This window comes from Bradyrhizobium sp. USDA 3397, assembly GCF_054060965.1.
The window spans coordinates 2632159-2689337 of the sequence record NZ_JBSSDS010000001.1; the positions used below are offsets into that span (position 1 = coordinate 2632159).

The following is a 57179-nucleotide window of genomic DNA, read 5'->3' on the forward strand; positions in this document are numbered from 1 at the left end:
GGGCCGAAATCGAGGCTGCAGTCTAGGTTTTGGCAGGCATGACGAACGGCCTCGGATCGAGAAACCGATTCACGACGTTCAACGTGATGGTGCTGATGTTGTTGTCATAGTTGTTGTGACCCAACGACATGCCGTAGGTGATCGATCCCGTCGCAAAGACGGCGCCGCCATGGGCGGTCTCGAAGAACACCATGTCGGCGCGCACCAGCGCATTTTGCGTGCCGTCGAGACCGTCGACCACGGTGCGAAACTCCTCCGGTGTGGGCAGCGCGCCCGCGCCCAATCCTTCGGATGTCGCGATCCGCAACGCATGCGGCGGCGTTCCGAGTTCGAGATCGTATCGATCGATCTCGCTGCCGACGGCACCATTGTAGCGAAATCCAAAATCACCGAATTTTTCGTGACGGCCTGTGCCCTCGAAGATGAACGCGACACGCGGATCCTCGCTTTCGGCCGTGCGCAGATAGTAGCCGCAGGTATCGTTGATCATGGCGGAGAACCCGACGCCGACCAGCTTCTGCGGCGCAAAGCCCGAATGCCGCCACAGCGATCCCGGCTCCCCGGTGCCGGCTAGATGCACTTCGCCGGGCTCCGATTCCCAGGTGCGCGTCCCGGCCATGCCGCGGCGAACCTCCAGCGCGGCGGGCGCGGCCGGGTGAAAGCCGCAGCGCCAGTAGAATGCATTGCCTCCCATCGAGATGTGCCGCCCGCCGGCGTTCTGATACGCCATGATCGCGTTCATCATGTTGAAGCTGAAATATTCGGGATGGGTCGGCGTCATCATGACCCGGTAAGGAGCGAGCGCCCGCGCTCCTTCCCGGTCAAGCTCGACATCCGTGATCAGATCGTAGGCGATCCCCTTCTCCTCGAGCCAGTCAAGGATATGGGTGTCGTTGATCAAATTGAACCAATAGCCGCGCGGACGCATGTTGAGGATGGGCCGCAGCCAGGAGCTGTAGGCCCGCCCCGAGCCGTCGACATGGCAATCATAGGTCGACTGGCCGATCTCCGGGTTCTCCTGCATGAAGACGTCATCTTGCGGCAACCACAGAACGTGCTCCATCAAAGTCTCGAAGTGAACCTGATAGAGACGCAACGCGCTGTTGGCATAAGCCAGATATGTCGCGATCGAAGCGACCACGACCAGATCCGCCCGCCGGGACGCCTTGCCGGGCGTCACGAAGAAGGTGACGTAGCTTTCGCAGTCCCGGTCTGGATTGTCACCTCCCGAGGTCAGCCGGAGCGCGTAGACGCCTGATCGCCAGTGGGCTGGCACATCGAGCGTGCAGGTTGTCCGCCATTCGCAATCGTAGATATCGTCGCTGTGGAAATGAATCGCCGCATACTCCTGCGGCGACAGCCGCCAGTCGTGAACGGATCCAGACCATTGAAAGCCGGTCACGCCCCTGCGGGGCAGTTGGTGGAGGCTGCCGTGCAGGCCGTTCGGTGAAATATCCTTGATCGACAGTGACGAGATGCCGTTTGCGAAATCCCAGAAGGCGACAAGCCCTGCATCGCTTGCTCCCGTCCGCAACCGGCCGTCGAATACCCGCAGCGCCTCTGCGCTCAATGGATACGAAAAGACCCGCGGAGCTTCAATCTTGCCATCGAAGTGCGAGGTATATTGGCGATCGCCATTCGCATGATGGGCCGCAATCAGGAACGGCAGGCCGGAATCGAGCGCGGGCGCTTGCGGCAGGGCAAACGATTTCGAATAGGCAGCGACTGGCCGAACGCCATCTGCCGGAACGATCAGCGATAAGGAGACCGATCCCCCCGCAAGGTCAAGCGCGCACGATACGAATGCCCAGACGCGCGGGCGCAGCTTGACGTCGAGGGCAAAACGCGCCGGCGTACCGCTCACCTGGCCCAGCACCAGCACCAGATGCCCCTCCTCGTCGAGTTCGAGCGCGTAGCCGCACGCCGAGCGCTCGCACCAATTTCCCATCACGGCCTTGGCATTGTCCGCGATCCGCGTCGGATACACGTAGGCCCCGAAACACCAGTGCCCGCCGGTCGGGACCAGTGCACCGTCGTGGTCAATGACGACGTTGGATCCCGGCCGGATCGGCTGGTCGAGGCAGGCATGCTCACCGTCAATGGGGCTCGTTATCACTTCATATTTGAAGCCAGGGCCGTTGCTGTCGACATCGCCGCAGCGCAGCCTGAGCACCTCGACCTTCACGCTCGGCCGCTTGCTGCTGAGCTGGAATCTGACGGGCTCGCCTGCCGGGACGCTGATGCGATCCGGATAGCCGAGATATTCGTTGGTCCTATAGATCACCGGAAATCTCCGCAGGCAGCGTCGTTCCCGTCATTTCCTGCCAACGCAGCTTGAAGACATGCCACTCCGCTTCAACAAGAGAGGTGAAGACGCGATCATCGACGAAAGGCATGGGATCGCCGCGACGCTTGGGGATGCGCGACAGCCGCCAGGCCTTGCCAGGTTCGAGCACGATCAGAACAAGCCGTCCTTCCGGCTTGCCCCAGCGCATCCGGGCCAACAGCTTGCGGAGTTCCGGGCTATGCGCTCCGAGCGGACTTGCGCGGAACTCCTTGACGAGATCGAGCCTTCCGGGATCGATCACGTAGCGCAGCGCGCCGGGGTCACTGGTGTGATCCATGCTCGGTCCTCACTTAGAAGCGCAAATGGCGGGAGAAGCTAATGCGGCCTAGCGAGTCAGCCAGGCCATCCACCGCTCGCGCAGTTCGTTACGGTGCTCGCCGATCCAGGCGAAATCGGGCTTGACCAGCTTTTCGTAGTTCTCCGGCGAAGTCGCGTAGAGATTGCGCTCCTCCGGCTTCAACAACTCGATGGCCGACTTGCTGGCCGTCGCATAGTTGACAGCGCGCATGAACGGCACATGCGCATCGGAGCTCGCATAGAAGAAGTCGAGATAGGCCATGGCGGCTTTGAGGTCGGGCGCACCCTTGAGAACAGCCATGTAACCGGTGTCGCGAATGGCTTGGTCCCAGGACATGGCAACCGGTACGCCCTCCTTCACCACGGCGAGCGCGCGGCCCGAATAGCTCATGGCCATGACGACCTCGCGGCTGCGCATGATCTGCTGCACCTGGTCGCCGGTCTTCCACCACACCGCGACATTGGGACGGATCTCGTCCAGCTTCTTGTAGGCGCGATTGATGTCCAGCGGGAAAAGCTGCTCCGGCTTGACGCCGTCGGCGAGCAGCGCGGCTACCGGCACCCACCAATCGCTGTCGCCGGTGTCGGGGAGCCCTCGCGGCCCGGGAAACTGCTTGACGTCCCAGAAGTCCGCCCAGGTCTTGGGCGCTTTGTTCTTGAACGTTTCGGTATTGTAGGTGATCAGCATGCCGCCGGTCGTGCGGGCGACGCCGTAGGGCTGACAGGCGTCGGAGACGCCGAACTTCTGAACGTTGGGCAGTTTCGCACAATCGATCTTCTCGAGCATATCGGTGCGTCCGACCAGGTCGGGACCTGTTGCCGTGACGATGTCGAACTCCACCTTGCCGGTTCGCTGCATCGCCTTGGCGCGCGCCCACTGATCGGGCACCTCGATTGCGACCGGGACGATTTCGACATTCTTGGCCTTTTGGAAGGGATCGTAGAAATATTTTGCGAGGGTGTTGCCCATCAGGCCACCGGTCGTTGCAATCACCAACTGGTCTTCCAGTTTTTCAGCGGCAGCCGGCAACGCTCCGGAAAGAACCGAGGCAAGCACGACAGCTGCCGAGTTCCACATCCAACCTGTTTTCAGCATCGACGATCTCCTCTCTGGCTTCTCACTGGCTCGCTATCCGGGTAACGCTGCGGGATCGGAGGACCTGGGCCCCCAGCAGAATCAAAATGGACAAGACGATCAGCAGCGTCGCGATCGCGGGAATCACCGGCGTCAGGTTCTGCTCGATATCCTCGAACATTCGACGCGGCAGCGTCTTCTGTCGCACACCGGACAGAAAGAACGATACCACCGGCTCGTCGAAGGAGATGATGAAGGCGAACAGCGCACTGCTGACGAGATTCGGCAGGACGAGCGGCAGCGTGACCAGGCGGAAGGCTTGAAAGCGTGTCGCGCCGCAGCTCATGGCGGCCGCCTCCAGATTAGCATCGACCTTTCCCAAGGCGGCGGCCATCGTGAAAACGACGAAGGGCAAGGTGAGCACCGTATGCGCGAGCACGAAGCCCGGAATCGTGCCGGAGAGTCCGATCGTCTGAAAAAACAGATAAAGGCCGACGGCGAGTGCGATATGCGGCACAATGATCGGCCCGATCAGCAGGATCTGGAAAGCGGTGACCAACCGGCTGCGGCCGCGGATCATTGCATAGGTCGCGGCTGTGCCGATGACCGACGCGAAAAGAGCGGTCAGCAAGGCCACCTGCACGCTGAGCCAGGTGGCGGCACGCCATTGCCTGCTGTCAAAATATTCCGAGTACCATTTCAGCGTGAAGCCGGACGGCGGAAATGCCAGATAGTCGTTCTGGCTGAACGACATTGGGATGACGATGACCAACGGCACGATGATGAAGGCCAGCACGGCATAGACATAGGCCGCCAGCGCGAGCGATCCGCGGTCGGTCGGCGGCTTCATGAGGCATTCCCCATCAGCCGGTCGAAGCGAAGCGTCTTGCTGAAGATGACCGCAAGCAACGTCACGAATACGGTCAGTACCCCGACCAACGCTGCAGCGAAGGGCCAATCGAGGACCTCACGGATCTGCTTTGAGACGAGCGTCGAGATCATCATCTCCTGCGGCGAACCGAGCAGGGCGGGCGTGATGAAGAAGCCGATCGCCGTGAGGAACACGAGCAGCGAACCGGAAACGACGCCCGGCAGGCTCAAGGGAAGGATGACCTCCAGAAAGGTCCGCAGGCGCGTTGCGCCGAGCACGGCGGCCGCACGCGCATAGTCGCTCGGAATGCTGCGTAGTGCGCCGTAGATCGGCAGGATCATGAACGGCAGAAGCACGTGGGTCATGGCGATGACCACGGCGCTCTGGGTATAAAGCAGCTTGAACGGCTGTGACGTCAGACCGAGAGACATCAACGCCGAATTGATCAGCCCGTTGCGCTGGAACAGGAATGACCAGGCGGCGGTGCGTACCAGGACGCTCGACCAGAGCGGCAGGATGACACAGACCGCGACAAGGGCGGCGACCGTTCCCTTTGCCCGGCTCATGTAGTAGGCCACCGGGAAGCCGAGGACCACGGACAAGGCGGTCACCAGCGTTGCGGTCCAGAGCGTGCGCAGCAGGACGCGCATGTGAACCGGGTTTTCGACGACGCGCGCGTAATTCTCCAAGGTCGGATGCGGCTCGAGAATGCTGATCACCAGGAGCTGCAGGATCGGATAGACAAAGACGAAGGCGACGAGGGCGAAAAATGGCAGCAGCAGCAGCAACGTCGACAGGCCACTCAGCCGACGGCCATCGGAACGCCAGAAATGCGATCGCCGCGCCTCCATCATTGCCGCTCTCCCCGGTAGAGCAGCATCGCCTCCGGAGGGATCGCGAAGGACGCAACGTCGCCTGGGGTCAAAGAGCTGAGCTGCGAGGCGCCGGGGATTCGCGCCCGCATCTCGGTGCCGTCAGGCAGACGTCCGATCAGCAGCAGCGCCGCCCCGGCATAGACGATGTCGCTCAACGTCACAGCGATGACTTGCCCGCTGGAGCCGGCGCCGAACTGCAGCCGCTCAGGCCTCACGGCCAGCACCGCGGCCTCGCCGGCTGCAACCGGCTCAACGGCCGCCGTGGCCGGCAGACGCCATGTTTCACCCCATGGAAGAGCCACGGAGATGTCGTCGCCGACGCTTTGGACGGCGACGTCGACGAAATTCATCTCGCCGATGAAGCCGGCAGTAAAGAGATTCGCGGGCCTTTCGTAGAGCTGGCGCGCCGGCCCGATCTGCTGGATCTTGCCGTCCCTCAGGACGGCGATCCGGTCGGCCATGGTTAGCGCCTCGCTTTGGTCGTGGGTGACGAAGATGACGGTGATGCCGAGCTCGGCGTGCAATCGCTTGATCTCGAGCTGCATGTCTTCGCGCAGATTCTTGTCGAGCGCACTGAGCGGCTCATCCATCAGCAGGACGCGCGGCTGATAGACGATGGCACGCGCGAGCGCCACGCGTTGCTGCTGGCCGCCCGAAAGCTCATTCGGGCGACGGTAGCCATAGCCTGCCAGCCGCACGGTCGCGAGCGCGGCTTCGGCGCGCGCGTGACGTTCAGCCGTCCGGAGACCGCGCATCTTCAGGGGAAAGGCAACATTGTCGAGAACCGACATGTGCGGGAACAGCGTGTAATTCTGGAACACCATTCCCAGATTGCGTCTGTTCGAAGGAACATAGGTCAGGTCTTCGGAATCGACGTGAATGGTGCCGCTGGTCGGGAATTCAAATCCTGCGACGCTCATCAGGATCGTGGTCTTTCCGGAGCCGCTTGGTCCGAGCAGGGCGACAAACTCACCGGCAGCAATATCGATATCGACGCCATCGACGGCGGATACGGCACCGAAGCGCTTCTCCAAGCCACTGATGCGGATCGATGCGCCCGATGCCGATTGTCTGGCCGATGCAATATCCACGGAGCCTCGCTTCCTTCTGTCTGCCTCGATGCGGGCGACCCTTGCACCCAATCCAAAGCCGCCGGCACGGCTCCGCTTCGATAAAATATTTGATATATCAGGCTATCGCGCGATGAACCCGGCGACAAGGGCCATCTGCGCATCGAGCATCGGCTTTCCGCCGATGACCTTTGCGCCCTGCGCAGCCGCCCTTGCGAGAAGCCGCGTGACGGCAGGATTGACGATGATGTCGCTGACGGTGGCGTCGGGACCGACGCCTTCGATATCCAGCGGAAGCGGGTCGTCCGGTTTCATGCCGAGCGACGTCGTATTGACGATGAGATCGAATGCGCGTGCCTCCGCACGACCGGCGCTGACCTTCGTCGCGGGATAATGCGCAGCGACGGCGGCCGCAAGCGCGCGAGCTTTCTCCTCATCCCGGTTCATGATCATGAGTTCGCGGGCGCCGGCCTCCGCCAAGCCGAATGCAGTTGCACGTCCCGCGCCACCAGCACCGACCTGGAGCACCTTCCGATCCCGAACCGCGATGTCATGCTGAGCGAGGCTGACGATGAATCCCCTCGCATCCAGATTGTCGCCAACGAGACTTCCTTCGGCCGTTCGCTTGACGAAGTTGACCGCGCCGATGCGCCGTGCCGCCTCCGTCATGTCATCCAGATGCTCGGTCACGCAGGTCTTGTGCGGGATCGTGACGCCGAAGCCGAAGACGTTGCGCATCAGCCTGATGCTTGCAACGACGTGGCCGAGATCGCCCGGCAGGACGTGGATCGGCGACACCGCCAAGTCGTCGCCGACCGATCCGAAATAGGCATTCATCACCGCACTCGCCCGCACATGATCGATCGGGTCGGCGAGCACGAACATGATCTTGGTCCTGCCGGTGATCTCCATGAAGCTGTCCTTCTCAGGCCGGCAAATCGGCGCGGCCGTAACTGCCGTAGCGCTCGACCACCCGCGCCATTTCGTCATCGGCAAGGATCGCGGGTTCGCCGGCCTGACAGGCGAGCAGATACTGGCGGGCAAGGGTTTCGAGCTTCACGGTAAGGTCGAACGCCGCCTGCAGCCCTTTGCCCACGGCAATCATCCCGTGGTTCGCGAGCAGACAGGCCTTGCGCTGTTTCAGCGCGGCGACGGAGCCCTCGGCGAGAGCCCTGGTGCCGAATGTGGCGTAGGGTGCACAAGGCACATCATTTCCACCAAAACTGGCGACCATGTAGTGGAATGCTGGAATCGGCCTTGCGAGGCAGGACAGCGCGACGCAGCAGTCGGCATGGCTGTGCACGACCGCGTTGACATGCGGATAGGCGTTGAGGATCGCCAGATGCATGTGCCATTCACTCGAGGGCAAGCCGTCTCCAACCACCGTTCCATCGCGCTTCAAACGGACGAGACCGTCGATCGTCGTATTGCCGCTATTGCCGCCCGTCGGTGTAATGAGAATGTCTTCTCCGATGCGAGCGCTGACATTTCCGCTGCTGCCGTGATTGAAGCCCTTGGCTTCCAGGCGCGCTACAGTCTCCAGCACGGATTGCCTAAGTTCGCGTTCGTTCAATTCACCGCCTCCGGATTCAACATCGCTTCGAGCGTCGTCGCGAACAGGTCGACAGGGCCCAGCTTGCCGGACTTCAGGCAGAGGGCCACCGGATCCTCGTCTTCGGTCACCGCAGTGCCGATGCCGGGCCCGCCATAGGGACCGACCCGCAAACGCCGAATGCCGAGCTGTTCGACGATCGAACCAGACGTTTCGCCACCGGCCACGACGAAGCGCCGCACGCCGACACCGCGAAGAGAGACAGCAAGCCGACCAAGAATGGTTTCGGCGAGTTCCGCCGCGCCTTCTCGGCCGTACCGCTGCTGAGCCATTTTAACGGCCTCCGGAGCGCCCGAGGTGGCGAAGCCAACGGGACCGCGGCCCAGCCGCGGCCGCGCCCAGTCGAGCGCATCGCCAACCGTCGCCGCCACATCTTCAGCGTTCAGAAGATTGATGCGAAGCAAGGGATGGCTCTTCTCGAATTCAGCAAGTTGCTCCAACGTCCGCTCAGCGCAACTCCCGGCGAGGACCACGCCGCCGCCGCCAACCGCGCGCAGACTGGGCGGCCTCCTGTCGGCGGCGACGAGCCCGCGCGCCTTCCAGATGTCCGGGTAGTGCTGCACGATCGTCGCGTTGCCCGTCATCAGCTTCCAATCGCAAGTCAGCGTGGCAAGCGTATTGAGATCCCGATCGTAGATCGCATCTGCAATGAAGTAGCGGATACCCCGAGCCGCCGCTTCCGCGATCACGCGTCCGGCCGAGTCCGCGCCGGCGTCGACCTGCGAATGCGCCAGAAGGCCAACCTTGGCCCGCGTCTGGCGCTGCAGAACCCGCACGAGATCGGGATCGGTCATGGGTGTCAGCGGGTCATTGCGTTTCGGCGAGTCCGAGATCAGCTCGATCCCGAGAAACAGATGACCGTTATAGACGGTCCTTCGAAGGGCGGGAGAAGCCGGGCAAAAGGCGGTGTATTCGGCGCTGGTCAGCTGCATCAGCAGGTCGGAGACCGGCCCGATATTTCCCTGGTCGGTGGAATCGAACGTCGCACAATATTTGAAGAAGATTTGCCTGACGTCCCGCGCGAGCAGCGCCCGTGCCGCCTTCGCGGTCATACCGACGGCTTTGTTCGCGGGGATCACCCGCGTCTTCTGCGCGACCACGATAGCCGGCACATCGCCGCAGCTGCCGACGAGATCGGGGTCGGTGACAAATCCGCATTCGATTCCGGCAGCGACCAGCATGGCGGCCGTTTCCATGCCGCCCGTCAGATCGTCCGCCACCACCCCGAAGATGAGCTTCGTCATGCGTCTCGCAGATCTCAAGCAGATACCTGCGAACTCTGATACATGATATATCAAATATGTGCAATACCGCCCGCCGCTGGAGACATATCCGACATTGACGATGCGGTACTGTACCTCGACGGCGTGTTCGGGTGTTCGGACTAGTTCCGGTCAGACGAGTCGTTTTGATAGCCGTGGCGCGATCATCTCCCTACGTCGCATTCAGTACGGTGGCGCCTTGCGCTGCCGCTGTGCCTTGCCGGCCTCCACCCACCACATCAGATCGTCTGCAAAGCGGGGAAAGGACTGTTCGAGCGCGTTGCCGCCCTCACCGGTCGGCTGGCCGTCGGCCGAGAGGGTCTGACCGATCGGCCCGACGGCGACCGTGCTCGAGATCACCACCATGCCCATTTCGGACAATGTGCCGTGCCAGGCGGTGGCGGCGCGCGCTCCAGCCAGACGCCCGGCCGAATAGCTGACGATCGCAGCAGGCCGCCAGAACCACTCCTCCAGGAAGTGGTCGGTGAGGTTCTTCAATCCGGGTTGAACGCCCCAGTTGTATTCGCCGGTGACGAAGATGAACCCGTCCGCCGCCTTGATCTTCCGTGCGAGTTGCTCGAGCGCCGCGGGCGCCTCGTCCTTCGGGTATTCCTTGTACATGCGGTCGAGAATCGGGAGGTTGATCGCCTTGGCGTCGATCAGCTCGGCCTCGTCACCTCGGCGGCGCAGCTGGTCGACAACGTACTCTGCAAGCCGGATACCCATCCGGTCGGAACGATAGGAGCCGTAGAAGACGAGGATTCGATTGCTCATGGGCATTACTCCGCAGCTGGCTTCTGAAGCTGCGGTCCGCCGGCGAGCGGCGGGCCGCAGCTGATGATGGTTACTCCGGCAGCGGCTTGCCCGCCTGCTCGTTGACGATGTATTCCGCGTACCAATCCGGCCAATTCACGTCGTGCTCGCCGGTGAGCTTCTCATGCTCGCCGTGAGCGGTCGCCGCGCGGCGAAGCGTCGCTGCGAGGTCAGATACCGATGCGAAGGTCGTATCACCTTCGACCCGGCCCGGCAGACGGCTGGTGACTTCCTGCAGCACCCAGCCATTGCCGTCTGGATCGCTGAATGACGCGAACGATTGATAGGTGCGGCGCTGCGGATCCGGGCCACTGATCCGGACGCTTCCGAACAGATAAGGCTCATCGGTGCCGGTGTGGACGCCATCGCCGCCGTGAAAGACCTCGCTGACCTTGACACCGCGCGCAAGCAGCTCCTTCCGGGCAGCCTCGATGTCGGACACGATCAGGTACAGGCCCTGGGCAGAGCCCGGCTTGGCCGGCGTGACATTCTTGCCGAAGATCACCGAGGCGCCGGAGCCCGGGGGCGTGAACTGGACAATGTGGAAGTCGCTACCGTTGGTGAACTCGGCGTCAAAACGCCAGCCAAGGTTCGCGTAGAATTCCTTGGCGCGCGCTATGTCCGAGACCGGGATAACGGCTAGCTCGAACTTCATGTCCGTCGAACGGACCTTGGCGGGACTAACTGCTAGTGTCATGGTTCTCTCCTGGTGTGCGTGGTGAATACGGACGCCGCGATCACACCTGCGCGGCGACGTCGAGAATGGCCTGTGCGAAAGCGTTCGGCGCTTCCTGGGGAAGATTGTGTCCGATGCCGCCGGTGATGTGCCTGTGCTCGTACATGCCGGTGAACTTCTTGGCGTAGACGGCGGGTTGGGGATGCGGCGCGCCGTTGGCGTCGCCTTCCATGGTGATGGTCGGCACACCTATGGTCGGCGCCAGCGCGAGCTGCGCCTCGAGTTCGTCATAGGCCTCTTCGCCGTCGACCAATCCAAGCCGCCAGCGATAATTGTGGATCACGATCGCGACGTGATCGGCATTGTCGAAGGCCTTCGCGCTGCGCTCGAAGGTCGCATCGTCGAACTCCCATTTCGGCGATGCAAGCTTCCAGATCAGCTTCGCGAACTCGCGGCGGTGCTTGTCGTAGCCGATGCGGCCGCGCTCCGTGGCGAAATAGAATTGGTACCACCACTCAAGCTCGGCCTTCGGCGACAGCGGCACTTTGCCGGCCTGCTGGTTGCCGATCAGGTAGCCGCTGACGGAGACCATTGCGCTGACGCGCTCTGGCCAGAGCGCTGCCATGATATTGGCGGTGCGCGCGCCCCAGTCGAAGCCGGCCACGACTGCCTTCTCGATCTTCAGCGCATCCATCAGCGCGATCATATCCGCTGCAAGCGCCGAAGGCTGGGCGTTGCGGGCGCTTGCAGCGGAAAGAAAGCGGGTCGTCCCATAGCCGCGCAGATACGGCACGATTACGCGATAGCCCTGGGCGGTCAGGAGCGGCACGACCTCGGCAAAGCTGTCGATGTCGTAGGGCCAGCCGTGCAGCAGCAGGACCGCTGGCCCGCCTTCTGGGCCGTTGTCGGTATATCCTACGTTCAGAATGCCGGCGTTGATCTGCTTCAGATGCCCAAGGGACGCACTCGTTGCATCTGCAGCTTCGGCGACCTGGCTCAGGTGCGCGGCTGCGGGGCCGGTTAAGCCAATGCCGGTTGCGAGCGCAGCAGCGGCACCGATGAACGCGCGGCGAGTCTGGTTGACGTCCTTGTGCATGGTCTTTGCTCCCGTTGAGGCGTCGTCTTTCGAAAGACATCGGCCTCGTGTGAAAGCGGTATGCACCGGGTACGGCACGTTGGCTCGTTAAGCGTTGTTAGACGTTGTCAGCGCGATTCGGCCGGTCAGAGCCGGGAGGAATTGATTGCCCCGGGGATCGGTATCGCGGTCCGTGCGGGTTCTAAAGCCAGGGCCCAGCCTAAGCGCATGAATGGACGAAGGTTTTGTCGTCTACCGCAACGTCCAACACCGTTTAACAACGCCTAACGAGCGTTCTGAGAGTTCATGGGGGAAGGTCGGTGAGCAACCAAGGAGTGCATTATGACCCACCTAGAGAAGACATCTGCCGCGCCACGTGTCCGGCTCGAGCCACGCCTGCCCTCTTATTGGCGAGTCACGTTCAACCATCCGCCGCTGAATATTTTCGGTCCGGAAAGCATCCCACAGCTTGATGAAATCATTGCGGCCTTAGAAACCGATGAGAAGGTGAAGGTCGTTGTATTCGACAGCGCTGTCGAAGGCTTTTTCCTGACGCACTACGACTTCCTCGCGCCCCTTGAGGACTCGACGAGTATCCCGCCCGGACCGACCGGGCTGCAAGCTCTTCCCGATATGCTGGTACGGCTCAGTCGCGCGCCGGTCGTCTCGATCGCCTCGATCCGCGGGCGGGCGACGGGCGTCGGCAGCGAACTCGCGTTAGCGAGCGACATGCGCTTCGCGAGCCGCGAAAGGGCCATTCTTTCGCAATGGGAAGTTGGTGCCGGCCTCGTACCCGGTGGTGGGCCGATGGCGCGGTTGCCTCGCCTGGTCGGGCGCGGACGCGCGCTGGAGATTCTTCTCAGCGCCGACGATATTTGCGGCGAGCTCGCCGAGCGGTATGGATACGTCAATCGATCGCTTGCGGATGCGGAGCTCGACACCTTCGTCGATGCGCTAGCCATGCGGATCGCGTCTTTTGACAAGCAGGCCATCGTTGACACCAAACGCTTGGTCGATGCGGCAAGCTTGCCTGCGGATTCGGACATTGCGCCGGAGTGGGACGCTTTTGTTGCCTCGCTCGGACGTCCTGCCGCTCAGGCCAGGATCAAAACGCTGATGGCACGCGGCTTTCATCGGCCGGGCGATGTCGAGAATCGCCTAGGACACTACGTCGGTCAGCTCGGCAGCTAAAGCCTACGCCACAGTCGAAGATGTAAGCGCGCGATGTGCGCTTCATCTGGCAATTCTCAGGAGATCGCCTCATGACCTTCACCATCCAAGTTGGCGAAACTGCACGCAGCGCCGATGCCGATGGCGGCACGCCGTTACTCGGGGTGCTGCGAGATGTTCTCGGCAAGGCCAGCTCCAATTCGGATACGGTGCGGCGCTGTTCGCCGCCCGCACGGTTCAAATTGACGGGCCGCCACGCGGTCATGCGTCAAGCCGTTCGACAGCAGCGGCAACACAGGTCACGACGATCGAAGCTGATCGGCAATGCTGATGCTGGCGCAGAAGCAAATATTTGAGCTGGGAGACGAAGAATGCTTCCGTTATTGAAAGACGCGATCGAGGCCCACGGAGGCCTGAACCGCTGGAAATCTCACCACACGCTCACCGCGACCATCGTCAGCGGCGGCGACCTTTGGGCCCTCAAGGGCGTCCCGCAGGATCCGGTCGCGCGGACCATGCAGGTCGAGCTGCATCGGCAATGGGCATCGGTCGCGCCGTTTGGAAAAGGCAGGCATACCGCCTTCACATCCAACCGCATCGCCATCCTTGCCGAGGATGGCAGCATCGTCGCCGAACGATCCGATCCCCGCGCTTCGTTTGCGCGGCACGATCTGCGAACGAGTTGGGACCCGCTGCATCGCGCCTACTTCAACGGATACGCGCTCTGGACTTACCTCACCACACCGTTCCTGCTCGCCATGGACGGTTTCAAGGTCGAGGAAATCGAGCCCTGGCGCGACGAAGCGGAAACTTGGCGCGGCTTGAGGGCCACCTTTCCCGCGGAGATCGCGAGCCATAGCTCCGAGCAGGACTTCTATTTCGGCGAGGACATGCTCATCCGCCGGCACGACTACCGCGTCGATATCGCCGGCAGCTTCCCGGCGGCGCAGTACGTATCCGACCACGTGAACGTGGACGGCATCTGGATTCCGACCCGACGCCGGGCTTATCTGCGCGCGGATGACCTGAAGCCGATGCTCGATACGCTGATGGTGTCGATCGACCTCTCCGACTTCCGCTTCGGCTGACGCAGCGACTACTTTGAAGCCTCGTCCAGCAGTTCGCGTGCAGCCTTCAGGTCGGCCGTTTCGAAGCCTTCCGTGAAGCGGGCATAGGTCTCGGCCAGTCCGTGCAGCGGCTTCGCCCTGCGTTGCTTGCGTCGAAGGCGGGCCAGCGATGTTTCCGTTCGCAGCCGCCACGACAGCGCGCCCTGCTTCTCTGCCAGTGCGATCGAGGCCACAAAGCTTGCCTCTGCCGCGTTCGTGTCACCGCCGCGCGCCTCGAGTTCACCGCGCAGGCGCAGAAGCTCCGGCGCGTCGAAAGCCGCTCCGGCCGGCTCGATGCGGGCGATTGCCTCATGCAGGATGCGCAGCCCCTCCGCCAATTGACCCAACTCTGCCAATCCCTGTGAAAGCTCGGAGATGAAGGCAGATGCATACAGTTCGTAACGATCCGCATGCAAACGTGCCAGCACGTTTTGCAGCAATTCGATTCCTGCTTTGCGCTCACCGCGCGCGATCATTGTCTGCGCTCGAAAACCGGTGGCTACGGCCTGATATGGCGCCAGTGCGTGGCTCGCGGCATGAGTCGAAATACGTCCGGCCATCTGCTCAACTGAAGACCAATCCCCGATCCAACCATAGAGTGATGCAGACCAGCACAAAGCGATGCAATGCATCACCGCGTCCTGTGGCGCCGCCTTAATGATAGAGTGAACGCATTCGACCGCCCGATCGGGGAACCCAAGCAGCCATAGCACGCGCGCGAGCGGCACCTGTGGCATTCTCGCGTAAGCGAAATGACCGGGTTGAGCCCCGCGGAGCGCACCGGCATCCGAAAGGCCCTCGTCGAGATGCAGTTGCGCAGTTCTCTGATCGCCTATCAGGTGATAGGAAACGCCGACTAGTGCTTTGGCTCCGACAAGACCGGCCTTGTCGCCGATCTCACGCGCAACACGTTCCGCCTCAAAAGCAGTGGGAAGCAGTTCGCGGAAATCACCAGTGCGCCGATAGAACATATTCAAACGCGCCAGCAGACGAAACTTGTTGGGGCGGTCACCCAGCGCCTCGGCAATTTCGAGGCCGCGGCGCAGCGCCAGTTCAGCCTGATCGCTATTGCGCTCGGTAAACATGAAAGCGTGTCCGAGCGTTGCCTGAAGCTCCAGTTCCCACGCACTGCCGCGGGTCGAATCATCAAGCATCGAGAGCGCGCGGCTCGACCATAGGCGCCCTTCGTCCAGCAGATTGAGCTCGACGAACAGCCTGGCGCAAGCGCCGGCGAGCGGAACGCGCAGTCCAGCGCCATCATCATTGGCGAAAGCCCATTGCAGCGCGGCACGCGCATCGGAAAACAGCAGCGTCCGAGCTCGCGAACTCGAGGCTTGGTTGCCAGCGCCTGAATCCGTCGCCGTCGTTTCGAGCGCGTGCTGGATATAGCGGGCATGCCGGCGCGCGATGCTCGTCGCTTCACCGCTGTCAGCGAGCTTTTGCGTGGCATAGGCCCTGGTGGTGTCAAGCAGCCGATAGCGCGTGACGGGGGCGTCAGGCCGCACCGAAATCAGCGACTTGGCAACGAGTTGCTCCAGCGACTCCACTATATGCTCGACCGGCTCGCCCTCCTCGCCTGCGACCATAGTCGCTCCCTGCAAAGTGAAAGGAGCGGCGAAGATGGCAAGGCGACGCAGAACGATGCGCTCGCTCTCGCTGATCAAGCCATAGCTCCAGTCCAGCGTTGCACCGAGGGTTTGATGGCGCGGAGGCGCCGTCCGCCGGCCGCGCCACTCCAGCTTTAGCCGGCCGTCGAGCAGCGTCACTATCTCGCGCAATCCATGCGTGCCGACCCGCACGGCGGCGAGTTCGATCGCCAGCGCAATGCCATCGAGCTTGCTGCAGATTTCGGCGACAATCTCGGCGTCTTCGTCGGCGATTTCCTCGCGATGGCCTGCCGCAGCCGCCCGCTCCGTGAACAGGCGCGCAGCCGGATAGGCCAGCATCTCGCGTGCGCTCAGCCTCGCCCCCTGCGGCGGCCCCTCGAGTGGGGCGAGCTCGAAGATCTGCTCGCCTTCGACAAGCAGCGACTCGCGGCTGGTGACGAGAATGCTGACGCCAGGCGCCTGCTGGTGGATGCGCTCCGCCAGTGCCGCAATCGCCTCGACGACATGCTCGCAACTGTCGAGTACCAGCAGCAGGCGCCGGTTGCGCAGGTGACCGACTATGTTTTCCGTTGGATCAGAATGGTGCACCACGAGCCCAAGGGCCCAGGCCACCGTGCCGGCGACAAGCGCCGCATCCTTCACCATGCTGAAATCGAGAAAGCGAACCTGACCTTCGAATCGGGCCGAGAGTTCGTGGGCCAGCGCGATCGCAACGGTGGTCTTGCCGATGCCACCAGGGCCCCTGAGCGTGATGAAGCGTTCGGCTAGCAAACGCTGCGCCACTTCCCGCACAACGTCATCCCTCCCAATCATCCGCTCCAGGCGGGGAGGCAGGACTGGCACAGACGCCTCAGGGGCGCTCGGCGCCTGCTCAGAAGGTGAAACCACCGGAAATGCGTCTGCGATGCGCTGCACCGGTGCGACGAAGCAATAGCCGCGGCTCGGTACATTGGTGATGTAGCGCGCCCCCTCCTTGCCGTCACCGAGCGCCTTGCGAAGCTCGGCGATATGCACTCGCAAACTAATCTCTTCGACGGCAAGGCCCGGCCACGCGTGGGCCAGCAGCTCATTCTTCGACACGATATCGCCAGCCCGGCTGACCAACAGCAGCAGGATATCCAGCGCGCGGCTGCCCAGCTTGACGGGCACCCCGTCCTTCTCAAGCAGCCGCGTCTTGTCGTGAAGGGAGAACGGTCCGAAGGAGGCGATGCCTGCGTCGTGCGGAGCCCTCACGAGATTGGCGCGAGAACCGCTCGTTGTGTCAAGCCCGGTCACTTGCGCTCACCCTTGTCGATTGCTGGTTTGCGGAATTCACTGTACCGCGTCTGCCCCCATCAAGCTTCCCTTTTCTTTCGGGGAAAACCACCGAAAGCCCGGCGATCTGTGTGCGGACAACATCGTTATCGGAGGTTTTGCAGCTCAAGAAGAAGCTGCACGTTGTGAGGTGCAAGTGAGTGCAACGGAGGGAGCGGCACTTCCAGTACCGCTGATCCGGCCAAATTGTCACACTCACCACGACCAATCGCTGCCGGACCCCAGTCATGGATCTTGACATCGGCAGGCATGGATCTTGACATCGGCAGGCATGTGGTTGCCGCGTAGCGAATTTCTTCAACGTAAACAATTGGTAACAGCGTCTAACAACACCTAACAAGCTATTTTCCGGCTCTCCGGCGACATTCAAGCCACGGGCGGTGCGCGAACCAGATGGTCAACGCCCGGTCAGGCAAGGGAGAGCAAGATGGACAGGCCGCACGTTTACGAAGTTATCGACCAGGATCGGCGCGCCCTGCTCGGCGGCGCTGCGATGGGTATTGCGATTGCCGGCACCGCTGGCCTGTTTCCTCTTCACCACGCTCTGGCTGAACCGAACAATGTAATTCGCCCGTTTCGTGTCAACTTCCCTGATGAGGCACTGAGCGATCTTCGGCGGCGCGTCGCTGCGACACGCCTGCCCGACCGGGAGACGGTTGATGACGGATCGCAGGGCCTTCAGCTCGCCGCGTTCAGCGAACTTATGCGCTCCTGGGCCACTGAATACGACTGGCGCAAAGCCGAAGCCAGGCTCAGCGCCCTGCCGCAGTTCACAACGACAATCGACGGCGTCGACATTCACTTCATCCATATCCGCTCACGTCATGCGAACGCGCTGCCGTTGATCATGACGCACGGCTGGCCGGGCTCAGTGTTCGAGCTGCTCAAGACTGTTGGTCCTCTGACCAACCCAACGAGCCATGGTGGACGTGCAGAGGACGCATTCCATCTTATCCTACCGTCGATCCCCGGCTTCGGCTTTTCCGGCAAGCCGAGAAGTCTCGGATGGGGGCCGGAGCGCATCGCACGAGCCTGGGCCGAACTTATGAATCGCCTCGGCTACGGCCGCTATGTCGCCCAGGGCGGCGACTGGGGCGCGCCGATCTCAAGCGCAATGGCGCGACAGGCTCCTGCAGGGTTGCTCGGCATCCACATCAATCTGCCGGCGGCCGTGCCGTCCGAGATCGCGGCGCTGCTTGCCACCGGCGCTGCTGCTCCGCAGGATCTCTCGTCGAAGGAACGAGCCGCGTTCGACGCACTCTCAATCTTCTACAAGAGATATCGGGCCTATGCCGCAATGATGGGAACGCGGCCGCAGACCATCGGCTACGCGCTGACCGACTCTCCCGCCGGGCTGGCGGCCTGGATGTTCGACTACAACAACGCCGAACCGCTTCGCCTGCTCACGCGCGACGAGATGCTGGATGACGTCACGCTTTACTGGCTGACGAACACGGCTGTTTCATCCGCGCGCATCTACTGGGAGACGGCGGGTCAGAGCGTCATTCTCTCCTCCGCGCAGAGGACAGCCGAAATCTCGCTTCCCGTCGCGATCTCCGTCTTCCCCGACGAGGTCTATCGCGCTCCGGAGAGCTGGGCGCGGCGCGCCTACCGCAACCTCATCTACTTCAACGAGGTCGAGAAGGGTGGACACTTCGCTGCGTGGGAACAACCCGAACTTTTCTCCCGGGAAGTCGCCGCGGCGTTTCGGCCTCTCCGCAATCTCTGACCTGAGCCAGATCTCAACGCCCTGCAACCCATCAACCCTGAAGGACAATATCCATGAAGACACTCCGCACCATCGCCGCAGTTGCGGCACTGTTCGTCGCCGCCGGCTTGACCTTGCCTGTGGCTCAGGCCCACGAAGTCAATCTGGGCGACATCAAGCGCACCAACCTGCTCCGCAACGATCTCGGTGCTGCTGGACGCGAGGTCATCCAGGTGCTCGTTGAGTTCGGCCCGGGCGTGAGCGCGGTCCGGCACTCGCATCCCGGCGAAGAACTCGTCTACGTCACCGAAGGCGCCTTGGAGTATCAGCTCGACGGCAGGCCGCCGCTGACCGTCAAGGCCGGCGAGGTGCTCTTCATTCCGCACGGAACGACGCATGCGGTGAAGAACATCGGCTCCGTCAAGGCCGCCGAGCTTGCCACGTACATCGTCGAGAAGGGCAAGCCGCTTCTGATGCTGAGCGAGTGAACAGCTCAGGAAGGCCAGGCAAGCGGCATGACGACTGCGACACACGCGACCTTCGCATTTGGGAGACCGACATGATCAATATCTCGGAGAGAATCGACCGATGTCACCGCGGCGTAGCGATGGCGGTCGCGGCGGCTACGGCACTCGGCGCTCCCATATCCGGCTCTTTGGGTGCGCCGGCACGCGCCCAAACTCTTTCCGAACAGGAACAGAAGGTCGACGTCGGCTTCATCGAGATCGACGAGGACATCACGCTCCGGAGAATGGTGGTCCACAACGCGAACCCGAAGGGGACCGTCCTCTTCCTGCATGGATTTCCGGAAACGCTGTACGCCTGGAAAAGTATCTCTCTTACCCTCGCCGACGACTACGAAGTCCACGCTTTCGACTGGCCCGGCTTCGGGTTTTCCTCGAGGCCGAAGGTCGACAGGTTTTCGTACGCCCCCAAGGACTACGCGCGCGTCTTGAACGACTACATACGCAAGGCGGGCATCAACACATCCAAGCTTACGATCTACGCGACTGACGTCGGAGCTCTGCCGGCTCTTCTCCTGGCTCAGGAGAAGCCCGGCATCGCGACGTCGATCATCGTCGGCGATTTCGCCCCCTTCGACAGGTCCCACTACATGTATGCGAGCCTGCAGAGCCTGAAGGCTGGCCCTTCAATGGATAAGGCTCGGGACCAGCTGAACAAGAACCGCGACGACATCCTCGAAAACGCGTTCAGAAGAGGCCTGCCCAAGGAAGCGCAATTCGATGTGCCGCGCGAATTCAAGGACGACATGTCACGTGCCTGGGGCCACGGCGCAATAACGACAGCGGATGCCTTCTCGTACTACTATGCGCACTTTACGCGGGACCAGAATCACTTCGAATCGCGTCTGGAGCAACTCGCGATCCCGGTGAAGGTCGTGTGGGGCGAGAACGACCTCTACATCAAGAAGGAGATGGGGATCGAGCTCGCCGACAGAATTGGCGCCGGGCTGACGCTCCTTCCCGGTATCGGGCACTACCCTCACCTCCAGAATCCCAAGCAGACCATCGACGAAGTTCGCGCCGCATTTCGGTAGATTAACCCAGAAGTATCAAACCCCAACGCGCCAGTGGCGCCAACAAGGAGAAGTGCAATGTCCATCTCTCTCAAAGGTGTCGCGGTCATTACAGGCGCCTCCGCCGGGATCGGTGCAGTTTATGCCGACCGGCTGGCTCGCCGGGGCTACGATCTGATTCTCGTCGCACGCAACGAGGTTCGGCTGGACCAGCTGGCGACGCGCATCGCCGGCGCCACGGGCCGTATGGTCAAGACTGTTGCCGCGGACCTGAAAAACAAGGCGGACCTGAAGCGGATCGAGGCGATCGTCGCCACGGACCCCGCCATCACCATGCTGGTTAACAACGCAGGTGTCGGCGGACTCGAGCCGCTGTTGCAGTCCGACGTCGATGCCATGGAGGAGATGGTCGATCTCAACGTGACCGCACTGATGCGGCTTACCTATGCCGCGGCTCCCGCGCTCGTTGCGCGTGGAGGCGGCGCGATCATCAACATTGCCTCAGTGGTCGCCATCGCACCGGAAGTCCTGAACGGCGTCTATGGCGGAACGAAAGCGTTCGTCCTCGCCCTGGGCCAGTCGCTTCAGAAGGAACTGACTGACAAGAACGTGCGTATCCAGACCGTCCTGCCCGGCGCGACAGCGACCAACTTCTGGGGTGCAGCCGGCGGCGCCGTCGACAATCTGCCATCCAACATCGTCATGACGTCGGATGACCTCGTCGACGCGGCGCTCGCCGGCTTCGATCAGGGTGAAGTCGTCAGCATTCCCTCGCTTCCAGATGCAGCGGACTGGGCCAACTACGAAGCGGCGCGGCAGAAGCTCATACCAAACCTCTCCCTCAGCTCAGTTCCGGCGCGATACCGAATCGCGGCTGCGGCGTAACACGTGCTCAACAAATTGGAGACCAACCATGTCACTCTTCAATATCCCGAAACGCCGCGCCTTGCCCCGCTCGCCATTGCCGGTTGGCGCGATCACGCGCGCCATGTGCTTGTCTACGCCGAACCACTCAGCCGGTTCGGCCTCTATGCATCGCTCGGGATCATCTACGCCTGGTTCGGCGGGATGAAGTTCACTGATTACGAGGCCCAGGGGCTGGTGCCGCTGGTTGAGAACAGCCCGTTACTGAGCTGGTTCTATAGTTTGTTCTCGGTCCGCGGCTTCTCCACCTTCCTTGGGCTCCTCGAACTCAGCATCGGGCTGCTGATCGCCCTCAGATTGGCGAGTCCGATCTTCTCCGCTGCCGGTGGTCTGCTCTCCGCCGGACTCTTCGTTGCGACACTTAGCTTCATGCTCTCGACGCCGGGGGTCGTCGTGCCGGAGCTCGGACCGCCCGCGATCACCGTCGCGCCGGGTCAGTTTCTTTTGAAGGATGTCGGCCTGTTCGCCGCCTCGTTCTGGGTATTCGTCGACTCAATCAAGACTGTGGTTGGCAGGTGAGCAGGCCACTTTCGGAAAACAGCATCAGCACCTCCATGCAACCGAAGGAGAACACGACCATGAAAATGCGACATCCTAAGTGCAGCCTATGCTGCCATTGCCATCGCCATGGCGACACCTGCCGCCGCCCGTGGTATCGGCGAAACGGTTACGCCGCACTTTCAGCAGACGATACCCAACATTCCCGGCAAGCCGCTTTCATCTGGCGTTGTTTACCGGGAAGCGCCAGACCGACCGTGGCGATCTCCGGCAGGGAGGAAAGCGGGCGTCTTCGATCAGAGTATCTATCGGCGACACGCGCGAGTTGACCACCCGAGCAGCCCGCGCGATTGCGAAGGAATATCTGGCTCAGATCAGCAGAGGACAGCATCCGAAGACGGCGAAGCAAGATGGAGAGACTGGCGCCGGCCAGGCTGGGAACGAGGCGAAAATCGAGGTTTCGACTGTCACCCTCAGACAAGCATGGCAGCGATATCGGGAAGCGCACTTGATCCGAAAGGGTCGCAGTGAAAAGACCATAAGCGGTTATCGCGATCAGGTAGAAGGCCTCTTTGCGGAATGGCTCGATACTTCGCTAAGCGAACTCGCGATGGATCCTGCTCGCGTTGCCAGAAAGCACGACGACATTACGAAAGAGAACGGTCCGTATATCGCAAATGGCTGCATGCGAACGCTGCGCGCAATCTACAATCATGCTCGCAAGACCAACAGATTTCTGCCACGCGACAACCCAGCAGACGCCGTCGATTGGAATGAAGAGAAGCGCCGAGATACCGGCATGGGCGCGAGCGACTTGACCGAATGGTTCCGGGAGTTGGCTGCCCTCGAAAATCCGGTCCGTCGCGAATTCCATCTGCTCACGCTGCTTTGTGGATCTCGGACTACAGCAGGTGAAGCCGAGTCACGTCGACTCTCGCCGCCGAACTCTACACATCGAAAAGCCAAAGGGCGGCAGGAAGCGAGCGTTCGACGTCCCACTCTCCCGAGAAATGATGCTGTGTCTCATTCGGGCGATACGCTTCGGTAGGCAGATGTATCCGCTGCAGTCGCGGAAATGGATCTTTCCCGGCGACAGTGAGTCGGGCCATCTTGCCGAAACAAAAGAGGATCGCGATACCCTTTCGAAGTGGGGTAACGATCTTCGCCAAACATTCCGGACCATTGCCACAGCTGCTGGAGTTTCAGAATTCGATGCAAAGCTGCTAATGAACCAATCAATCCCAGGCGTGAATGCCGGCTACGTTACCCGACACAAGCTGCTTGAGGACCATCTGCGCAGCCAGCAACAAGCAATCGGCACTGCTGTGTTCTCCGCTATCGGCAAAATGCTTACGAAGGACGCCGCCTTGCGAGATTGGCTCGGACCCTGCGCAAGCCGATGTGTAACCGGCGGGCACCAGATGAAGCGAGCCGATCTGGGTGAGGATCTAGACAGAATTTGGCATGTAGCCTGAACGCACGCTAGGTCCTGGCCACCGGCAACGCGGCGCCTTTCCAAATGCCTAGTTTCCAAACGAACAGCCGAAGTGGAGCGGTAGGTCTGGGAGTTCTGCAGCAACGTCTGCCCTGAGCGAACGCCAGAATCGCGGAATCAAGATCAGTTTGAATATTCAATGATTCCAATGAACATCTGGAAAAAATGGCCGAATTCGCCTGCAATGATATCAATTGCTTGGCAGGCGTTTCCAAATAAGGAAGCGCCTCTCCCAGCGAGGGATGGCATTCGAACGGCACCGACCTGCTCAGATTTGGACCCAAAATCAAAATGTGACCATGATCACTAGTGATCATGATCATAAATAATCATGTTCAATTTACTGGCAAGCGGAAGTTCTTGCTTCCCGGTCTTTCACCGCACGAGCGGGGCAGGATTATCGATATCTCCAGGTGGTGAAGCTTGTTTGAGCCTACGCGCGAGGAGTGTCGTCAAACGCCGTCTGACCATCATGAACGTTCGAAAGCGCCCGAAACAGACGTCCTTCCACTTAACTCAATTCATCCGGGGGCGACTTCATCCACTATGCTCCTCTTTTGCGACGGGAGTTGGTGGTGATCAGTTTGGTATCGTCCTCATACCGCGATTAGCTGCATCAGCCGGGTGCAATCGGTCTCGACGCCTGCCTCGCCGCTGAATACGATCTTTCCGCGTTCGACCACATGGAAGCGGTCGGCGACCGACAGGGCCTCATGTACGTTTTGCTCGACCAGCAACACGATTGCCCCCCGATCGCGCAGTTCCCGCACGATTGCGAAGACTTCTGCAACAATCATTGGCGCCAGGCCTTCGCTTGGTTCGTCGATCAACACGAGACGTGGCTCACCGACCATGACCCGCGCCATTGCCAGCATCTGTTGTTCGCCGCCGGATAGTGTCGTGCCGAGCTGATGCCGTCGCTCGCCCAGTCGCGGAAAGCGACCGTAAATCGCATCAATCGCACGGTGCTCCTGCTGTCTCGAACGCCCCCTCACCTGCAGCAAACCCAGCGACAGATTTTCCTCAACAGTCAACCCTGGAAAGATGCGGCGATCCTCCGGCACAAAGCCGACGCCAGCATGACAGACGCGATCGGGTGAAAGGCCGCAAAGTCCGCGCTCAGCGAGCGTGACCGTGCCGGCACTCGCTGTCACCCAACCGGCGATAGTTTTGAGCAATGTCGTCTTTCCGACGCCGTTGCGCCCAAAGATGCCGATGACTTCACCGGCCCTAGCGTCGAGATCGATGCCCTGAATGATGTGACTGAGACCGTAGTGGGAGTGCAATCCGCGAATGTCTAGCATGTCAGCGATGCCCGAAATAGGCGGCCTGAACGGCCGGATCAGATCGCACTACGTTTGGAGGACCTTCGGCCAGCTTGCGACCCTGGTGCATGACGACAACATGGTCCGACAGGCTCATCACAAGACCGATATCGTGCTCGATGAGCAGAACGGTCACGTCCTCGGTCAGGCTGCGCACAAGGACCGCCGTGTCCCGCGTATCGGCATGGCTCATGCCCTGTGTCGGCTCGTCGAGCAGCAAGATCTTGGGTTCGGATGCGAGACAGACTGCTATTTCCAGCCGGCGCTGATCCCCGTGCGAGAGATTGCCGGCGAGTTCGTCGCGGCGATGCGCCAGCGCGAAGCGCTCGAGCATTTGCTCGGTCTTCTCCATGGCGCGGCGCGAACGGCGGATTGGCAACAAGGCGCGCGATGGCGGTTCGAGCAGCTGCGCCGCGAGCCGCAGGTTTTCCGCAACGGTCAACTCGAAGAAGAGGTTGGTGATCTGGAACGAGCGGGAAAGACCTGCGGCCTTCTTCTGCTCGGCAGAATCCCGTGTCATCTCGACGCCGTCGATCATGACCTTTCCGCTTCTGGGCCTCAGGGCGCCACTGATCAGGTTGAACAAGGTGGATTTGCCGGCACCGTTGGGACCGATGATCGTGGTAATGCGATGGCGCTCGACGGAAAAGCTCACATCGTCGACCGCCTTGAGGCCGCCGAATGAGATGCCGAGACCACGAACGTCGAGGACATGCGGGATCATGACACGCTCCCGGATTTGACGATCGCGGGGGAAACCGCGGACGCGGCGACCTCCTGAGATGGCGCGCGGGCGATTCGGCGTTCAATCCAGGGCCTTGTGAAGCCGACGAGCCCCTTCGGCAGGAACATCACGCAGAGCATGAACAGCAGGCCGATGACGATGAGATGATGCTCCGTCCAGCTGCCGATGATCGATTTCAGGATGACGAGCAGCACCGCACCGTAGATCGCGCCGATGAGCGTACCGACACCCCCGAGGATCACCGAGATCACCGCGTTCCCGGAAGTGGCGAAGAACATCAGCTCGGGCGAGACAAAACCCCGCAGCACCGGATAGAGCGCGCCAGACAGCCCGGCCACGAGTCCTGCGAAGATATAGACCGCCATACGCGCCCGCCACACCGAATAACCAAGGAAGGGCACTCGCCTCTCGTTGGCTTTCAGGGCCATCAGCACCCGGCCGAAGGGCGTTTCCAGCAAATAGGCACTCAGTCCATACAGTCCCATGATGATGGCCAGCACGATCAGAAAGAACCCGACCGGATTGCCAGCCGAGATCGCGACAGGGCCGAATTGGATCTGGACAACGGGAATGCCGATCATGCCGTCAGAAGCGCCCAGTTCGCGCGTGTTGTAGACGATCTTGGCCACGACTTGCGCCATGCCAAAGGTGATGAGGGCGAAATAGACACCGCGAACCCGGTTCGCGATCAGGCCGCCGATCGTGGCGGTAACGAGCGTCGCAAGACCTGCGGCAGCCATGGCCAGCCAGAACGAGGGAACAGTCATCAATGTCAGGGCCGAAACATAGGCGCCGATGCCAAAATAAAGCGCCTGCCCCAGCGACAGCGCGCCCGAATAGCCGAGAAGAAGGTCGACTGACAGAGCGAGTCCAGCGAAGATCAGCGCTTCGGTACCGAGGCGGAGGTAAAAACTGTCGTCCAATGCAGCGCCAATGCCCGCGAGGCCCAACGCCGCCGCGAGAAGCAGAAACGCGAGTACATGGCTCGCACGCATGGAGACAGCGAGCCGATCAAGCATGTCCGAGCCTCCCGAACAGGCCTTGAGGGCGGACCATGAGGAAGGCGACCATCGTCCCGAACACGATGGGATCCGTCCATATCGGCGAAATAACGAGGCTCGCGAGCGCCTGCACCTGCGTCAGCAGCAGCCCGGCAAACACACACCCCCAGATCGAGCCCATGCCGCCGACGATGACGACGCTGAAGGCAAGCAGGATGAAGTCCCGCCCCATGGTGGGAAAGACCGAATAGATTGGCGCGAGCAGCACGCCGGCGAGCCCCGCGAGCGCTACGCCGAACGCGAAGGTTCCCGCATACACGACCGAGACCGGCACCCCCAGCGAGGCCGCCATATGGCGATCGAAGGCAGCTGCACGGACCATGGCGCCGAGGCGCGTGCGGTACACAACATAGGCGACGCCGCCGATGATCGCTGCTCCCACCGCGAGAAGGAAGAGACGGTAGCTTGGCACGAGAATTCCGAACCATTCCGTTGCGCCCGGAATGGGTGTCGGCGGGCGCTGCGTGTTCGCACCAAAGATCACTTTCAGCCCATCCTCGACAACGAGGCCCAGGCCAAAGGTAACGAGCAGCGTGGTGACGTGGCGGTCCTTCGAGTCGAAGACCGGACGGATCAACAGCCGCTCTGCCACCATACCGAGGGGAATCATCAAGATCGGCACCAAGACCAGCAGAAACCAGAAACCGACGCCCGCGGCTCCAAGCGCCACCGCTGCATAGGCTCCCACTGCATAGAATTCGCCGTGGCTCATGTTGATGACGTCCAGCATACCGAAAATGATGGTGAGCCCCAGCGCAACAAGAACAACAGCAACGCCGAGCGTCAGCCCGTTCAGGATCTGCGGTGCCAACACAAATTGCAGATAGTCTATCGGTGACATGGACGTCGTCTCCAGAGATCATGCTCCGCCCGCGCTCGCCCGGACTCACGGGAGAGAACGCGGACGTTTCCCTTGGTTCAGAATCGTGTGCAGGCGTCGGGTCCGATCGCCTTATCCGCAGCCACACTCGTGACGATGTCGAATTTGCCCTTGCTTACGCGCACCACATACATCGGCTGCATTGCCTGATGGTCGCCGGCCCTGATCGTCTTGTCGCCCTGCGGCGTCTTCCAGGTCAGTCCCCTCAACGCATCGCGTACCTTGTCGGTTTCGGTTGAGCCCGCCTTCTCGACCGACGCTTTGTAGGCAAAGAGGACGCCGTAACTGTCGGCGCCGTAGAGGTCAGGGTCGGCCTTGTTGGCGGCGCGGAACGCCTCGACGAATTTCTTGTTCTCGGGCGTATCAATCTGAGTTGAATAACCCACACCGGTGGCGAAGCCCTCCGCCGCGGCCCCGATCGCGCCGATGTTCTGAGAGGTCACGGTGCCTGAGGCGCCAACGACTGTCAGGTTCGACAGCATGCCGAAATCCTGCAACTGGGTCAGCAGTCGCACCGTGTCGTTCCCCGCAACCGAGGTATAGACGACCTGCGGGCGGGCAGCCCGGATCTGGCCGAAATACTGCGTGTAATCCTTGGAATCGAGTGGCGCGAACACCTCGCCCATCGACTGGGCGCCGCTCTTTTCGGCGTTGACCTTGAAGGCGGCGACGGTGGAGCGACCCATTTCGTAATCGGGCCCGAGATAGAATACCTTCGACTTCGGCTTCTCCTTCTCAAGCCAGGCGGCGAGCGCGACCGACTGCTGCTCGGCGCGGGCGTTCACGCGAAACATGTTCGGCGAACATTTGTCGCCGGTAATCGAGTCGGCGAAGGAGACAGTCGTAGCGGCAAGCCTGTTGTTACGCTCTGCGAGCTGCGCGACGGCGAGCGTCGACCCCGAATTCACCGTGCCGGTGAGAAAGTCCACCTTCTCGACCTGGAACAGCTTCTCGGCCTTCTGAACGGCAACGGCCGGATTGGCTTCCTCGTCCTCGAAGATCAGGGTGATCTGCCGTCCTGCAATTCCGCCTGCCGCGTTGATATCCTTGGCAGCCAGCTCCAGTCCCCAGCGGACCTGCTGCCCAATAGGCGTATACGTGCCGGACAAAGGGGTGACCACGCCGATCTTGAGCGGTCCAGCCTGCGCCAGTGCGGCATTCGAAAGCGCGGTGGCGGCGAGCAGCGCGCTCGCAGCGGCTAAAATGCTAAACGGATTCATATTCGCTCCCTCTATGGTCTTGTTTATGAAAATTTCCGCCGGAAACGACGCGCGGTGGCTAGCCACCACGCGCCGGAACGGTTCAACTGCCGATGAATTTCGGGGGACGTTTCGCGTTGAAGGCTTCAACGCCTTCCTTGAAGTCGTCCGACTGGCGTAGGCGGCTGTAGCAGTGCCCCTCGAGCTCGATCGCAATGGCCAGCGTCGAATCCTCGGTGTCGTTCAGGAGCTTCTTCGCAGTCCGCTGCGCCAGTGGCGAGAACGTGCGAAGCTCGTCCACCAAACTGTCGGTAGCCTTCTCCAGTTCCGCATCCGGCACGCATTCAGTTGCGATGCCCCACTCCAGCGCCTGCTTCGCCGAGATGCGCTTGGATCGCATCACGATGTCCTTGGTGCGGGTGATGCCGACCATCTTCTGCAGCCGCGCCGAACCGCCCGATCCCGGAATTTGCCCGAGCTTCTGCTCCGGTAGCGCATACTGCGTGGTCTCCGACGCAATCCGGAAATCGCAGGCGAGCGAGAGTTCGAAGCCGACACCGAAGCAGTAACCGCGGTTGGCGACGATCACTGGCTTGGCGCAACGCGCCGGTGCAGCGATATTCCAGGCGAGTTTGGAGACATGTTCGGGACTTGCCTCCATGAAACCACCGATATTGCCGCCGCTGGAGAAATGCTCTCCCTCCGACCGCAGCACGATGATGCGCACGCGCGTATCCTCATCGAGCGTCTCGAAGCTCAGCCGGAGCTGATCGCGCTGCGGCATCGCCACGATGTTATACGGCGGGCGGACAAGGATGATGTCGGCGCGCTCATGTGCCTCATCGATTTCGACCTTGAAGCCGTTCAGCTTGGCAAGGCGGGAATCGGAAAATGTGTAGGGTGACGACATTTGTGGTTCCTTCTGTTGGTGATTGAGGTCAGGCGGTGCCTGGCGGCGGCAGGCGCTCGGTCTCGTATTCCCCGGCGACGAGCAGCCGCCGCAGCAGTTTGCCGACCGGCGATTTCGGAATGCCGTCGACGAAGACATAGCGGCGCGGCCGCTTGAAATTGGCGAGCCCGGAGGTGCGGCAGAACTGCTCCAGCTCGGCCTCGGATACGGGCTTGTTACGCTTGACGAAGGCGGCGACGATCTTGCCCCATTTCTCGTCGGCAATGCCGGCCACTGCGACCTCGGACACGGCGGGATGTAGCGACAGACAGCTTTCGATCTCGACCGGCGAGACGTTCTCGCCGCCGGTGATGATCATGTCGTCGACACGGCCGGTGACGTGGAGATCGCCGTCCGGATCGACGAAGCCGGTGTCGCCGGTGAAGTACCAGCCCTCGCGGAGCGCCTTGGCGTCGGCCTCGGATCGCCGCCAATAACCTTCGAACGCCTCATCGGTAGCGAGCAATGCGATGATCTCGCCCTCCTCGCCGACTGCGGCAAGCTCCGCGACCGAGCGCGCGTCGATCCGCACCACCTTGATATGTTGATTGATGCCCGCCTTGCCGGCAGAGCCGGGTTTTGCCGGCGCATTCTGGTCGATCGTAAAGGTATAGATCTCCGAACTGCCGTAATGATTGACGAACAGTTCCGGCCTGAACGTCTCGTTTAGCTTTTTCAGCAATCCGTCGGTCATTGAGGCGCCGGCGAAGCCAAGCCTGCGTACGCTCGACACGTCGGTGGCGCCAAACGCCTCGTGGTGGACGAGTTCGTGATAAAGAGTCGGCACCAGATAGAGGTTGCTGACCATCTCCTTTTCGATCAACGCCAACGCCTGGCGGCTGTCATAGCGCGGCAGGCAGATGAAGGTACCGCCGATCAGCGACATCGCAAGCAGCGAGCGAACCCCCATCGTGTGATAGAGCGGCATCACGCCAAGGGTGCGCTCGCCGCGGCCATAAAGGTTTTGCGCGACATGGGCGATCGCCGCGGCCCGTTCCGCGCGATGCCGCCGCGGCACGCCCTTCGGCCGCGAGGTCGTTCCCGAGGTATAGAGCATGATCGACCAGGCGTCGGCGCCCACGCGCGGCTCGGCGTCGGGCGCGCTGCCCTCGATCATCTCGGCAAAGCTGAACGCCTCGCCTGTCCCAGGATCGACCGGGAAACGCCGCAATTGGCCGGCGCGCGACGATTGCCTGACGGCCTCCGCGGAGACGTCCTGGTAGAAAAGGGCGGACGCCTCCGAGTTCTCGATGCAAAAATCCAGCTCGTCGGCTTTGGCCCGCCAGTTGATCGGCGTGATGACGATTCCCGCGAACTGGCAGGCCCAATGCAGCGTGGCCGCCTCCCAGCGGTTCTGCAGCAGGGTGATGACGTGATCTCCCGGCTTCAGCCCGACTTGGTCGAACGATGCCACCAGCACCGAGATCTTCTCGTACCATTGCCGATAAGTGAGACGGAGATCGCCATCCACGAGCGCAATGGCGTTGGGATCGCGCGACGCGCTGGCAACGAAGCTGCTGCCGAGATCAAGCATCTGGGGTCTCTTCCGTGACGGTGGCAAGCTCCGCGGCCGCTTCCAAGGCCGCCTGAATGATCGGGGTGTAGCCGGTGCAACGGCACAGATGGCCGCTCAGGAGATCGCGAATACCGTCCTCGGTCGGCGCCTTGTGCCGACTCAGATAGTGGTCCAGCGACATCAGGATTCCGGCAGTGCAGAAGCCGCACTGGAGCGCATGGTTGCGCCGGAAGGCGCTTTGCAGCACGCCGAGCCGGTCAGGCGAGGGCGCGAGCCCTTCGACCGTCCCGATATCGCAGCCATCGACCTGCACCGCGAGGGCGAGGCAGGCACGCGTGAGCATTTCGTCGACGACGATGGTGCAGGCGCCGCAGACACCGTGCTCGCAGCCGACATGAGTGCCTGTCGCACCGAGCTCATGGCGCAGGAAGTCGGAGAGCAGCATGCGCGGCTCGGCTTCCCCTTCGACGGGCTTGCCGTTTAGCGTGATGGAGACGGGATGGCGGGCATTAGCGACTAGCCGGGTCATTGCAGCACCTCGCCGATCAGCTCGCGGCCGATCATCCGCACCAGGTCACGGCGATAGCGCGCGGTTGCGTGGATGTCGTCGCGGGCATCGAGTTCGTAGGCAAATCCGTTGAGGGCGTCGTCGAGCGCGCTGCCCTCGAGTCGCGGCCAGTCACGCGCGGTCGGGACGTCCGCAACGCCCCCCACGGCGAAGCGGATGCCTGCAGGCGTCGTCATCGCCGCGCAGGCAACGATGGCGAAATCGCCGTGCCGCCGCGCGACCTCTCGAAACGCAAAGCGCGCTTGGCGGATAATCGGCAGAGATATACCTTCGATCAGTTCGTCATCCGCGCGCGCGGTCAGCATCATGCCGGCGAAAAAGTCCTTTGCCGCCACATGCCGCCGCCGCTTGGCGCTGCGCAGATGCACCTCGCCGCCGAGCGCGATCAACGCGAGCGGCATCTCGGCGCTGGGATCGGCGTGGGCGAGCGAACCGCAGATCGTGCCGCGACTGCGGGTCTGCTCGTGCCCGACCCATGGCAGCGCGAGTGCCACGAGTGGCAGGACCTCGGCGAGATCGGGCCAGGCCAACAGTTCGGCCTGGCGCACGCCGGCGCCGACGACGACGGCGCCCGCCTTCCGCTCGATATGACGGAGTTCGTTGAGGCGCATGATATCGATCACCCGCTTTGGCTTGGCGAGACGCATATTGAGCATCGCCATCAGCGACTGGCCGCCGGCCAGAACACGCGCATTGCCGCCTTCCTGCGCTAGTCCGGAAAGGACTTCGTCAGCGGTTTCGGCGCGGACATAGTCGAACGCGGCGGGCTTCATCGGCGCCCTCCGAACAGGCCTGCGAGTTTCGTCAGCCATGAGAACCGGGAGAAGCGGCCGGCCGCCCCGCCGCCGGCCTTGCGGGCCAATGCCGCGAAGAACTGCCCGATAATTGCCCGCGTAGCACCATCCAGCAGGCGGCCGCCGATGCTCGCCACCTTGCCGCCGATGGCGGCGTCATAGCTGTAGGTCAGGTGCGTGCCGCCCTTGCCGTCGGGCGCGAGCGTAATGCGTCCTTGCGCGCTGCCGAAGCCGAGCGCACCGTGGGCCGCTCCGCGCAATGTCACCGCGTGCGGTGGGTCGGGATCGAACAGCTCGACGTCGGCGCGATAGCGCCCGGTGACAGGTCCGATGCCAAGCGTCACGTCGGCGCGGAAATGCGTCTCGGAAATCTTGTCGACGCGCTGACAGCCTGGAATGACCGATTGCAGAGTCGCCGGATCGAGCAGCATGGCCCAGACCTGCTCCGGCGCGCCCTTCACGAAGGCCAGGCCCTCTCCGCGAAGCCGCCGGTCTCCCTGCCGCGCAGGCCTCGCCGTCGACCGCCCCGACGGCGGCGGCGGCTCGGCGCCGCGCACCAGCTCGGCAAGCCTTGCCGGCACCAGCGGCAGCGTGACATCGGCGAGCCCAAGCGCGTCTGCGACCGCGTTGGCGACGCAGACCGGCGTCGACATGCAATTGCCTTCGCCGACGCCCTTTGCACCGAGCGGAGTAAAGGGCGACGGCGTCTCCATGTGGATGATCTGCGGCTCCGGCACCTCGGTGGTGGTCGGCAGCAGATAGTCGGCCAGCGTTCCCATCAGGAAGCTGCCATCATCGGCGTAGGCATATTCCTCATAGAGCGCCGCGCCCAGGGCCTGCGCGAAGCCGCCGCGGATCTGCCCGTCCACCATGCCGGGATGCAAGATCGTGCCGCAATCATGCATGGTGACGTAGCGGTCGATGCGGGTTTCAAGAGTGGTGCGATCGATCTCGACGCCGCAGAAATCGAAGATGAAGCCGTGGCACAGCGACGAGTTGATGCGATCCTCGTCGTCGGGCGACGTCAGTTCCGGCGGCGTCCAGAACATGGTCTCGCGAATGGTTTGACCGACGTCGTCCGGAAGCGAGCCCGGCGACCAATGGCCGAGTGCAGCGACTCGTGAAAATGCGATCCGGTTTTCCGGATTATGCCGGGACGCGATGAAGCCTTTGGCGAACACGATGTCCGCCGGTTCGACATTGAGCTGACTGGCGGCGATGCGGGCGAGACGGCCCGCCACGCGCTCGGCCGCCAGTTTGGCGGTGCCGGCCACCGCCGCGGCGAAACGGCTGGCATAGTTGCCGGACGCGATCGACCAAGCGTCCTTGGTGGTGTCGATCTCGGCGTTGACCCGGACGTCCTTTGGCTCGAGGCCGAAGACGTCGGCGACGACTTGCGACAGCACGGTGCGATGGCCCTGCCCCTGCGGCACGGAGGCGACGTGAACGGTGACGCTGCCGACGGGATCGAGGCCGACGGTCGCGGTGGCCTGCGCGCCGTTCTTCGGCCCCGCCTTGCGGCGCTCGGCCGCCGTCAGCACGGTCGTGATATAGCCCATGTTGGACACGCTGGGCTCGACAACCGCAGTGAATCCGATCCCATAGAGACGCCCGTGCGCGCGCGCTTCATCGCGCCGCGCCCTGAGCTCCGCGAGTTGTCCCTGCTCGACAGCGCTCGCAATCGCCTCCTGATAGTTGCCGGAATCCAGCAGCGCACCGGTTGCCGTGCGATAAGGGAAGGCGTTGGCCGGAACCAGATTGCGCCTGATGACCTCGAGCGGATCAAGATCGAGGCCGATCGCGATTCGCTGCACCAAGCGCTCCAGCGCAAAGTAGACCTGCGGCCCACCAAACCCGCGGTTGAGCCCGGTTGGCGTCTTGTTGGTGACGACCACGCGGTTGTGGATCCTGACGTGGCGGATGTCGTAAGCCCCCGTCATATTGCCGTGCATGCGATAGAGGGTCGCCGGCTCGGGCGCGCGCAGATGCGCGCCGCAATCCTCGACCTGATCCCAATCGAGCGCGAGAATTCTGCCATCGACGGCAACGGCCGCCGACAGGGTCACGGCCCGGTTGGTCGCGGATACCGATGCGGTGAGGTGCTCGAGCCGATCCTCGATCCACTTGACCGGTCGGCCCGCGACGCGAGCCGCTGCTGCGATCAGCACGATGTACGAAAAAACGCCCTGCTTGACGCCGAAACTGCCGCCGGAATCCGGCGGCGTGCGAAGTCGGAGCCGGTTGCCCGGAACTTTCAAGGCGCGCGCGATCACGGTGTGGATGCTGAACGGCCCCTGGAAATTGGCCAGGATATCGAAGGCATCTTCGGCGGCATCGTGCGAGGCGATGACGCCGTAAGTCTCGAGCGGCGTGCAGGAGTTGCGCGGATATTTGACGTCGATCGAGAAACGGTGAGGAACGTCCGCGAAAGCTTGCTCGGGATTTCCGTAGCGGAACGTGCGATCGCTTGCGAGATTTCTCGGAAAGCCGTCGTGCAGGAGGGGAGCCTCCGGCGCAAGTGCGCCGAGCGGATCGACGATGACGGCCCGCGGGCGGTACTCCACGGAGATCAGCTCGAGGGCGTCCTCGGCGCGGGCGCGGTCGGTCGCCACCACAACCGCCACCGGCTCGCCGACATAGCGTACGCGGTCGATCGCGATCGGCCAGCACTCGACGGGCGCTTTCACGCCCACGACGAGGCTCGACGTCACGGCCTTGACCTGCCTGCCGGTCAGAACGACCGCAACGCCAGGCAATCGCATTGCTGCTTCGGTATCGATTGCGAGGATATCGGCATGCGCATGTGGCGAACGCAGGATCGCGGCGTGCAGCGTGCCCGGTTGAACGCCGAGATCGTCGATGAAGCGGCCGCGACCGCTCAGCAGCGCGGCATCCTCGACGCGTTCGATCGAACGCCCGACCCACGGCCGCTCGTCACCCTTGCCCTGATCGATCGATGTTGCGGTTCGGACCGCGGCCTGCGCCATGTCCCGGCATACCTCCCGACGCGTTCTTCGACGCGACGCCGACAGTTGTCAGGAGGAGGGGTGCGGGCGCCATACCGCCCGCTCTCACGACTTACCAAATCGTCTCATTTGAAAGGCAGGTGCGCCGCAATATCAGCCCGCAAGACGCGAGACGTTGCGGAATTCGCGCGGGCTGACGCCGGAATGATCGCGGAAGAAGCGCGTGAAGTGCGCCGGCTCCGGAAAACCGAAGCGCTCGCTGAGTTCCCCGAGCGGGGTGTCCTCGCGCATCACCGCATCCAGCGCCCGTTCCATGCGCACTACATTGAGATAGATTTTTGGCGAGACTCCGAGCGAGGTCTCGAACAGGCGGAAGAACTGCGCGCGCGAGAGGCCTGCGCCCCTCACGAACTGATCAACGTTGGCGTAAGAATCCCTGCTCCGCATGGCATCCATCGCGCGCCGGATCCGCCAGTCGCAACTCACGGCGCTCATGCCGCGGATCGAGTTTGGAAAGCTGCGCCAAGGCGTGAAGCGCTCGATCACCGCGATCATGAGATTCGACAGCATCTGCTCATGGGCATGCAGCGCGTCCGGATGCGCCATCATATCGGCAGCAAGGTGCAACGCGAGCTGGCGGATGCGCGGAGAAACCTCGCCCGACGGTTGCTCGAAGAAACCGGGCGCACCGCTGGCGGCCCAACCCGGCCGGAACTCCTTTAGCCATTCGGGCTCGATGTAGAGCGCTAAGATCAGGGTTCGCGGCCGGTTGACGTCATGCACATAAGCGTGCGGCTTCCAGCCGTCGACGAGCACGGCCGTCGAGTCCATGAGCGGATAGACCCGCTCGCCCACCAGGAAATGCGTGTCGGCGCCCTCGACCTTGAGCAGGACATGGCAGTGATGATGGGCGTGACGGACCAGGGACCGGTCCATGTCGAGCAGAGCGACCCTGCCGAATGCACCATGAGCGATGCGCAGGGCCGTCGACATCAAGTACCTCCCTTCAGGCTTTTCGATACGAATTGATTGGTCTGTGGGGCGTTAACATACACGCGACCGACCGGCAATGTCATCCATCTCAATTGCTGCCTTGCAGCACGACTGGCTTCCGCAACAGTCTCGCAGTGATGGCGCTGACACTGTCCCCGTACTGGGCACCGTAGTAATGCTTGCAAACATGATAAGCACGCCGCCCGTATCGAGCGAGTAGGTGATGGGAGGAGCGGGCTAATCGGCGGTGAAATGTCAGGATCCTCGCAAACTTCTAGCGATCGCCGAGGACAGCACCGTCGCGAGCAAGTTTGCGGCGGAATCGCGCGCAGCGCGTGGCCCAAGTTCCGGAGCCGCGCGTTGATATTCTTTAACTGCGACGAGCGCACTTCGAGAACGAGCCCGCATGGTGGCAAGCAGCCGATCGCTCTCACTCCCCAACGACGCATCGGGAAAGACGACTCCAACGAGCCCCCAGGACAATGCGGTTGGAGCGTCAATCTCGTTCAAGCTATAGACGAGATGCGCCAGCGCTTTCGGGGGAATCTTCCGCATCGCAGCTGACATTGCTAGGTTCGGTGGAAGATCGCGTTCCATTCATACAGGACGCCGCGGCGGCCGCCGGACTTCTGCTGCCGCTCAGTCTCGGCGCGGAAGGGAGTTGCCGGATAGGCGGCAACATCGGCACCAATGCCGGCGGGCTGTCGGTGGTCAGGTACGGGATGACGCGCGATCTGCTGCTCGGAATCGAGGCGGTGCTGGCGGACGGCACGGTGGTCTCCGACATGCGCAAGCTGCGGAAGAACAACACCGGCTACGACGTCAAACAGCGTTTCGTCGGAAGCGAGGGGACGCTCGGCATCGTCACCGGCGCAGTGTTGCGTCTCGCGCCCTTGCCGACCCGCCGCGCGACCGCCTGGCTGAAGCTCGCGAGCGGCGCGCCGCTTGCCGAGCTTCTCGCTCTGGTCCGCCGCGAATCCGCGGATCTGCTGACCGCATTCGAATTCATGGCGGCCCGATCGATCGCACTTGCGACCGATACAATGACCGATCCGCCCAGCCTTGGAGCCGGCCCAGCAGGCGCTGTCCTCGTCGAGTTCGCCTCTTCCTCACGCCATCTCGATCTCGACGAATTGATGGAAGCCGTGCTGGCCGAGGCGATCGAGGCCGGATGGCTCGACGACGCATTGCTGGCGCAGAGCGGATCGCAGCGGACCGCGATGTGGCGGCTCCGCGAGACCATCCCCGAGGGGGAGAAGCGCCGGAGCGGATCAGTAAAACACGACACCTCGGTACCGCTTTCCTCCATTCGGCGCTTCCTGGATCTGGCCGGCGCGCAGGTGCGATCGTATGACGCCGACCTTGAGCTGTCCGTCTACGACCATGTCAGCGACGGCAATCTGCACTACAACGTGCTCGTTCCTCCCAATGTCGACCGGCTGGAGTTCACCAAGCGGATCGAAGGCAGCCTGTCGCTGCAACTCTACGACACGGCCGCGGCGCTCGGCGGCACGTTCAGCGCGGAGCACGGCGTCGGGCGGTTCAAGAAGCACCTTCTGGAGCGGTACGGCGATCCTGGGCGCATCGCGGCAATGCGCCGGATCAAGACCGCCTTTGATCCGGCTGATATCATGAACTCCGACGCGGTCGTTCGTCCGCTGGACGAGACGCCCGGCTCTTGAACCACCGTCCGGCGAGCTGGCGATACTTTCGTCCAGGCCCAAACGCTGCGCCCTCGGCTAAGCCCCTGGATCATCCAAATCGCTTTCTAAAGAAAAAGCCACCCCCAAGGAGTGGCTCAAGTTGGGGAGGAAACGTTCCTTCGGAACTGCCGACTTCCGGCTCGATCTTCAGATGGCGGAGATGTCCAGCTTCGAGCCGTCGACCAGACGCGACAGCCGGAACGGTGTAGGATCGACGCAAGGCGTGTCGTTGACGACAAGGTCTGCGGCCAGATAGCCGAGCCCCGGGCCCAGACCGAAACCATGACCCGAGCAGCCCGCCGCGAGGACGAGGCCTTTCACCCCATCCACCTGCGACACCACAGGCACCGCGTCCGGCGTGCAATCGACGAAGCCGCCCCAGGCGCTATCGATCTTGATTTCGCCGAGTTGAGGGAAGGTTTTCCGGACACTCTCCACCACTTGGCTCACCAGCCATTTCAAGGGCGGAGGATCCAGCACGCGATTCCGTTCGAAGATCCGATCATCGTTGGTCAGCAGGGCCGACATTGAATCCGGCCCCGACACGAACGAGTGGCCGACGCCGAGCCTGACGTTCTTCAGGCGACGCAAGAATTGCGGCATGAATTCCCGGCTATACCTGATGGCCTGAGGCGTAATCTCGAGGTTCGCCTTGCCGCTGATCGCAAGCGTATAGCTGCCGTCCAGTCGACGCGTGATGGTGCAGTAGGGTGTGGAGACCGCCTCGCCTATGTTGATTGTCGGGGTAGAACGCAGCGCGGTCTGCCGGATGCTCGCTTGGGGGAAACTGATGCCGAGCGGCCGAAGGAAGCGCGAGGACCAGGCGCCGGCGGCGCACAGCACCGCGCTGGTTCTGATGTAGCCCTTCTCCGTGTGCACGCCAGCAATCTTGCCGTTGGCCAAGTCGAGCGCCCGCGCGGCGCATCCTTGGTGGATTGTGGCGCCCAGAGTTCTGGCCGCTTCGGCGATAGCCGGCGCAGCGAGCGCAGGTTCGGCCTTGCCGTCCCGCTCCGAATAGGTCCCGCCCACCCATTTGTCGCGCGCTTCCGGGACGCGTTCGGCCACCTCCGCCCGGCTCAGCACGCGCGTGTCGACGTCGTACTCCCTGGCGATCTCGCGCCACTTTTCCCAGCCGGCGAGCACAGCCTCGTCGTGGGTCGCATAGACGAGACCGCAGCGACGAAATCCGAGGTCCCGATTAATATCGCGCGTGAGCTCGTCCCACAGCCGCATGGACAGCACGGAGAGCGGCAGTTCGCGCCGGTCGCGGTTCTGCTGGCGGCACCAACCCCAGTTACGGCTCGATTGTTCACAGGCGACGTGGCCCTTCTCGAGCAGCGCCACGGAGAGGCCGCGCTTTGCCAGGTAATAGGCGGCCGTAGAGCCGAGAATGCCGCCGCCGACGATGACGACGTCCGCCTCGGCGGGAAGACGCTCATCGCTGTGAATGCGCTCGACGTGGGGTGACATGTTCCACCGAACCTCGGCTGCCAGGAATGCGGAAGCAAAGTTCCGATCAACCCTTCATCGCATCGTGCGCGCAACAGAATGTGCTGAAATCATCTAGAACTTCGCAAGATGCTCGGGTTTTTGAGCGCTTGATTGATACGAGCTGCTCAAGCGCTATCGACTCCCAGTTCGGCGCAGGGGCGGCGCGACTGCTCGCCCGCTGGATCGCACTCGACGGCGTTTAGAAACTCCCGTTTGCGTCGCGATGGTCGGCGACGCGAAATAGCGGCATCGGAACGTCGACGCCAATGTCGTCGCCTTTGATGAGCGCGACGAAGGGGCCTTTGGCATGTCCTAATCAGTCTTGTTACAGGTGCTGCAATCGAAGGTTTTCGAGGATGGCGAACCATTTGCAGCCTCTCCCACCTGGTCCCTATCGCTGCTCTAAACGCCGTTTCACGTTTTCAACCCCAAGCACGGGGCTTGTCAGAACTGGAAGACTGTGGGCCGTGCCCCGCACTGCACGAGCCATCGAGGCCTGCGCAAAAACGACCACATCAACCTTCTGCGACAGCCCTTCGAGAGCTTGACGGATCTGCGCGTCATGGGCTTCGACGTCCCCATCGGCGAGGAGTTGAAACGCTCCCTCAACAAGCACATGGTCGATCGCTATCGCCTTGCCCGCCTCGCATGCCTGGCGCTTCAGCAAATCCACTGTCGGCACCAGCGTTGTGGATAAGGTCGCTAGGACGCCTATGCGGTTTCCAAGCTCTACAGCGGCTTTGGCCATACCTTCATCAATACGGAACAGCGGCACAGGGCAGAGCGCCACAATGGCATCGACTGCCGGTCCGAGAGTCGAGCATGTGACGACAACCGCATCTGCCCCGGCGTCGGCTGCCGACCATACGTAGGTCGCGAGCCTCCGTTTCGTCAGATCGGAGAGCGACCCGCACTCAATGGTGTTTCTCAAGAGGCTCTCGTCGAGGATCGCGAACGGCTTCCAATCGGGCAAATGTTTTTTGGCGAGGCCCTCGAACTCGGAAACGACGCCGGAAACCGTATGGATGAACGCCACCGTTTTGGCGGAACCTCTCGTACTTTGAACTGACATGTATAATTTCCATCTAGTCGCTGAGAGCTGAGTTGGCGGAAATGGATGTTTGGACCAGTTGTTCAACCTGTGCAGCGTGAGAACCCTCTTCTGGCGGAGTTCAGCAGATGCTTAGAAGTTTCTTCCACTTCCTCGCCTCCGCAAACGGCGATCTCCAGGTCTTGGACTGCAATACCTGGCCGTGATTTGCCGGAAGGATTGCAGCATAGCTTTGGGGGGACGTCCGGATACGGTCCCCAGGTCGGAATGCGGTTATAGATCGTGTCGGCGCCTTCGGCGCGGGACAGGATGTTGTTGCGGCGGCAGGCGCGCTCCAGTGCGTTGTGAACGACGGCTGGAACGTTCTTCGGAGGTGAAGGCGCATCATCAGATAACCGGCCGATCGCAGCGCAGACCAGTTTTGTGCGGTGCCAAGCAGATGTTGCCAGCATTCATCGGTAAAATCCGAGGACGGCCTTCGTCTCGAGATACTCCTCCATGCCCTCGATGCCGTATTCGCGGCCGTTCCCGGAGCGCTTGTAGCCGCCAAAAGGTGCGTTGGGGTCCCAGTCGGGATAATTGAGATGCACTTGGCCCGACTGAATCTGATGGGCGACCGCCCGTACCGTCTCCATATCGGTGCCCTGCACGTGCGCGCCGAGGCCGTAGACAGTGTCATTGGCGATCGCGATCGCCTCGTCCACGGTGTCGTAGGGAATGATCGACAGCACCGGGCCGAATATCTCCTCCTGCGCGATCCTCATGTCGGGATGGACGTTCGAGAAGATGGTCGGCCGCGCATAGAAGCCAATCTGAAGATCGCCGGGCCGGCCTCGCCCGCCGATGACGAGCTTGGCGCCTTCTTCCAGGCCGACACCGATCATGGCCTGGACTCGCTCGAATTGTGGACGGTTCGCAATCGGACCATGAGTCGTTCTTTCCGCAAGGGGATCGCCGACCACCAGTTCTGAAGCGGCCGCTGCCGCCAAAGTCTCGACTTCTTCCATGTGCGAGCGAGACACGAGCATACGCGTCGGTGCGCTGCAGGATTGGCCGAGATTGCGGAAGGCGGCGCCGACGCCGAGCGGAACAGCACGGCTAAGATCGGCGTCCGGCAAGATGATATTCGGCGACTTGCCGCCGAGCTCCTGGGCAACGCGCTTGACGGTGGGCGCCGCCGCTTGCGCAACGAGAACGCCGGCCCGCGTCGAGCCGGTGATCGAGATCATGTCGACCTCTGGATGCGACGCCAGAGCGGCGCCAACGATCGGACCTGTCCCATTGACGAGGTTAAAGACGCCGGGTGGACAATCCGCATTGTCCATCAACTCCGCGAATAGCAAAGCGCTCAGCGGCGACAGCTCACTCGGCTTTAACACTACCGTACAGCCTGCTGCGAGCGCCGGACCGACCTTGGCTGTGATTTGATAGAGAGGCCAATTCCATGGCGTTATAAGGCCGCAGACGCCGATTGGCTCGCGCATAATCGCGGTGCTGCCGCGCGCGGCGAGGAAAGGATAATTCGCGAGATTTTCGCGGGCGACGCGGATATGTTCGGCGGCCAACGGCACCTGAGCGCGACGCGCGTAGCTAATCGCAGCTCCCATCTCGCAGGTAAGCGCCTGCGCGAACAGCTCCAGGCGCTCAAGAAGCAAAGCGTGAATCCGGTCGAGCAGCGCCGCTCTCTCAGCGGGCCGTGTCGCGGACCAGCCGGCGAAGGCTCGTCTGGCGGCTGCGACGGCGCAGTCCACGTCATCGTCATCGCCGAGCGCGACGTCAGCAATCGGCTGCTCCGTCGCCGGATTGACCACGGTTGCTGTTGCCGCGACTGATCCGATCGGCTTCCGCCATTCTCCGTCGATGTAAAATTTTCCGAGGAGGCCAGCTTCCGTCAGGTGTCGAAGGGGCGAGGTCATTGGAAGCGATCCTTTCGGCGGCCTACCAGCCGCGCATCCGGGGCCATCGCGCTTCGATCGCGTCGCTGCCGGCGGAGACGACGTTGTACAACTCGTGTTGCGAGGCCGTCGCACAGGCGTGATTGGGGAGAATCCTGACCTTCGCGCCGATCGGAAGGTCGGGCAAAGCGCCCGACGACCCGGGCCTGATGGCGAGGATGCCGTGCTCCTGGCTCGCTTGCGAAACGATCAGGTCCGGATAGACCTTGCCGGCCACGTCGCAGACCAGACCATATCCCTGGTCGACCCGCTGCGCCGCGGTGCCGCGGTCGCGCGAGAGCGCCATCCAGCCCGCATCGACCAAAATCCAACCCTTCTCAGACTTGGTGCCGATCACGGTAGCGAGCACCGAGATGGCGATGTCCTCCGTCGTACAGACACCAACACCGTGCATGACCAAGTCGAAGAACATGTAGACGCCCGCCCGCATTTCCGTGACGCCGGTCAGGTCTTCGGCGAAATGCGCTGTCGGCGTCGAGCCGACGCTCACAATTGGGCATTGGTGCCCGGCTGCCCGCAAGGCCTCCGCGGCGGCAACCGCCACCGCTCTCTCATTCTCCGCGGCCGTGACGAGAGCCTCGGGCGTGAAGAGGCTGTAGGATTCGCCGGCATGGGTAAGAACGCCGGCAAGCTTGACGCCGGCCTCGCCTAGCGCGACCGCGACAGCAATGAGCTTTGGATCGTTCGCGGTCAACCCGCCGCGGTGACCATCGCAGTCGATCTCGATGAACGCGGTCGGTGTCACACCAGCGGCACGACCGACGGCGCCGAGCATTCTTGCCTGCTCCGGCGAATCGAGCAGTACCTTAAGGTCAACGCCTGCTTTGCGCAGACGCATCGCTCTTTCAGCTGTGTGGGGCGCCAGACCCACCGCATAAGTCATGTCGCGAAAACCGTGCCGCGCGAAGTAATCGGCTTCCGCCAGGGTAGAGACAGTAATCGGCCCCGATCCAGACGGATAGGCCCGTCGCGCCACGTCGATGGATTTCGCGGTTTTCATGTGGGGACGCAGCACGACGCCCCGCTCCGCCATGCGCGAGGACAGGCGGGCGAGATTCCGATCGAGCCGATGCTCGTCGAGCAGGAGAGCCGGCGTTGCCAGCGTGCCGAGCGTTGCGGCCGTCTCGGAGTTCTGGTGATCCGTTCCGCTCATCTCCTCGCGTCGCACGTCGATGTCTCCTAGCCGAACGACTGATTGGGAATCGCAAACACGCCCGCCGGCCCGCGCGAAAGCGCCGGCGTGCCCAGGATCATGGTGGTGGCATCGCCGACCTGCTCCAGGCCGATGCCTTCAAGCCAATCCCCGAGTTGCGATGTGGCAGAGGTGTCGATGCGGACAAAAACACTGCCGAGCCGCGCGAGCGCAGCCTCGATCAGCGCCTGCGCATCGGTCGCGGTTTCGGCGACGACAGGACCGATGACATGCCCGCGGCCGAACAGCCGGGAAATGGCGTAGCCGCGGGCCGTGCCGTCGCGATGCAGGACATAGCCATCACCGCTTTTGAGCAGCTTTTCGAGCATGTGTCGTCTCTCCAAGCCCGTAGCGTCGCGATCGAGTCGCATGATCGCCTCGAAATCCGAGGCAGCCATCGGCCTGACGAGCCCCGGCGGCGGCTCATGGCGTCCTCTGGGAAGTCCCTGATGCTGGTGGATGACCCCGACGGGGACGAAACCGCGCCGCTGGTAAAGCGCCTGGCCTTCGGCGGTCGAATTCAGCGCAATGCTTCGTGGACGCGCGGACGTCAACAACGCATCCATGAGCCGGGCCCCATAGCCACGGCCCTGAGCAGTCTTCGCGACGATGATCATACCAGCGGAAGCATGGGTCTCGCCATACGGCCACCATGCCGCGGTCCCGATCACCGTCCCAGCCCGCTCCAGAACAAAGCCTTGGCCCAGCTGTAGCGCGACATCCCAATCTTCGAGCCGATAGGGCCAGGACATTTCCTGCGAGAGCTTCAGGGCGCCTTCCAGATGCAACTTGGCGAACGGAACCAGCACCGCGGCTCGATCGTCGCGATCTCCGGCCTTGTAGGCTGCGGGCTTCATCATTGGTCGACGTTTCTCTTGCTCGCTGTACTTGTCGCCAGGACCTGATTGACGGTGAGGGCCACCTGATCCTCGCATCGTCCGCACTGTACGTTGCACCAGACAGCATTACACAATTGGACTGGAGCAAAGTTCGGCATAGAATTTCATTGTTCGTGGCTCGAGGCGGCCAATCTGCGGTCGGCGGCGGGCGCGCCAAGACGCCGTTCGAAGACGGGCCGTCAGAGCTGCCGCGGCGCGGAGTTCGAAAGTCGGCGTCATACTTACCCCCAATCGTCGCTAGGGCGCCATTTCGGCGATCATCATGGGGATTTCTCCACGTAGCATACGCAACATGCGCTCGAAGTGACCCGGATCGTGTGGCTTTAAGAGCGTAGCTTTGCGGGGCAGATATAAGTCCCAAAGGCGCGACAGTAAAAACCGAAACGCCGCAGCGCGCTGCATGGAAGTAGCAAGCGTTCCGAGGGAGTTAGTTTGCTTCTCTCATATCCTGCCGTGCTCAGCCGCGGCTTGGCGCGAGCTGATCAGATGTGGTCGTTTCGAACATCGAGGGCATCGCGCAAGCCATCGCCGATGAAGTTAAAGCTCGTCACTGCGATCGTAATCGCGGCGCCGGGAATGATGGCGAGCCATGGAGCGCTCGCCAGATATTGCTGGGCGCCGTTGAGCATGTTGCCCCAGCTCGGCAGCGGCGGCTGAATCCCATAACCTAGAAAGCTGATATAGGCTTCGAGAAGGATCGCGCGGGCTACCGTCAAACTGGCGGCGACGATGATCGGGCCCATGGCGTTGGGCAAGATCTCCCTGAACATGATATGCGTTCCACTCAAGCCGAGCATTCGACTGGCCTGGACAAACTCGCGTTCGCGTAGCGAGCGAACCTCGGTCTCGACGATGCGGGCAACTTCCATCCATTTCGTGAGCGCAATGATAACCGTGATCATGAGGGGGCTCGGCCGCAAAGCTGCAGCCAGCGCCAGCACGAGAAAGATCGACGGAAAGGACAGGAACCCATCGACCGTCCGCATCAGGACTGCGCTGATCCAGCCGCCGCGATATCCTGCGACCACGCCGACCAGTGCTCCGATCACGATCGATATCAGCATCGCCGAAAATCCCACCAGCAGCGAGATCCGTCCTGCCATCAGCAGTCGAGCCGCCAGGTCACGTCCGAGCGGATCGGTGCCAAGATAATGATTTCCGGTCATCGGAGGAGCGAAGCGTGCGCGCAAGTCGATGTTGAGAGAGTCATATGGCAGCAGATACGGGCCCACGACGCATGCCAGCGTCAGCAGCGTGATCATTGCCAGACCCAGCAGCGCCAGGCGATGGTTCATGAAGCGGTATGCCGCGCGGCTGTGCCACCATCGGCTTGGCGCTGTGCTTACGGCGAGAGCGGTCATAACGGTCGGCTCCTTGCAGGGCGTTGCGGATTCAAGCCAGACGTATGCGCGGGTCGACAATAGCGACGACGATGTCCGCAATCAGGTTTCCGAGAATGACCAGGACGGCGGAGAACATCAGCAGCCCCATCACGACCGGGTAGTCGCTGTAGTTGAGGCTGTCCAGAAACAGGCGTCCCATTCCCGGCCAGGTAAAGACGGTCTCGGTCACCAATGCGCCGGTCAGAATGCTGGGCAACTGCACTCCAGCCAGCGTGATCATCGGCAGGAGCGCGTTACCGACGACATGCTTCATCAAGACCCGGCGCTCGCTCACGCCTTTGGCGCGCGCCGTCTTCACGAAATCCTGGCTGATGGCGTCGAGCGTTGCCGTCCGCATGTAGCGGCTCCAGACCGCCACATGGACCAGCGACAGCACGATGCTCGGCAGGATGAGGTGATGCAGATAGTTCAGCGCCGAGCCGTCGCCGATCGTGTACATGTTGCCCGCAGGCAACCAGCCCAGCCGCAGCGAGAAGATGTAGATCCCGACGAGCCCGAACCAGAAGGTAGGAATCGACAGTGCGACCATGGCTCCGGCGGTCGCCAGATAATCGAACAGGGAATAACGGTGCGTGGCGCCACGAATGCCGATCCAGGTGCCGACCGCTATCGCGATCATCGTCGATGTGCCCATGAGAAGGAGCGTGGCAAAGACGTGCCGGCCGATGACCGTCAGCACCGGCGTGCCGCCGCGGAAGGAATGGCCCCAATCACCCTGAACGAGGCGCCACGCCCAATCGAGATACTGGATCCACAGCGGCCGGTTGAGCCCGAGTTGCTCCTTGATGCGGGCGATATCCGCCTGTGTCATCCCTGGATCGAGCCCCTGTTGCGACAGGGGGCCGCCCGGGCTGATGCTCAGGATGACGAAGCCGATCATCGAAACGATCACCAGCAGCACGAGGCTCTGCGAAAGACGGCTGAGCAGGAATGCGCGCATTTGGCCCTCAGTAACGTGATAGTGCCATTGGATGGCCGCCGGCCTTCCCGAAAGTTGAGCGGCGGCCGCCGTGCTCAAGCCGTCCGATACCAGCTCGCGGCATTCCACGATTCTGTGCGGGTGTTGGGGTTCGGTACCACGCCTCGAATCGCGCTCTTGCACCCATGGACGGACGTGCTCTGGTACAGCGGCATGAAGGGCAGGTCGCGACGGACCAGTTCCTGGACCTTGTGGTAGATCGCACGCCGCTCATCGGGATCGAAGGAGCGGGCGCCCTTATCGAGAAGGGCATCGACTTCCGGATTGGCATACTGAGCGGTGTTCGAGCCACGACCGCCTTTCGCAGCAATTGCCCGCGAATGAAATCGATTCGTCACGTCCGGATCGGCGCCGATCAGATAGGTGATGCCCGCGAACATCGTATCGAACTGCGACTTGACCCAGAAATCGCCGAAGATCACCGCTGAGGGCAAGTTCGATATCGTCATCTCGATGCCGATCTCGGCCAGTGACTGCTTGAGGAATTGCTGAACCTGCTCGCGCAGATGGTCGCCTGATGTCGCCGAATTCGCGAAGGACAGACGCACCCCATCCTTGGCGCGGATACCGTCGCGCCCCGGCAGCCAGCCCGCCTTATCCAGGATCTCTCGCGCCTGCTTCGGGCTGAACTCCTGAACCGGCAGGTTCGGATTATGATAGAACGATTGCCGCGGCATGAAAGTTTCCGTGGCGTTCGGCACGCCATAATAGAGCCCTTCGAGGATCGCTTTCCTGTCGATGGCGGCATAGATCGCCTGGCGGACTGCAAGCTCTTTGAACTGCGGCCGCTCGAGGTTGAAATAGATCGTCTCGACCGAGGACCTCGGCACCAGCGTCACCACACGGTCCGGCAGCTTGCGGGCCTCCTGGTAATTGTCAGGCGTGATGTAAGCCTGACCGACGAGGTCGATGTCGCCACTCTTGAATTGAGTGTAGAGGACCGTGAGGTCAGGGATGTACTTGAAGACCAGTTGATTGATGTAGGGACCTTCGCCGAAATAGTCGGGATTGGCGACAAGCTCCAGATGGTCGCCTGCTACGCGTTTGCCCCATTTGAAAGCACCGGTGCCGACCGGAGCTTGATTGAAGGCGGCTGTGTTCGGGTCCGCCTCCTTCTCCAGGATATGCTTGGGGACGATGAAGGTTTCGGTCAGGAACGACAGGTAGGGCGCGAAGGCCTCTTCCATGCGCCAAGTGATCTCCTGTGGCGATACCACCGTGATGTCGCGGACGAGGGAATGACCCGCGGTACGCCAACTGCGGAATTTTGGGTTGGTGATGAGCTCGAGGGTGAATTTGACATCCTCGGCCGTGAAGGGAGCGCCGTCGTGCCAGCGAACGTTGTCGCGCAGGCGGACTCGCCATTTAAGGCCGTCCTCCGAGATACCGCCGTTCTTCTGGCTCGGGACCTCCGCGGCGAGATTCGGCTGGATGACGCCCTTGGGATCGACGCGGAACAGGGCATCGAAGACGGAGAAATGAACGCCATCGTCGACCTCGATCTTCACCATCAGGGGATTGAAGATCGTGGGCTCCTGGGAAAGCCCGACGATGATGCGGCCAGTCGGCTTTTCCGGACGAGTCTGGCCGTAAGCCGTCTTGCCGAGCAGGTTGGGCGCGAGCAGGCTGGCTGCCCCGCCCATGGCCATTACGCGCAGCGCGTCGCGTCGTGAGTAGCTCGAATTTCCAGAGCGTTTTGTCATCGTATCTCCCTCCAGATGGCGCTGTCCGCCGTGGCTCTCATGAATTTGCCGCTAAGGCCCGTGCGCCGCCCTGCTGCTCCCCGGGAATCGCTGCGACCAATTCGCGCGTGTAGGCCGACTGCGGGCGCAGAAAAATCTGCGACGGCGGCCCGCTCTCGACGACCCGGCCCTTGTGCATGACCGCGATCTCATCACAGATTTGGCTGGCGACACGCAGGTCATGGGTGATGAAGATCATCGAGACGCCGGTCTCGCGCTGGATCTGGTCCAGCAGCTTGAGGATCTGCGCCTGGATCGACACGTCGAGCGCGGAGACCGCCTCGTCGGCAATCAGGAGCTTCGGCTTGAACATCAGCGCGCGGGCGATGCCTATGCGCTGACGTTGCCCGCCGGAGAACTCGTGCGGGTAGCGGCCGAAAGCTCCGGCATCGAGACCGACACGCGACAGCAGCGACCGTGCCTGGTCGCACGCCTTCGCGTAAGGCATTCCATGCGCGGCCGGACCTACGGTCAGGATCTGTCCAACCGTCGAGCGCGGATTGAGCGAGGCGAAGGGATCCTGGAAGATCATCTGGATTTGCGGCCGTAGCGGACGGAATTCGGCCTCCGAGAGCTTGGCGACGTCGCGACCTTCGAACAGGATCCGGCCGTCGTCGCTGTCGAGCAGCTTGATCAACAGCCGGCCCAGCGAGGACTTGCCCGAGCCGCTTTCGCCGACGACCCCCAACGTGCGTCCGGGCGCCAGATCGAACGATACTTGGTTCACCGCCGGCACGATCCGCTGTTTTCCGAACAGCGCGCTGCCACTGCGGTAGGTCTTCACCAGCCCCTCGACCTTGAGGATCGGCTCGTTGGCCGGAGCTTCCACAAGAGCACGGTCTTCGCCCGTCAAGTGCGGGACTGCTGCGATGAGGCGCCTTGTGTAGGGATGACTGGGCGACTGCAGCACCTGGGCAGCGCTGCCCTGTTCGACGATGTGACCCTTCTCCATGACCACGACATTGTCGGCGATCTCCGTGACGACGCCGAAGTCATGGGTGATGAACATGACGCTCATCCCCTTGCGGCGCTGAATGTCGCGGATCAGCTTGAGGATTTGCGCCTGGGTCGTGACGTCGAGAGCCGTCGTCGGCTCGTCCGCGATCAGGATGGCGGGCTCGAGGGCCAGCGCCATGGCGATCATCACCCGCTGCCGCTGCCCGCCCGAAAGCCGGAAGGGATATTGGTGATACATGAGCTGCGGATCAGGCAGACCCACTTCAATCAACAAGTCTATGGCCCGGCTGCGACGCGAGGCCGGCGTGCCGACGTCGTGGGCTGCCATCACCTCCTCGATCTGCGCGCCCACGGTCATCAGCGGGTTGAGCGCCGAGAGAGGATCTTGAAAGATCATCGAGACGACGCGGCCGCGCAGGCTACGGAGCTTGTCGGGCGAGAGGCCCACGATGTTCATTCCGTCCAGGTGAATCGCACCCGAAGGGATCCGGATCGCCTTCGGGAGAAGGCCCATGATCGCATTGGCGGTGACCGACTTGCCCGATCCGGATTCCCCGATGATACAGAGAATCTGTCCGCGCTTCAGATCGAAGGAGATGTTCTCGACGGCGTTGGCCCGCTCCATTCCTTCCGGCAAACTTGCGGTCAGCTCGCGCACCGACAGCGCGACATCGGCGGGACTTGCCACCTGGATGCCAGAGACCATGCGAGCACCCTCCTCTTTCAAGCCAGTGCCGTCATCTTGGTGCGGCCGGCGCCTTCGGCTCCTTGCGCCTCCACGCTCCTTGGACAGGTCAATAATTCGCCGCTCAACTTGCCATTCCTTCATTGGAGGCTGCGACATGATTCAGGTCTCTTCGCGCAAGAAGCAAGAGCTGTTGCTCGGAGCGCAGTGCCGACCTGATCGGCCAACTCGATCGAAGCGAACGGCATCCACGTCATGGCTTGATCGCTTCCGCGAAGGCCTGTTCATGGACACGGCTCATGAAAGTTGCCTCTATGGACTTGGCCGATCGATCAGTTGGTTCTGTCGATCTTGACGATTTCAATCACCGCGGAGTCGCCGAAAGCCGGCATCCGGGCAGCACGAACTTCTGAAAACGAAGTCCGATTTGGCATTTCAATCTGCGCCGCCGGGCCTGTCGTGACCCCTGCCACGAAGGCGCGCGACGGATCGCAGGAACACGTGCATCAGTCTCGCCGCCTGCAAGCTGCGACGCAAGCAAGGTATTTTCGCAATATTAGCCTGCGTCAAAGGCAGTAAACCGCAGGATATTCGGTCTCACGACGAAAGTCCGCGGGGGCTGCCGCAATTCCTCGGTTACGCTACGGCGACCACCGGAGATCCCTGTCGGATGAGCGCGCCGCTCCTGCATATCGAATCCAGTCCGTCCCTTCCTCGTGAAGCGGACGTCGTCGTCATCGGCGGCGGCGTCGTAGGCGTGTTCACAAGCTACTATCTCGCGCGTCGCGGCCTCAAGGTTGCCTTGCTCGAGAAGGGCCGCGTCGCCGCCGAGCAGTCCAGCCGCAACTGGGGATGGTGCCGCCAACAGAACCGCGACGCACGCGAGCTGCCGCTTGCGACCAAGAGCCTCGATCTCTGGGAACGAGTTGCCCAGGAAACGGGTGAAGACACGGGCTTTCGCCGCTGCGGCCTGTTGTATTTGTCGAACGACGAGAATGAGCTGGCGGGCTGGGCCAAGTGGGGGGACTTCGCCAGGACCGTTGGCGTCACGACGCATATGTTGAGCTCGGAAGAGGCGAGCGGTCGGGGCAAGGCGACGGGTCGTAAGTGGAAGGGCGGCGTCTTCTCACCGACAGACGGGACGGCGGACACTTCAAAAGCCGTCCCCATCGCCGCGCGTGCGATCATGGCGGCAGGCGGTACCGTGCACCAGCTCTGCGCCGCGCGCGGCATCGAGCTCAGCGCCGGTCGGGTCAGCGGGGTGGTGACCGAGGCCGGCACGATCCGGACGAAAACGGTGGTGATGGCGGGAGGCGCGTGGGCTTCTTCGTTCTGCAACCAGCTTGGAATTCGTTTCCCTCAGGCATCGGTGCGCCAATCCATTCTCGCCGTGGCTCCTGGTGCAGCCGGCCTGCCTGATGCTCTGCACACTGCGCAGCTGTCACTCACACGGCGCGGCAATGGCGGATACACGCTGGCCATCAGCGGGCGCGCGCGGATCGATCCGACCCCGCAGCAGGTCAGGTTCGGCCGCGAATTCCTCCCCATGTTCGCCCGCCGCTGGCGAAGCCTCAGCCCCGGGGCCTTCGAGGGCATGCGGCAGGGCCATGAGACGCTGGCTAAATGGGGACTGGATGAGGTGACCCCGATGGAGCTGAATCGAACGCTCAATCCCCGCCCCGACATGAGGCAGATTCGGCTGACGCATCGACGCGCGTGCGAGCTGGTTCCTGAGCTGCGGCACCTCGCCATCTCAAGCGTCTGGGCCGGCTACATCGACAGCACACCGGACGGCATTCCGGCAATCGGCGAAGTTGAATCCATTCCAGGCTTCATCCTCGCGGCGGGGTTCAGTGGCCACGGCTTCGGGATTGGGCCCGGCACCGGGCACATGATCGCCGACATCATCACCGGTCGGGCACCGATCGTCGACCCGCGTCCCTACAGGCCGGAACGGCTGAGAATGAGCGCCTGGGGCAAGGTCAGCGAGTTCTGAATTGCAGTTTCCGCCTCGTTGGGAAAAGCTGCTGGTTGATGCTATGAAGATGCATATGACGCTGAAGGCTCAAAGCCCCGACGCCGTTGTCGGCCCCATCTGATGGCATTGCTATGAAGCTCGATAAGATCGACATCAGGATTTTATGCGAACTGCAGAAGAACGGACGCATTTCCAACGTCGAGCTCGCAGAGCTGATAAATCTTTCGCCGAGCCCGTGCCTGATGCGCGTCAAGAGGCTCCAGACGGAGGGCTTCATCACCGGCTATTCCGCCCAGATCGATGTTGCCAAGCTCGGACAAACTCTGACGGTCTTCGCTGAAATCACCTTGAAAAATCACCGGCAGATCGATTTCGCGCGCTTTCTCACGACGATTGAAAAGATCGATTCCGTCGTCGAGTGCCATCTCGTTTCGGGCGGATACGACTATCTCGTCAAGTTCATCACGGCGGGGATCAGCGAATACCAGGCGGTCATGGAACGCCTGGTCGAGATGGATATCGGTATCGACAAGTATTTCAGCTTCGTCGTGCTGAAGTCCCCGATCGTGAAATCCCATCTTCCGCTCGAAAGCATCTTCAATGGCTAAGAACTAAGACAACGGCGCCGGCAGCGCGGTGATCATCCCTTCATCGCCGCACGGACGTCCTTGTCTTCGAGCGTTTGGTCGAGTGTAGTCTTTGTCCGCTCAATAATGCCATCGATGTCCCCATCCGTGCAGCACAGCGGCGGCGCATAGCCCAGCACGCCTTGCGCGAAGGCGCGGATCACGAGACCATTGTCCCATGCGCGGTCGAAGATGCGACGCGCCGCGTCGGCTTCCGCCGGCAGAGGCGTCTTGAGTTCCTTGTCAGTCACGAGCTCGATAGCAGCCAGCATACCGCGACCCCTGACATCGCCGACGAGCGGATGATTGGCAAGCGCGCGAAGACCTTCCATCAGGCGGTGCCCGGCCTTCCGGCCGTTTTCCAACAGGCCGTTTTCATAGAGATCAAGGCACGCGAGCCCAACGGCTGCGCTGACGGGATGCGCGGAATAGGTGTAGCCGTGGCCGACGGCCGCCTTGCCGGCGCCGTCGGCAATCGTGTTGTAGACGCCGTCGGACATGAGAACGGCCCCCATCGGCACGTACCCCGAGGTCAGCCCCTTTGCCGTGGTCATGAGATCCGGCACGACATCATCTTCCTCGCAGGCAAAGAGCGGACCGACACGGCCAAAGCCGGTGATGACCTCATCGGCCACGAACAGAATATTGTGCTCCTTGCAGACCGCATGCATGGCCTTGAGCCAGGACGGCGGCGGAACGAGGACGCCTCCTGATCCCTGTATCGGCTCGACATAGAAGGCGGCGACGCGTTCGGCGCCGAGCTCGGCGATCTTGGCCCGCAAGGCCGCGACCGACGCCGCGATGATTGCCTGCGGATGCGAACCGACGGGGTTGCGATAGGCGTAGTGCGAGGGAATTTTGTGCTGCCAGCTGTATGGCACTCCAAAGCCCGTATGAAAGGCCGGCAGCGCAGTCAGGCCAGACCCTGCCGTCGATGATCCGTGGTAGCCAGATTCGAGGGAAATGAACTGGTCCTTCTGCGGCCTCCCTTTGGCATGATAGTAGTACCTGATGAACCGGATTGTACTGTCGACGGCATCGGAGCCACCCAGCGTGAAGTAGACATGGTTCAGATCGCCAGGCGCCAACTCAGCCAACCTGGCCGCCAGCCGGATCGCCGGGTCCGAGCCCAAACCGAAATAGCCTGTCGCATAAGGCAGCTCCTGCAGCTGTCGCGTAGCCGCTTCAACGATGCTGTCCTGTCCGTAACCGGCATTGACACACCATAGACCCGCAAAGCCGTCCAGCAATTGGCGTCCCGAGACATCGGTCAGCGTCGCGCCCTTGCCCGACTTCAGCACGCGGACGCCCGTCGCCTCGTGGCTGCGATAAGAAGAGACCGGGTGAATCAGATGCGCGCGATCGAGCTCAATTAGCGAGTTGCTCAACATATTGTCCTCCAGATCGGCCGCGATGTTTGTGCGAACAGCCCGTTGTGTCCGGGCTCAACATAAGTTGCCGAAGACAGCACTTGCTCCCAGGCATGACACGGACGGAGGGCGTTTTGACTTTGATTGGGCACCACTGCGGCATGTTATGCGGGCATGGTGCGGCGACGGCATCGAGGCTAAACGGGGAGAGCCGTCGTCGCGCAACTCTCTGCCACGGCTCCGATGCGATACGACACAATCTGCTCCCGACCACCGCGACATCGGCGCTTTATCTCGCCGGTTGCTCGCTAGGCTGTGTGTCGTACCGGCTAGCGGTGCGAGATCGCAAGGATTGGAGCTATGGCGACATTCAGACCGAAATACATCACCTTCGACTGCTACGGGACGCTGACAAATTTCGACATGGCCGGCGCCGCGACCCGTGTCTACGGCTCGGAGCTTTCTGCCGCGGCGATGGCAAAGCTCATCAAGGACTTTTCAGCCTATCGCCTGGACGAGGTTCTCGGCGCCTGGAAACCGTACTTCGAGGTCGTGCACAACGCGCTGGAGCGCGCCTGTAAGCGCAATGGCGTCGTCTTTAAGCCGGAGCATGCCCAGCGCATCAATGAAGAGATCCACACGTGGGGTCCACACGCCGACGTGCCGGCTGGTCTGGCCAAGGTTGCCAAGCAGATTCCGCTGGTCATCTTGTCGAACTCCATGAAGAACCTCATCATGTCCAACGTGGAGAAGCTCGGCGCTCCCTTCCACACGGTCATCACGGCCGAGGAGACTGGCGCCTACAAGCCGCACATGAAAGGCTTCGAATACATGTTCGACAAGCTGGGCTGCGGCCCGGAAGATATCACTCACGTCTCCTCCTCGTTCCGCTACGATCTGATGACCGCCTACGATCTGGGCATCAAGAGCAAGGTATGGGTGAACCGCGGTCACGAGCCGGCGAATCCCTTCTATGAATACACCGAGGTCTCGAGCATCGGTGGCTTGGCTGCCGCAGTCGGCCTGGAGCCTCTTCGCAAGAGCACCTGAGCGCTGTCTTTTCGGGATCCCTCGCGACGCTTCAGTTCTTGTAAAACTTCAATAGAGATCTGCGCTGGTCAAGAAAAGGGGGCGGTTTAGCCGCCCCCTTTCTTATTTCAGATCCGATGGACGCTCAGTCCAGGCCGCCGACATGGAGCGCCTTGCTCTCGAGATATTCTTCTATCCCGAGCTGAGATCCCTCGCGTCCCAATCCAGACTGTTTGACACCGCCGAAAGGCGCGACCTCCGTCGAGATCAGGCCGGTATTCAGGCCGACCATGCCGAACTCAAGCGCTTCGGCAACACGCCAGGAACGCTTCAGGTTTTCAGTGTAGAAATACGCCGCAAGGCCGTACGGCGTGCCATTGGCGATCGCAATCGCCTCCTCCTCCGTCTCGAAGCGGAAAAGCGGTGCGACCGGCCCGAACGTCTCTTCGGACGCCAGGAGCATCTCAGTCGTCGCGCCGCCGAGCACGAGTGGCCGGGCATATTGCCGACCTTCCGGCACCGCCTCACTCTCCGAGATGATCTTTGCGCCCTTGTCCAGGGCATCCGTGACGTGCCGCTTGATCTTGTCGATCGCCGCGCCGTTGATCATCGGACCGATTGTGACCCCCTCTTCGGTACCTGCGCCGACCTTCATTTTCGCGACCTTCCCGGCGAGCTTCTGTGCAAAGGTATCGTAGACGCCTGATTGCACGAGAATGCGATTGCAGCAGACGCATGTCTGTCCGCCGTTGCGGAACTTCGACGCAATCGCGCCCTCGACGGCCCGGTCGATATCGGCATCGTCGAAGACGATGAACGGCGCATTGCCGCCGAGCTCGAGGCTGAGCCGCTTGATGTTGTCGGCGGCGCCTTTCATCAGCAGCCCGCCGACGCGGGTCGATCCCGTGAACGAGATCTTGCGGACGGTCTCATTGGCCATCAGCTCCTTGCCAATGTCCGCGGGCATGCCCGTCACGACGTTGATCACGCCAGGTGGAATTCCTGCCCGCTCCGCCAGCACACCGATCGCGAGGGCCGAAAACGGCGTGAATTCAGAGGGCTTGATGACGACGGTGCAGCCCGCAGCCAGCGCGGGCGCCACTTTGCGTGTAATCATCGCGTTGGGGAAGTTCCAGGGCGTAATGATCCCGCAGACGCCGACCGGTTCTTTCAGAACCAGAATGCGGCGATCGACCGTGGGTGACGGGATCGTCGATCCGTTGATCCGGCGCGCCTCTTCCGCAAACCATTTGACGAATGATGCCCCATAGCGGATTTCGCCGAGCGATTCCGCCAGTGGCTTGCCCTGCTCGAGCGTGAGCAGAAGAGCCAAATCCTGCTCATGGTGTCGCATGAGCTCATACCAGCGCTCCAGCAGGGCGGCACGCTCTGCATGGGCCTTGGTCTTCCAATGCTTGAATGCAGCGGCCGCAGCGTTGATGGCAGCCCTCGTCTCCTCGCACCCCATATCCGGGATGGTGCCAAGAACTTGCTGGCTGGCAGGATCGATGACATCCACCGTCGCCTTCGCACTCGCGTCGCGCCAGTGGCCGCCGATCAGTCCCTGCTGGCGAAACAGATCCTTGTCTTTCAATGCAACCATGTATTTGTTCCCTTACCCTTGGGGTCAAACCGCCATCACTGCTGGATATGCGATTGGCGAGACAAAGCCGTCTCAACCGAGCGATACAGCACCGCGCGCCGCATTTTTCATCGAGAAGGAAGCGTCTGATGGCGTCGAATCCGGTCAGACGGTATCTCGAAAGTCGATTGTTCTGGCCGTCGTTCAGT

General features: G+C 62.1%; 50 protein-coding genes. 14 read left to right on the forward strand and 36 right to left on the reverse strand.

Features of this window, described 5'->3' with window-relative positions:
• Positions 1 to 22: 22 nt before the first annotated feature.
• From ACVWYQ_RS12550 to ACVWYQ_RS12605, 12 genes are all read right to left on the reverse strand, one after another.
• On the reverse strand, positions 23 to 2284 hold the full coding sequence (locus tag ACVWYQ_RS12550; protein ID WP_456725666.1) for a N,N-dimethylformamidase beta subunit family domain-containing protein: 2262 nt from the start codon (positions 2282 to 2284) through the stop codon (positions 23 to 25).
• Positions 2274 to 2624 carry a hypothetical protein gene (locus ACVWYQ_RS12555; protein WP_128263209.1) on the reverse strand — a complete coding sequence of 117 codons (351 nt, stop codon included), beginning with the start codon at positions 2622 to 2624 and terminating at the stop codon, positions 2274 to 2276. The genes ACVWYQ_RS12550 and ACVWYQ_RS12555 overlap by 11 nt, the downstream gene beginning before the upstream one ends.
• 48 nt (positions 2625 to 2672) lie before the next feature.
• A complete protein-coding gene (locus tag ACVWYQ_RS12560; protein ID WP_271544018.1) occupies positions 2673 to 3740 on the reverse strand; it encodes an ABC transporter substrate-binding protein in 1068 nt (355 codons plus the stop codon).
• A gap of 22 nt (positions 3741 to 3762) precedes the next feature.
• Positions 3763 to 4569 carry an ABC transporter permease gene (locus tag ACVWYQ_RS12565; RefSeq protein WP_128263207.1) on the reverse strand — a complete coding sequence of 269 codons (807 nt, stop codon included), beginning with the start codon at positions 4567 to 4569 and terminating at the stop codon, positions 3763 to 3765.
• Positions 4566 to 5444 (reverse strand): ABC transporter permease, encoded by an 879-nt coding sequence (locus tag ACVWYQ_RS12570; protein WP_128263206.1) that lies wholly within the window; start codon positions 5442 to 5444, stop codon positions 4566 to 4568. The genes ACVWYQ_RS12565 and ACVWYQ_RS12570 overlap by 4 nt, the downstream gene beginning before the upstream one ends.
• Positions 5441 to 6550, reverse strand: a complete 1110-nt coding sequence (locus ACVWYQ_RS12575; protein ID WP_271544298.1) for an ABC transporter ATP-binding protein — start codon at positions 6548 to 6550, stop codon at positions 5441 to 5443. The genes ACVWYQ_RS12570 and ACVWYQ_RS12575 overlap by 4 nt, the downstream gene beginning before the upstream one ends.
• A 108-nt stretch (positions 6551 to 6658) precedes the next feature.
• On the reverse strand, positions 6659 to 7447 hold the full coding sequence (locus ACVWYQ_RS12580) for a shikimate dehydrogenase family protein (protein WP_456725667.1): 789 nt from the start codon (positions 7445 to 7447) through the stop codon (positions 6659 to 6661).
• 13 nt (positions 7448 to 7460) lie between these two features.
• Entirely contained in the window at positions 7461 to 8108 is a 648-nt protein-coding gene (locus tag ACVWYQ_RS12585) for a class II aldolase/adducin family protein (RefSeq protein ID WP_271544013.1), read from the reverse strand.
• Positions 8105 to 9391: a 3-oxo-tetronate kinase gene (gene otnK / locus ACVWYQ_RS12590; protein ID WP_271544011.1), complete on the reverse strand. Its 1287-nt coding sequence runs from the start codon at positions 9389 to 9391 to the stop codon at positions 8105 to 8107. Before otnK ends, ACVWYQ_RS12585 begins: the two co-directional genes overlap by 4 nt.
• 201 nt (positions 9392 to 9592) lie before the next feature.
• Positions 9593 to 10183, reverse strand: a complete 591-nt coding sequence (locus tag ACVWYQ_RS12595; protein ID WP_271544009.1) for an NADPH-dependent FMN reductase — start codon at positions 10181 to 10183, stop codon at positions 9593 to 9595.
• Between the two features lie 70 nt (positions 10184 to 10253).
• Positions 10254 to 10919 (reverse strand): VOC family protein, encoded by a 666-nt coding sequence (locus ACVWYQ_RS12600; RefSeq protein ID WP_404539154.1) that lies wholly within the window; start codon positions 10917 to 10919, stop codon positions 10254 to 10256.
• Between the two features lie 40 nt (positions 10920 to 10959).
• Positions 10960 to 11994 (reverse strand): alpha/beta fold hydrolase, encoded by a 1035-nt coding sequence (locus ACVWYQ_RS12605; RefSeq protein ID WP_456725668.1) that lies wholly within the window; start codon positions 11992 to 11994, stop codon positions 10960 to 10962.
• A 321-nt stretch (positions 11995 to 12315) separates the two neighbouring features.
• On the opposite strand from ACVWYQ_RS12605, the gene ACVWYQ_RS12610 reads away from it, so the two are divergent.
• The 3 genes from ACVWYQ_RS12610 (at position 12316) to ACVWYQ_RS12620 (ending at position 14231) form a co-directional block, all read left to right on the forward strand.
• Positions 12316 to 13164, forward strand: coding sequence for an enoyl-CoA hydratase/isomerase family protein (locus tag ACVWYQ_RS12610; protein WP_404539148.1), 849 nt, complete (start codon positions 12316 to 12318; stop codon positions 13162 to 13164).
• Between the two features lie 71 nt (positions 13165 to 13235).
• Entirely contained in the window at positions 13236 to 13499 is a 264-nt protein-coding gene (locus ACVWYQ_RS12615; RefSeq protein WP_404539145.1) for a hypothetical protein, read from the forward strand.
• A gap of 15 nt (positions 13500 to 13514) precedes the next feature.
• On the forward strand, positions 13515 to 14231 hold the full coding sequence (locus ACVWYQ_RS12620; RefSeq protein ID WP_456725669.1) for a hypothetical protein: 717 nt from the start codon (positions 13515 to 13517) through the stop codon (positions 14229 to 14231).
• Between the two features lie 8 nt (positions 14232 to 14239).
• Here the strand turns inward: ACVWYQ_RS12620 and ACVWYQ_RS12625 are convergent, their stop codons facing one another.
• Positions 14240 to 17131 carry an ATP-binding protein gene (locus ACVWYQ_RS12625; RefSeq protein ID WP_404539139.1) on the reverse strand — a complete coding sequence of 964 codons (2892 nt, stop codon included), beginning with the start codon at positions 17129 to 17131 and terminating at the stop codon, positions 14240 to 14242.
• A 466-nt stretch (positions 17132 to 17597) separates the two neighbouring features.
• Between ACVWYQ_RS12625 and ACVWYQ_RS12630 the strand changes: the two genes are divergently transcribed.
• From ACVWYQ_RS12630 to ACVWYQ_RS12660, 7 genes are all read left to right on the forward strand, one after another.
• Positions 17598 to 18899, forward strand: a complete 1302-nt coding sequence (locus ACVWYQ_RS12630; RefSeq protein WP_404539136.1) for an epoxide hydrolase family protein — start codon at positions 17598 to 17600, stop codon at positions 18897 to 18899.
• 53 nt (positions 18900 to 18952) lie between these two features.
• The gene (locus tag ACVWYQ_RS12635; RefSeq protein ID WP_456725670.1) at positions 18953 to 19366 is read left to right on the forward strand and encodes a cupin domain-containing protein; all 414 of its coding nucleotides are present in this window, start codon (positions 18953 to 18955) and stop codon (positions 19364 to 19366) included.
• Between the two features lie 71 nt (positions 19367 to 19437).
• The gene (locus ACVWYQ_RS12640) at positions 19438 to 20436 is read left to right on the forward strand and encodes an alpha/beta fold hydrolase (RefSeq protein ID WP_404539133.1); all 999 of its coding nucleotides are present in this window, start codon (positions 19438 to 19440) and stop codon (positions 20434 to 20436) included.
• 57 nt (positions 20437 to 20493) lie between these two features.
• Positions 20494 to 21300 carry an SDR family NAD(P)-dependent oxidoreductase gene (locus ACVWYQ_RS12645; protein ID WP_404539131.1) on the forward strand — a complete coding sequence of 269 codons (807 nt, stop codon included), beginning with the start codon at positions 20494 to 20496 and terminating at the stop codon, positions 21298 to 21300.
• Between the two features lie 3 nt (positions 21301 to 21303).
• Positions 21304 to 21858, forward strand: a complete 555-nt coding sequence (locus tag ACVWYQ_RS12650; protein ID WP_456725671.1) for a YkgB family protein — start codon at positions 21304 to 21306, stop codon at positions 21856 to 21858.
• Positions 21859 to 21937: 79 nt separating this feature from the next.
• Positions 21938 to 22885 carry a hypothetical protein gene (locus tag ACVWYQ_RS12655; RefSeq protein WP_456725672.1) on the forward strand — a complete coding sequence of 316 codons (948 nt, stop codon included), beginning with the start codon at positions 21938 to 21940 and terminating at the stop codon, positions 22883 to 22885.
• 4 nt (positions 22886 to 22889) lie between these two features.
• Positions 22890 to 23312 carry a site-specific integrase gene (locus ACVWYQ_RS12660; RefSeq protein WP_404539122.1) on the forward strand — a complete coding sequence of 141 codons (423 nt, stop codon included), beginning with the start codon at positions 22890 to 22892 and terminating at the stop codon, positions 23310 to 23312.
• A 616-nt stretch (positions 23313 to 23928) separates the two neighbouring features.
• On the opposite strand, the gene ACVWYQ_RS12665 is transcribed toward ACVWYQ_RS12660, so the two are convergent.
• The 11 genes from ACVWYQ_RS12665 to ACVWYQ_RS12715 all read right to left on the reverse strand — a co-directional run bounded on the left by ACVWYQ_RS12665 (position 23929) and on the right by ACVWYQ_RS12715 (position 36328).
• Positions 23929 to 24636 (reverse strand): ABC transporter ATP-binding protein, encoded by a 708-nt coding sequence (locus tag ACVWYQ_RS12665; RefSeq protein ID WP_271543986.1) that lies wholly within the window; start codon positions 24634 to 24636, stop codon positions 23929 to 23931.
• Between the two features lies 1 nt (position 24637).
• Positions 24638 to 25381: an ABC transporter ATP-binding protein gene (locus ACVWYQ_RS12670; protein WP_275511549.1), complete on the reverse strand. Its 744-nt coding sequence runs from the start codon at positions 25379 to 25381 to the stop codon at positions 24638 to 24640.
• Entirely contained in the window at positions 25378 to 26421 is a 1044-nt protein-coding gene (locus ACVWYQ_RS12675) for a branched-chain amino acid ABC transporter permease (RefSeq protein WP_271543983.1), read from the reverse strand. The genes ACVWYQ_RS12670 and ACVWYQ_RS12675 overlap by 4 nt, the downstream gene beginning before the upstream one ends.
• Entirely contained in the window at positions 26414 to 27304 is an 891-nt protein-coding gene (locus ACVWYQ_RS12680; RefSeq protein ID WP_271543981.1) for a branched-chain amino acid ABC transporter permease, read from the reverse strand. The genes ACVWYQ_RS12675 and ACVWYQ_RS12680 overlap by 8 nt, the downstream gene beginning before the upstream one ends.
• Before the next feature lie 77 nt (positions 27305 to 27381).
• On the reverse strand, positions 27382 to 28692 hold the full coding sequence (locus ACVWYQ_RS12685) for an ABC transporter substrate-binding protein (RefSeq protein WP_404539118.1): 1311 nt from the start codon (positions 28690 to 28692) through the stop codon (positions 27382 to 27384).
• Positions 28646 to 29452: an enoyl-CoA hydratase/isomerase family protein gene (locus ACVWYQ_RS12690; protein ID WP_271543978.1), complete on the reverse strand. Its 807-nt coding sequence runs from the start codon at positions 29450 to 29452 to the stop codon at positions 28646 to 28648. Before ACVWYQ_RS12690 ends, ACVWYQ_RS12685 begins: the two co-directional genes overlap by 47 nt.
• Positions 29453 to 29480: 28 nt before the next feature.
• A complete protein-coding gene (locus ACVWYQ_RS12695; protein WP_404539115.1) occupies positions 29481 to 31025 on the reverse strand; it encodes an AMP-binding protein in 1545 nt (514 codons plus the stop codon).
• Positions 31018 to 31536, reverse strand: a complete 519-nt coding sequence (locus tag ACVWYQ_RS12700; RefSeq protein ID WP_404539112.1) for a (2Fe-2S)-binding protein — start codon at positions 31534 to 31536, stop codon at positions 31018 to 31020. Before ACVWYQ_RS12700 ends, ACVWYQ_RS12695 begins: the two co-directional genes overlap by 8 nt.
• Positions 31533 to 32348, reverse strand: coding sequence for an FAD binding domain-containing protein (locus tag ACVWYQ_RS12705; protein ID WP_271543971.1), 816 nt, complete (start codon positions 32346 to 32348; stop codon positions 31533 to 31535). The genes ACVWYQ_RS12700 and ACVWYQ_RS12705 overlap by 4 nt, the downstream gene beginning before the upstream one ends.
• On the reverse strand, positions 32345 to 35356 hold the full coding sequence (locus ACVWYQ_RS12710) for a xanthine dehydrogenase family protein molybdopterin-binding subunit (protein WP_404539109.1): 3012 nt from the start codon (positions 35354 to 35356) through the stop codon (positions 32345 to 32347). The genes ACVWYQ_RS12705 and ACVWYQ_RS12710 overlap by 4 nt, the downstream gene beginning before the upstream one ends.
• Positions 35357 to 35488: 132 nt before the next feature.
• Positions 35489 to 36328, reverse strand: a complete 840-nt coding sequence (locus tag ACVWYQ_RS12715) for a helix-turn-helix transcriptional regulator (protein WP_271543967.1) — start codon at positions 36326 to 36328, stop codon at positions 35489 to 35491.
• Positions 36329 to 36810: 482 nt separating this feature from the next.
• On the opposite strand from ACVWYQ_RS12715, the gene ACVWYQ_RS12720 reads away from it, so the two are divergent.
• Entirely contained in the window at positions 36811 to 38010 is a 1200-nt protein-coding gene (locus ACVWYQ_RS12720; protein ID WP_456725673.1) for an FAD-binding oxidoreductase, read from the forward strand.
• A gap of 168 nt (positions 38011 to 38178) precedes the next feature.
• Here ACVWYQ_RS12720 and ACVWYQ_RS12725 read toward each other — a convergent pair whose 3' ends face one another.
• From ACVWYQ_RS12725 to ACVWYQ_RS12770, 10 genes are all read right to left on the reverse strand, one after another.
• Positions 38179 to 39501, reverse strand: coding sequence for an NAD(P)/FAD-dependent oxidoreductase (locus ACVWYQ_RS12725; protein WP_404539102.1), 1323 nt, complete (start codon positions 39499 to 39501; stop codon positions 38179 to 38181).
• 412 nt (positions 39502 to 39913) lie between these two features.
• Positions 39914 to 40594, reverse strand: coding sequence for an aspartate/glutamate racemase family protein (locus ACVWYQ_RS12730; RefSeq protein WP_271543961.1), 681 nt, complete (start codon positions 40592 to 40594; stop codon positions 39914 to 39916).
• A 62-nt stretch (positions 40595 to 40656) separates the two neighbouring features.
• Positions 40657 to 41025 (reverse strand): HAD family hydrolase, encoded by a 369-nt coding sequence (locus ACVWYQ_RS12735; RefSeq protein WP_404539098.1) that lies wholly within the window; start codon positions 41023 to 41025, stop codon positions 40657 to 40659.
• Positions 41026 to 42489: an aldehyde dehydrogenase family protein gene (locus tag ACVWYQ_RS12740; RefSeq protein WP_404539095.1), complete on the reverse strand. Its 1464-nt coding sequence runs from the start codon at positions 42487 to 42489 to the stop codon at positions 41026 to 41028.
• Between the two features lie 22 nt (positions 42490 to 42511).
• Positions 42512 to 43681 carry an alanine racemase gene (locus tag ACVWYQ_RS12745; protein WP_404546150.1) on the reverse strand — a complete coding sequence of 390 codons (1170 nt, stop codon included), beginning with the start codon at positions 43679 to 43681 and terminating at the stop codon, positions 42512 to 42514.
• A gap of 26 nt (positions 43682 to 43707) precedes the next feature.
• Complete coding sequence (locus tag ACVWYQ_RS12750; RefSeq protein ID WP_404539092.1) at positions 43708 to 44580, reverse strand: GNAT family N-acetyltransferase; 873 nt, start codon at positions 44578 to 44580, stop codon at positions 43708 to 43710.
• Between the two features lie 521 nt (positions 44581 to 45101).
• The gene (locus ACVWYQ_RS12755; protein ID WP_128263189.1) at positions 45102 to 45980 is read right to left on the reverse strand and encodes an ABC transporter permease; all 879 of its coding nucleotides are present in this window, start codon (positions 45978 to 45980) and stop codon (positions 45102 to 45104) included.
• A gap of 31 nt (positions 45981 to 46011) precedes the next feature.
• Positions 46012 to 46962 carry an ABC transporter permease gene (locus ACVWYQ_RS12760; RefSeq protein WP_128263188.1) on the reverse strand — a complete coding sequence of 317 codons (951 nt, stop codon included), beginning with the start codon at positions 46960 to 46962 and terminating at the stop codon, positions 46012 to 46014.
• Positions 46963 to 47036: 74 nt separating this feature from the next.
• Entirely contained in the window at positions 47037 to 48704 is a 1668-nt protein-coding gene (locus ACVWYQ_RS12765) for a peptide ABC transporter substrate-binding protein (protein ID WP_271543952.1), read from the reverse strand.
• Positions 48705 to 48741: 37 nt separating this feature from the next.
• Positions 48742 to 50406: an ABC transporter ATP-binding protein gene (locus tag ACVWYQ_RS12770; protein WP_271543950.1), complete on the reverse strand. Its 1665-nt coding sequence runs from the start codon at positions 50404 to 50406 to the stop codon at positions 48742 to 48744.
• Between the two features lie 649 nt (positions 50407 to 51055).
• Here ACVWYQ_RS12770 and ACVWYQ_RS12775 point away from each other — a divergent pair.
• Entirely contained in the window at positions 51056 to 52381 is a 1326-nt protein-coding gene (locus tag ACVWYQ_RS12775) for an NAD(P)/FAD-dependent oxidoreductase (RefSeq protein WP_456725674.1), read from the forward strand.
• Between the two features lie 113 nt (positions 52382 to 52494).
• Positions 52495 to 52971, forward strand: coding sequence for an Lrp/AsnC family transcriptional regulator (locus ACVWYQ_RS12780; protein WP_027544593.1), 477 nt, complete (start codon positions 52495 to 52497; stop codon positions 52969 to 52971).
• A 32-nt stretch (positions 52972 to 53003) separates the two neighbouring features.
• Here the strand turns inward: ACVWYQ_RS12780 and ACVWYQ_RS12785 are convergent, their stop codons facing one another.
• On the reverse strand, positions 53004 to 54380 hold the full coding sequence (locus tag ACVWYQ_RS12785; RefSeq protein WP_456725675.1) for an aminotransferase class III-fold pyridoxal phosphate-dependent enzyme: 1377 nt from the start codon (positions 54378 to 54380) through the stop codon (positions 53004 to 53006).
• Between the two features lie 339 nt (positions 54381 to 54719).
• Here ACVWYQ_RS12785 and ACVWYQ_RS12790 point away from each other — a divergent pair, with 339 nt between their 5' ends.
• Positions 54720 to 55409 carry a haloacid dehalogenase type II gene (locus tag ACVWYQ_RS12790; protein WP_456725676.1) on the forward strand — a complete coding sequence of 230 codons (690 nt, stop codon included), beginning with the start codon at positions 54720 to 54722 and terminating at the stop codon, positions 55407 to 55409.
• 124 nt (positions 55410 to 55533) lie between these two features.
• Here ACVWYQ_RS12790 and ACVWYQ_RS12795 read toward each other — a convergent pair whose 3' ends face one another.
• On the reverse strand, positions 55534 to 56991 hold the full coding sequence (locus ACVWYQ_RS12795; RefSeq protein WP_271543943.1) for an NAD-dependent succinate-semialdehyde dehydrogenase: 1458 nt from the start codon (positions 56989 to 56991) through the stop codon (positions 55534 to 55536).
• Positions 56992 to 57179: the final 188 nt, after the last annotated feature.

Bases quoted from the DNA above. Each gene is read 5' to 3' on its own strand.
- ACVWYQ_RS12785 (WP_456725675.1), bottom strand. From the start codon at position 54,380: ATGTTGAGCAACTCGCTAATTGAGCTCGATCGCGCGCATCTGATTCAC.
- ACVWYQ_RS12560 (WP_271544018.1), bottom strand. From the start codon at position 3,740: ATGCTGAAAACAGGTTGGATGTGGAACTCGGCAGCTGTCGTGCTTGCC.
- ACVWYQ_RS12760 (WP_128263188.1), bottom strand. From the start codon at position 46,962: ATGCGCGCATTCCTGCTCAGCCGTCTTTCGCAGAGCCTCGTGCTGCTG.
- ACVWYQ_RS12635 (WP_456725670.1), top strand. From the start codon at position 18,953: ATGAAGACACTCCGCACCATCGCCGCAGTTGCGGCACTGTTCGTCGCC.
- ACVWYQ_RS12630 (WP_404539136.1), top strand. From the start codon at position 17,598: ATGGACAGGCCGCACGTTTACGAAGTTATCGACCAGGATCGGCGCGCC.
- ACVWYQ_RS12615 (WP_404539145.1), top strand. From the start codon at position 13,236: ATGACCTTCACCATCCAAGTTGGCGAAACTGCACGCAGCGCCGATGCC.
- ACVWYQ_RS12670 (WP_275511549.1), bottom strand. From the start codon at position 25,381: ATGATCCCGCATGTCCTCGACGTTCGTGGTCTCGGCATCTCATTCGGC.
- ACVWYQ_RS12745 (WP_404546150.1), bottom strand. From the start codon at position 43,681: ATGAGCGGAACGGATCACCAGAACTCCGAGACGGCCGCAACGCTCGGC.
- ACVWYQ_RS12735 (WP_404539098.1), bottom strand. From the start codon at position 41,025: ATGCTGGCAACATCTGCTTGGCACCGCACAAAACTGGTCTGCGCTGCG.
- ACVWYQ_RS12770 (WP_271543950.1), bottom strand. From the start codon at position 50,406: ATGGTCTCTGGCATCCAGGTGGCAAGTCCCGCCGATGTCGCGCTGTCG.
- ACVWYQ_RS12620 (WP_456725669.1), top strand. From the start codon at position 13,515: ATGCTTCCGTTATTGAAAGACGCGATCGAGGCCCACGGAGGCCTGAAC.
- ACVWYQ_RS12790 (WP_456725676.1), top strand. From the start codon at position 54,720: ATGGCGACATTCAGACCGAAATACATCACCTTCGACTGCTACGGGACG.
- ACVWYQ_RS12730 (WP_271543961.1), bottom strand. From the start codon at position 40,594: ATGTCAGTTCAAAGTACGAGAGGTTCCGCCAAAACGGTGGCGTTCATC.
- ACVWYQ_RS12725 (WP_404539102.1), bottom strand. From the start codon at position 39,501: ATGTCACCCCACGTCGAGCGCATTCACAGCGATGAGCGTCTTCCCGCC.
- ACVWYQ_RS12645 (WP_404539131.1), top strand. From the start codon at position 20,494: ATGTCCATCTCTCTCAAAGGTGTCGCGGTCATTACAGGCGCCTCCGCC.
- ACVWYQ_RS12610 (WP_404539148.1), top strand. From the start codon at position 12,316: ATGACCCACCTAGAGAAGACATCTGCCGCGCCACGTGTCCGGCTCGAG.
- ACVWYQ_RS12600 (WP_404539154.1), bottom strand. From the start codon at position 10,919: ATGACACTAGCAGTTAGTCCCGCCAAGGTCCGTTCGACGGACATGAAG.
- ACVWYQ_RS12595 (WP_271544009.1), bottom strand. From the start codon at position 10,183: ATGAGCAATCGAATCCTCGTCTTCTACGGCTCCTATCGTTCCGACCGG.
- ACVWYQ_RS12755 (WP_128263189.1), bottom strand. From the start codon at position 45,980: ATGACCGCTCTCGCCGTAAGCACAGCGCCAAGCCGATGGTGGCACAGC.
- ACVWYQ_RS12700 (WP_404539112.1), bottom strand. From the start codon at position 31,536: ATGACCCGGCTAGTCGCTAATGCCCGCCATCCCGTCTCCATCACGCTA.
- ACVWYQ_RS12775 (WP_456725674.1), top strand. From the start codon at position 51,056: ATGAGCGCGCCGCTCCTGCATATCGAATCCAGTCCGTCCCTTCCTCGT.
- ACVWYQ_RS12695 (WP_404539115.1), bottom strand. From the start codon at position 31,025: ATGCTTGATCTCGGCAGCAGCTTCGTTGCCAGCGCGTCGCGCGATCCC.
- ACVWYQ_RS12570 (WP_128263206.1), bottom strand. From the start codon at position 5,444: ATGATGGAGGCGCGGCGATCGCATTTCTGGCGTTCCGATGGCCGTCGG.
- ACVWYQ_RS12710 (WP_404539109.1), bottom strand. From the start codon at position 35,356: ATGGCGCAGGCCGCGGTCCGAACCGCAACATCGATCGATCAGGGCAAG.
- ACVWYQ_RS12565 (WP_128263207.1), bottom strand. From the start codon at position 4,569: ATGAAGCCGCCGACCGACCGCGGATCGCTCGCGCTGGCGGCCTATGTC.
- ACVWYQ_RS12780 (WP_027544593.1), top strand. From the start codon at position 52,495: ATGAAGCTCGATAAGATCGACATCAGGATTTTATGCGAACTGCAGAAG.
- ACVWYQ_RS12680 (WP_271543981.1), bottom strand. From the start codon at position 27,304: ATGTCACCGATAGACTATCTGCAATTTGTGTTGGCACCGCAGATCCTG.
- ACVWYQ_RS12690 (WP_271543978.1), bottom strand. From the start codon at position 29,452: ATGTCGTCACCCTACACATTTTCCGATTCCCGCCTTGCCAAGCTGAAC.
- ACVWYQ_RS12665 (WP_271543986.1), bottom strand. From the start codon at position 24,636: ATGCTAGACATTCGCGGATTGCACTCCCACTACGGTCTCAGTCACATC.
- ACVWYQ_RS12605 (WP_456725668.1), bottom strand. From the start codon at position 11,994: ATGCACAAGGACGTCAACCAGACTCGCCGCGCGTTCATCGGTGCCGCT.
- ACVWYQ_RS12555 (WP_128263209.1), bottom strand. From the start codon at position 2,624: ATGGATCACACCAGTGACCCCGGCGCGCTGCGCTACGTGATCGATCCC.
- ACVWYQ_RS12675 (WP_271543983.1), bottom strand. From the start codon at position 26,421: ATGCTTGATCGGCTCGCTGTCTCCATGCGTGCGAGCCATGTACTCGCG.
- ACVWYQ_RS12765 (WP_271543952.1), bottom strand. From the start codon at position 48,704: ATGACAAAACGCTCTGGAAATTCGAGCTACTCACGACGCGACGCGCTG.
- otnK (WP_271544011.1), bottom strand. From the start codon at position 9,391: ATGACGAAGCTCATCTTCGGGGTGGTGGCGGACGATCTGACGGGCGGC.
- ACVWYQ_RS12580 (WP_456725667.1), bottom strand. From the start codon at position 7,447: ATGGAGATCACCGGCAGGACCAAGATCATGTTCGTGCTCGCCGACCCG.
- ACVWYQ_RS12640 (WP_404539133.1), top strand. From the start codon at position 19,438: ATGATCAATATCTCGGAGAGAATCGACCGATGTCACCGCGGCGTAGCG.
- ACVWYQ_RS12660 (WP_404539122.1), top strand. From the start codon at position 22,890: ATGTATCCGCTGCAGTCGCGGAAATGGATCTTTCCCGGCGACAGTGAG.
- ACVWYQ_RS12750 (WP_404539092.1), bottom strand. From the start codon at position 44,580: ATGATGAAGCCCGCAGCCTACAAGGCCGGAGATCGCGACGATCGAGCC.
- ACVWYQ_RS12715 (WP_271543967.1), bottom strand. From the start codon at position 36,328: ATGTCGACGGCCCTGCGCATCGCTCATGGTGCATTCGGCAGGGTCGCT.
- ACVWYQ_RS12705 (WP_271543971.1), bottom strand. From the start codon at position 32,348: ATGAAGCCCGCCGCGTTCGACTATGTCCGCGCCGAAACCGCTGACGAA.
- ACVWYQ_RS12720 (WP_456725673.1), top strand. From the start codon at position 36,811: ATGCGGTTGGAGCGTCAATCTCGTTCAAGCTATAGACGAGATGCGCCA.
- ACVWYQ_RS12740 (WP_404539095.1), bottom strand. From the start codon at position 42,489: ATGACCTCGCCCCTTCGACACCTGACGGAAGCTGGCCTCCTCGGAAAA.
- ACVWYQ_RS12795 (WP_271543943.1), bottom strand. From the start codon at position 56,991: ATGGTTGCATTGAAAGACAAGGATCTGTTTCGCCAGCAGGGACTGATC.